This window comes from Pseudomonas sp. NPDC087029 (genome assembly GCF_044745345.1).
GTDB lineage: Bacteria > Pseudomonadota > Gammaproteobacteria > Pseudomonadales > Pseudomonadaceae > Aquipseudomonas > Aquipseudomonas faucium.
Genome location: NZ_JBIVAB010000024.1, coordinates 1 through 45439 on the forward strand (window position 1 = coordinate 1; position 45439 = coordinate 45439).

Genomic DNA, 45439 nt, shown 5'->3' on the forward strand with positions numbered 1-45439 from the left:
ATCTCCCTGAAAGTGCTTTATCGCCTGGCCTCATCGCCGGCAAGCCGGCTCCCACAAGGCCCTGCACATGGCCTGAGGCCTGAGGCTTTCCCTGTGGGAGCCGGCTTGCCGGCGATGAGGCCAGACCAGGCAACACATGGCACTCAACCCTAGTGCAGCGTCCGCGGCTCCGCCGGCATCTGCACCTGGATCAGCGCCGACTCGAGCAGCACCCGCAGCGCTTCGAGTTCATGCATCGTGGCCATCATCAGAATCGAAACCGGCGACTTGGGTTGCAACAGAATTGCCTGGTGCGCGACGGTCTGGGCGCACAGGGCATAGTCCGTGGCCTGGAGGAGGGTGTCTTCGAGGGAATGGGAGTTGTGAGGTGGATCGGGGACGATTTTCAGCATCATTTTTGTTCCTGAAAAATGGCCACCACCATCTGCTGTCAAACAAGAGGGTGGCAGCTGTGCATGGGTTGACAGACCGGTAGGAACAAAAAGCAAAAGCACCCGGCGCACACGAGGTGCCCCACGCACAGCCGCCATAAAGGCAAAGCCATCTGCTTTTTGACCTAGTCGGCCTGTCAAAGCCGGTCGCCGCTTGCGCAACGACCGCCCGAGACCAGTGCGCAACCCAGGTCACCGCAATGGCTTGAGGGGGACGGCAGTATGTTTCAGAAACGTCCTACAAGAAATAGGATAAATCGTAGATTTTTTGCGGAAAAACCGCTCGGCGTGATCTTCCCATTACAGCGAAGGACACGAAATGTGTGAAGGCAGCCCCCGGCGATGAAGCCTGGATTATTTATTTCGACGCCGGATGCGGTTTTGGATTCTTTGAGCGGAAGTATAATACTTCCCGTTAACTATATATCCGCGATCGGCTGGAAAGTCCTCAACGGCGGTTTTAAGTATTTTGCTTTTAATTCTCCCGTTGTGCTGAGTGACAAGGCTTGCGTTCACTGAGTCTATCGTGAGGTCGTCGGGGATGAGTTGGGGGTCGTTCACACTGAATCGAGGGTCCGTTACCCAGGAGTCTATATCACCCACAGTAAACCCGCTTGGAATACGCTCAGGGTTGTCGGTAGTAAAACGACTCGTTGCGCTTTGGCTCGAGGATAGCGATGTGTGAAGTGAGGACAGCGTTTCAGTCATGGAAATCATAGAATAAGTATTGACGGATACGTTATCCATCGGAAACCTTGATCTTCGATTTTGTTCCGGACTACTGGCTTGTGGGGCAATGCTGGGTGCCTGAGCCGTTGTGGGTAGGTTGGGGGATTGCCGTGGACGCCTCAAGCCAAGCCTATTTCTAATGCCCTTGGATAATCTCCTGAAAAAGCCGGAGTGTCCGCTTGGGTCGGTCGTGTTTACCGGATCCCCATTGCAGTAGGCATAAGCGTTCAAGCCCCCTAGGCCAAACGGGCTCAAATTGTCAGGGCAGTGGAAACGTAGCAGGGTGGGGGTGAACGCCCTATAACCTGCGCCCAACAAGTAACTTTGTATCAAAGGCTCTAGCATTTCACCATTGAAGCCATTCAGTGTCTTGGTTGATGGCATCGTTGCAGCGTAGCCGTAGGCGGTAAAAATATGCGCTTCGCGCTCGGCGTCATCTTCCACGCATAGAACAGAGCCGTTTTCATCCGCGCATAGCAAGCGAATGCTATCGCTATCCTGTTCAGCAAGGCATTGATTGTATCCGCGGAAAATCCCGAGGTCGCGGTTCCCCCTTCTCACAGTGGCAAGTTCTTTCCCTCTATAAAAGAGCCTCGTTCTGTCTACACACTTTTCCATGGCAAAGCCCTGCACGTGGGGGGAACTACAGTATTGGCTCTCCTCAATGCACTGGCTACTAGCAAAAATGTCAGGAAGGCATATCGATTAGCGGCGTTGAACAATTGACGACAGTTGGTGCGGAACAAACCCTCCAACCCCAAGTCAAACGCCTCGTTTCCCCGGCCATCCCGGCCCACGAGGTCCCTCCCGATGAAAGCATTCACCCTGGCAACCCTGATGACCCTGGCCGCAAGCCCGGTGTTCGCCTTCAACCTCAGCGACGCCGCCAATGCCGTGTCGGCCATGCAGAACCAGAAGCAACAAGGCCAGGTGCAGGCGCCCGAGGCGCAGGCCAATCTGCTCAATACCTTGGGCAGCGAGCTGAAGATCACTCCCGAACAAGCCGTGGGCGGGGCGGGGGCCATGCTGGGGCTGGCGCGCAATAACTTGAGCAGCGCCGACTACGGGCAGCTGACCAAGGCCGTGCCGGGCCTGGACCTGTTGTCGGGCGCCAATGCGCTGGGCGGCCTCAATGGCCTGGGCGATTTGCTGGGCAAGAACAGCCAAAACCCGTCGGCGCTGAGCAATGCCCTGGGCAATGAGGTCGAGAACCGCAACGACCTGGACAATGCATTCAAGGCGCTGGGGATGGACAGCGGCATGATCGGCCAGTTTGCGCCCCTGATCCTGCAGTACCTCGGCCAGCAGGGCATCGGCGGGTCGCTGTTGCAGAACTTGGGTAGCCTCTGGACCACGCCGGCCCCGGTGAGCACACCTTCGGTTTGAATGAGCTGATTGTTCAACCCGATGGCAACAAATGTTGGGCTGGCAGGAGAATCAAGTCGTTGACGCACGGAGCCGAGCGATCAACTCACTTTGTTCGTTCATAGCCTTGAAAAACAGCGCTTGTGTTTGTGGCCCGAGTTGATCGATCGGATTAAGACGCAGTAGCTCGTTGGTTTCCTCGATGACGAAGTGATTGCTGAGCAACCGCTGAGTGTCTGAAGCCTTCTCAGGGGGTACGGACATCGTGATATGACGCGCCGAGACCGCCACCATCCCCGTTTCAGGTTTGCTGGTAGTGTTTGAGCGAGCAACGCCGGCCCTCTTGGTTACGCCTTCATGCTGCGGATAAGTCGGCATCCTGGCTTGCTGGGTAAATACGCCAGCGCGTTGCTGCATCATTGGAGAGGACGGACCGGACACACGGACTTCGCGGAGGCTATTTTTGCTTGTGCTGAAAAACCGCCCTGAAGCGAAGGTCAGCGCATGGCCGGTGGGGTCTGCGCGGTTTACGGGGTCGTTTGCGCAATAGGCATAACTGTTGAGTCCCCCTGCTGCAAACGGGCTCCAACTGTCAGGCGCAAGGAATCTCATAAGGGCTGGGCTGAACGCACGATAGCCGTTTCCCAGCAGATAGTTGCCGGTCAGTGGGTCAGCAGTTTCGCCGTTAAAAGCGAGTTTCACCCCCTGCTGGTCGATTGGCTTTAGCCCATAGGGTGTGTAACCGTTCGAATTCATCGTATGCCCTTCTCAGGATTAATGAGTGAAACAACGTCACGGTCTAACTTCGGCTCGAGCGTGTGCAGGAGGGCCCTTGGCATTCGAGACAATAGGTGTGCGCGTTTTGCGGTGACTGTAAGGCACCAAGCGCTACGCACTACGTATTGTGTTTGCCTGTAAATAGGTGTTGTACAGTCTTTCCATAGTTCGATAGCGGGAGGTTATCTTTCTGATGTTTTCACCATTTTCGGGTGAAACGTCTATTTGCTGACCACTCATGTAGTTGAGATAGTTGCCGACGCGCTTGTTTTGCGTCTTACTTCTTTTGTAAACGCTATAAAATAACTCATAATCGGTAGGCGTCTCGTAGAAAGGACGCGGGGGCTCAAACGTGTCGGCGTTGATGGTGGGTCTCGTGATGAGTCTTTTAATGCGCCCATCGCGGCCTTGTGACAATTGCACCCGCTCAATGGGCTTTCTTGGCGTAAGGGCACTGGCGGCAGCGGGGGGCGGGGTGTTGTTGGATGACGCACGTGTTGCTGACTGTTTTCGCCTTCTATTAATCAGCTGCTTCACTGTGAAGTGTCCTGTTGGGTCTGAATAGTTGATGGGATCACCCTCGCAGTAACCGTAGGCATTCAGCCCACCCTCATCAAATGGACTGAGGCTGTCGGGTGCCAGGAAGCGCATCAATGGCGGGCAATAGCCACGATATCCCTGGCCCAGCAGATAAGCTCCGGTCAGCGGTTCACGGCATTCACCGTTAAAGCCCAGGCGAGGAGCCGCGGGTTCTGAGCGTGGGTCATGCCCATAGGCCGTGTAGGCATATGCCATTCGAGCTTGGCCGCTTTGCATCAGCAACAGAGAGTGCTGCACATCTGTCATCAACAACCGGGTGTCAGCTCCCGAGTTGATGCCGTGCCGTTCAGCCAATGGCTGGTCCGCACCCCGCAGCAGGATCAGACTTTGCTCACCCTCGATTTCAAGCGTGAGCTGTTCAAGGTGGTAGAAATAAAGACGTTGATTCACCATGGCGGGCTCGCGTGGGGGACTGAGTTCCGTTCAGTCTCCCCGTCAAGTGCGACCGCCACAACTGGCAAAAATACCAGGCAGGCGTGATGTGTTTTCAGCCAGCTTCCGAGAAATCCACCACGCGCATCTGGCGCCGGAAGCCGGCGGTCAGCACGGCCAGGTACGCCAGCCCCAGGGCGAACCAGCACAGGCCGATCACCATGGTCAGCGCCGACAGGCTGGTCCACAGCCACAGCGTCAGGCTCAAGCCCACCAGCGGCACCGCGCCATAGCACAGCAGGCCTTTGAGGTTGCGCTGGGCGCGGTCGTCCATCAGGTGCGTCTTCACCACCGCCAGGTTCACTGCCGAGAACGCCACCAACGCGCCAAAGCTGATCAGCGAGGCGAGGGTGGACAGGTCGATCACCAGCGCCAGCAGCGAGAACGCCGACACCAGCAAGATGGCGAACACCGGCGTGCCCAGGCGCGGCGACAGGTGGCCGAAGGTGCGCTGCGGCAGCACCCGGTCGCGGCCCATGGTGTAGAGGATGCGCGACACCGCAGCCTGGGAGGCCAGCGCCGAACCCAGGCTGCCGGCCACGTAGGCGGCGGTGAAGAAGTTGGCCAGGAACTGCCCGCCGGCCTTGAGCATCACTTCGTTGGCGGCGGCATCGGCGTTGGCGAAGGTGCTGCCGGGCAGCACCAGCTGGCTCGCGTAGGCCAGCACGGTGAACAGCAGGCCGGCGAACAGGGTGGTGAGGATGATCGCGCGCGGCACGTCGCGGCGGGCGTCGCGGCTTTCTTCGGCCAGGGTGGAGACCGCGTCGAAACCTAGGAACGACAGGCACAGCACCGCCGCGCCAGCCATCAGCGGGCCGAAACCGGGGGCGCTGCCATCACCGCGCAGCGGCGCCAGCAGGTCCATCGGCTGGCCATTGCCCAGTGTCTGCCAGGACAGCGCCACGAACACGCCGATGAACACGATCTGCGCGCCGACGATCAGGTTGCTGGTCTTGGCCACCGAGTTGATGCCGACCACGTTGAGCACGGTCACCAGGGCGATGGAGGCGAGCACGAAGGCCCAGGCGGGCACTGCCGGGAAGGCGATGTTGAGGAACAGGCCGATCAGCAGGTAGTTGATCATCGGCAGGAACAGGTAGTCGAGCAGCAGCGACCAGCCGGCCAGAAAGCCGACGTTCTGGCCGAAGGCCATGTTGGTGTAGGAATACGCCGAGCCCGCGACTGGGAAGCGTTTGACCATGAAGCTGTAGGACGCGGCAGTGAACAGCATGGCCACCAGGGTGACCAGGTAGGCGCCGGCGGTGCGGCCACCGGTGAGCTCGGTGACGATGCCGTAGGTGGTGAAGATGGTCAGCGGGACCATGTAGACCAGGCCGAAGAACACCAGGGCCGGGAGGCCGAGGACGCGGCGAAGCTGGGGCGGGGCGGAGATAGGTTGGTTGGCCATTGATCGATCCAGGCTTTTTTGTAGTTGTGCTTTGATCGATTTTTATCCACTTAGGTGGGGTGTGACAAAGAAGTATTCCTAATGGTGATTATTAGCCAGGGTTTTAATTGGGATGAGTGGGTGTGCATCGAGGCCCTATCGCCGGCAAGCCGGCTCCCACAGGTGTATCAGTGGGAGCCGGCTTGCCGGCGATGAGGCCCGATCAGGTCAACGCATCTGCGAGCGCAACTGCTCGATCCGCTGGTCTTTCTCTGCCCACAGCTGGTTCACCCAAGCCTGCACGGTCTGGCGGAAGGCCGGATCATTCTCGTAATCCCCCGCCCACAACGCCGGGTCCAGCTCACGCACACGAATGTCGATAATCACCCGACTGATGCTGCCGTTAAGCAGCGCCCAGAACCCCGGTGCCTGGTTGCCGGGGTAGACGATGGTCACGTCCAGCAGCGCATCCAGCTGCTCGCCCAATGCCGCCAGGACGAAGGCCACTCCCCCCGCTTTGGGCTTGAGCAGGTAGCGATACGGCGATTGCTGCTCCAGGCGCTTGGCTTCTGTGAAGCGCGTGCCTTCCAGGTAGTTGACCACGGTCACTGGCTGGCGCTTGAACAGCTCGCAGGCGGCCTTGGTGATTTCCAGGTCCTTGCCCTTGAGCTCGGGGTGCTTGTCCAGAAACGCCTTGCTGTAGCGCTTCATGAACGGGTAATCCAGCCCCCACCAGGCCAGGCCCAGCAGTGGTACCCAGATCAGCTCCTTCTTGAGGAAGAACTTGAAGAACGGCGTGCGGCGGTTGAGGCTCTCGATCAGCGCCGGGATGTCGACCCAGGTCTGGTGGTTGCTCACGGCCAGGTAGGAGGTGTCCTTGCGCAGGTTTTCGACGCCGCGGATATCCCATTGGGTCGGGATGCACAAGGCGAAGATGGCCTTGTCGATTTCCGACCAGGTTTCGGCCACCCACATCACCGCCCACGAGGCATAGTCACGGCCACGGCCTGGCAGCACCAGTTTGAGCAGGGCGAAGACCAGCAGCGGGCAGATCAACACCACGGTGTTGAGCAGCAGCAAGGTGGTCGTGAGAATGCCGATCAGCAGGCGACGCATAAAGAGACTCTTGTTGTGGGACGTTAACGGTCGGCAATGATAAGCAGCGCCGTGGCCTACGCCAAATGTCCAATGCCCAGCGGCGGGGACAAATGTTTCACATTATGTTGTTTAACCTTGCTGCAGCGAACCTATCCTGCCAGTGCAGTCTAAGCACTGACCCTTTTCAAGGAAGCCTGCCTGTGAAATCCCTGCTTGCCCTGTTATCGCTTCTGGCGTTGCCGGTCATGGCCGCCGAGCCGACCCTCTATGGCCGTTACGAAAACATTGCCTTGCCAGAGCTTGGCGAAACGCTGAAGGCCAAGATGGACACCGGTGCCTATACCGCATCGCTGTCGGCCAAGGACATCGAGATGTTCACCCGTGATGGCGAGGAGTGGGTGCGTTTTCGCCTGGCGACCAAGGACGCCAACGGCAAGGTTTACGAGCACAAAGTCTCGCGCATCAGCAAGATCAAGGGCCGTGCCGAGGAAGAGGACGAGGGCGATGCGCCGGAGGTCTCCAAGCGGCCGGTGGTCGACCTGGAGCTGTGCCTGGGTGACGTGAAGCGCACCGTCGAGGTGAACCTGGTGGATCGCAGCCATTTCAACTACCCGCTGCTGGTGGGGGCCAAGGCGCTGCGTGAGTTCAAGGCGGCGGTGAACCCGGCCAAGCGCTTTACCGCAGACAAACCTGACTGCTGATTGCTTCAGGCTTCACTGGCCCTATCGCCGGCAAGCCGGCTCCCACAGATACCTGTAGGCGCCGGCTTGCCGGCGATAGGGCCAGTGCGCTAAAAGTCCAGCTCTGCTCTCAGCAAGGCCGGACGCCATGCCCCATATCCTCATCGTCGAAGACGAAGCCGCCATCGCCGATACCTTGGTCTATGCCCTGCAGGCCGATGGCCACAGCACCGAATGGGTGACCCTGGGCAGCGCCGCGCTCGAGCAGCAGCGCCTGCGCCCTGCCGACCTGATCATCCTCGACATCGGCCTGCCCGACATCAGCGGTTTCGAAACCTGCCGCCAACTGCGGCGTTTCAGCGAGGTGCCGGTGATGTTCCTGAGCGCTCGTGATGGCGAGATCGACCGGGTGGTGGGCCTGGAAATCGGTGCTGACGACTACGTGGTCAAACCCTTCAGCCCCCGGGAAGTGGCCGCCCGCGTGCGGGCGATCCTCAAGCGCATGGCGCCGCGGGCGGAGCCGGCCGCCGAGGCGGCGCTGTTTCAGCTCGACACCCTGCGCATGCTGATCCACTACCGTGGCCAGCCGCTGACCCTGACCCGCCACGAGTTCCGCCTGCTGCAATGCCTGCTCGAGCAGCCCCAGCGGGTGTTCAGCCGCGAGCAGCTGCTCGATGCCCTGGGCGTGGCTTGCGACGTGGGCTACGAGCGCACCATCGACAGCCACATCAAGAGCCTGCGCGCCAAGCTGCGCCAGGTGGCCAGCGCGGGCGAGCCGATCTGCACCCACCGCGGCCTGGGTTACAGCTACAACCCGGATCACGCCTGATGCGCCTGGGCATCCGCATTTTCCTGGTGTACTTCCTGTTCGTCGGCCTGGCTGGCTATTTTTTGCTCAACACCGTTCGCGAGCAGATACGCCCGGTGGTGCGCCAGTCCTCCGAAGAAACCCTGGTGGACACCGCCAACCTGCTGGCGGAAATCCTCCACGACGACGTCAAGGCCGGCACCCTGGCCCAGGGGCGCCTGCCCGAGGTGCTCAAGGCCTACGGCCTGCGCAGCCCGGGCGCGCAGATCTGGGGCCTGGAGAAGACCCAGGTCAGCCACCGCATCTATGTCACCGACGCCAACGGCATCGTCCTGCTCGACTCCAGCGGCGCGGCCGTGGGCAAGGACTATTCGCAGTGGAACGACGTCTACCTGACCTTGCGCGGCCAATACGGCGCCCGCTCCACGCGCGGCGTTGCCGACGACGAAAGCTCCTCGGTGATGCATGTGGCAGCGCCGATCCTCGACGATGGGCAGATCATCGGCGTGGTCACCGTGGCCAAGCCCAACAGCTCGTTGCAGCCCTATATCGACCGTTCCGAACAGCGCTTGCTGACCCTTGGCCTGGGTTTGATCGGCCTGGGCCTGTTGATCGGTGGCGTGTTGTCCTGGTGGCTGGCCCGCTCGCTGCGCAAGCTGGCGCGCTATGCTCAGGCCGTCAGCGAGGGCGAGCGCGCGGCGCTGCCGCACTACAAGGGGGGCGAGCTGGCCCACCTGGCCGAGGCGGTGGAGCGCATGCGCACGCAGCTTGAGGGCAAGGCCTACGTCGAGCGCTACGTGCACACCCTGACCCACGAGCTGAAAAGCCCGCTGGCGGCCATTCGCGGGGCATCCGAGCTGCTCCAGGGCGACATGCCGCAAGCGCAGCGGGCGCGCTTTGCCGGCAATATCGAGCGCGAAAGCGAGCGCTTGCAGCAGATGATCGAGCGCTTGCTCGACCTGGCCCGGGTCGAGCAGATGCAGGCGCTGGAAGATGAGCAGCAGGTGGCCCTGGCGGCGCTGGTGGAGGAGTTGCTGCTGGCCCATGCGCCGCGCATCGAGGCGGCGCAGTTGCAGGTACGCCAGCGCGTGCCTGCGGGGCTGCGGCTGCTGTGCGACCCCTTCCTGATGCGCCAGGCGCTGGCCAACCTGCTGGACAATGCGCTGGGCTTCACGCCACCTGAAGGGGCGTTGCTGTTCGAGCTGGAGCGTGATGGCGAGCGGCTGGCGTTGAGCCTGTTCAACCAGGGCCAGGCCATCCCCGACTATGCGCTGGCGCGGGTGGCCGAGCGCTTCTATTCCCTGCCAAGGCCAGGCAGCGGGCGCAAGAGCACGGGCCTTGGGCTGAACTTCGTGGCCGAGGTGATGCAGCTGCATGGCGGATCGCTGGCGGTGGATAACGTCGATGGCGGTGTGCGGGTGCGGCTGTGGTTGCCTGCCCGGCGCATCAGCTGAAAACACACAATCTCCACACAGCCTTCGCAAAGCCTCCATGCACGGCGCAGACACTGCGCCCACTGCCACAGGAGGCCTTATGAACAAATCCTTGAGCTACAAACTGGGCACCATCGCCTTGCTGATGGTCCTGCTGTTGATCCCGCTGCTGATGATCCACGGCCTTATCAGCGACCGCCAGGCCCTGCGCGACGGGGTGCTGCATGACATCGCCCGCAGCGCCAGCTACGACCAGCAGGTCAGTGGCCCGTTGCTGGTGGTGCCCTACCGCAAGTACCAGCGCCGCTGGATCGAAAAGGACGGCCACAGCGTGCAGGAAACCAGCACCCTGGCCGGGCACCTGTACTTTCTGCCGGAAACCTTCGATGCCGACCTCGACGTAGACACCGAACTGCGCTCGCGCGGCATTTACCAGGCGCGCCTGTTCCACGCCAAGGGGCGCCTGTCGGGCCGCTTCGAATTGCCGGCGCGTTGGGGCATCGAAAAGGACTTCGACGACTACCGCTTCGACAAGCCCTTTCTGGTGGTCGGCATCAGCGATATCCGCGGCATCGAGAACGCGCTGGAGCTCAAGCTCGATGAGCAGCGCTACCCCTTCGCGGCCGGCACGGGCCTTGAATGGATGCGCAGCGGCGTGCACGTTGCCCTGCCACAGCGCGATGAACAGAAGGCCTGGGCGTTCGATTACAGCTTCGAGCTGGCGCTGCAAGGCACCGGACAATTGCACGTGCTGCCGGTGGGCCGCACCAGCAGCGTCGACATGCGCGCCAACTGGCCGCACCCAAGTTTTGTCGGCAGCTACCTGCCGCGCCACCGCGAAATCGACGCCAAGGGGTTCACCGCGCACTGGCAAACCTCGTTCTTCGCCACCAACCTCGAAGATGCCGTGCGCCAGTGCGCCACTGCCGGGCAGTGCGCGGACTATGCCGAGCGCACCTTCGGCGTCAGCTTCATCGACCCGGTGGACCAGTACCTCAAGAGCGAGCGGGCGATCAAGTACGCCTTGTTGTTCATCGCCCTGACCTTTGCCGGCTTCTTCCTGTTCGAGGTGCTCAAGCACCTGAGCGTGCACCCGGTGCAGTACATCCTGGTCGGCGTGGCGCTGGCGTTTTTCTACCTGTTGCTGCTGTCGTTCTCCGAGCACATTGGTTTTGGCCCTGCGTATGGCCTGTCGGCGTCGGCCTGTGTGCTGTTGATCGGCTTCTACCTGAGCCATGTGCTACGCAGCCGCGGGCGCGGGCTGGGCTTCGCGGCCGGGCTGGCGGCGCTGTACGCGATGCTCTATGGGCTGCTCAGCGCCGAGGACTACGCGTTGTTGATGGGGGCGTTGCTGTGCTTTGGCTTGCTCGGCGTGTTCATGGTGCTGACCCGTCGCCTGGACTGGGCGCGGGTGGGGAGGGCGGCATGAGGGAGGACCGAGAGGTGGGGCGCTGGTTGGCGCAGAGGATCGGGGAGTTGTTTGCTGCAGTACCGCGTTGAGGGGTGGGGCTGCTGTGCAGCCCAATCGCCGGCAAGCCGGCTCCCACAGGTACACCACAGTTCTCGAACGCTGTGGTCTACCTGTGGGAGCCGGCTTGCCGGCGATTGCGGTCTGTCAGGCTGTCGGCGCAGTGGCGAGCATCGACGGCCGCTCGCCCACCTCGGCATACCACGCCGCCAACCCCGGCTGGCGCTCGCGCCAACCGAAATCAGGCTGGCGCAAATCCAGATACCCCAGCGCACAGGCCACGCCAATCGCCGCCAGGTCGAAGCCCGACATCAGCTCCGGCAGGTGCTCCTGCTCCAGGTTGGCCAGGCTGCGGCGGATCTTCTCGCCCTGCGCCTCCAGCCAGCCCTCCCAGCGCTTGGCCTCCGGGCGCAGGAAGCTTTCATAGCGCGACGACACCGCCGCATCCATGATCGCATCGGCCTGGGACGCCAAGGTCATGCGCCGCCAGCGCGCCGAGCCCTCGCGGGGCAGCAGTGGGTTGCCCACATGCTGCAGGTCCAGGTACTCGCAGATGACCCGGCTGTCGTGCAGCACGGTGCCGTCTTCCAGGCGCAGGGCCGGGATCTTGCCGATCGGGTTGCCCTGGTTGAGCTGCGCGTCGCCGCTCACCGGGCTGATGTTCACTGGCTGCAGGGTCACCCGGCCAAGCTGGCCGGTCTCGTGCAGCACCACCATGACCTTGCGCACGAATGGCGACAGCGGCGAGTGGAACAGGGTCATCGTGGCCATGGCTCAGTTGCCTTGCAGGCTGGGTGGCAGGCACACGCCGGTGCCGCCGATGCCGCAGTAGCCTTCCGGGTTCTTGGCCAGGTACTGCTGGTGGTAGGCCTCGGCGAAGTACACGGTCGGCGCCTGGTCGATCTCGGTGGTGATCTCGCCGTAGCCGGCCTTGGTCAGCTCGGCCTGGAAGGTGTCGCGGCTGGCCTTGGCTTCGGCGAGCTGCTCTGGCGAGGTGCAGTAGATGGCCGAACGGTACTGGGTGCCGATGTCGTTGCCCTGGCGCATGCCCTGGGTCGGGTTGTGCAGCTCCCAGAACATCGCCAGCAGCTCGCGGTAGCTGACGCGGTCCTTGTCGAACACCACCAGCACCACTTCGGTGTGGCCGGTCAGGCCGGAGCAGACTTCTTCGTAGGTGGGGTTAGGGGTGAAGCCGCCGGCATAGCCGACCACGGTGCTGACCACGCCTTCACGCTGCCAGAAGCGGCGCTCGGCGCCCCAGAAGCAGCCCAGGCCGAAGATGGCGAAGTCGACGCTGCCTTCGAAGAACGGGCCGAGCAGGGGGGTGCCTTCGAACACGTAGTGGAACTCGGGCAGGCTCATCGGGGTTTCGCGGCCGGGCAGGGCTTGCTCGGCGGTTGGCATGACGTTTTTGTTCACCAGGATTTCCGAACGCAGGACCATGGCCGTTCCTCTGTGTTTTAAGTTGGATAGGTGTTGGCCTCATCGCGGATAAATCCGCTCCTACAAATGCGTGTAGGAGCGGATTTATCCGCGATGAGGCCCGAATGGACTCTATAGTGCCCGAGCTTTACGCAGCTGTCAGTCCATTGGACCGCGCGGATAGCGCTTGAGTTTTTCCGCCAGCTCACGCCCCGGAATCGGCCGGTCGAACAGGTACCCCTGGCCCACATCGCAGCGGTGCCGGCGCAAGAACGCCAGTTGCTCCGGCGTCTCGATCCCCTCGGCCACCACCTTGAGCTTGAGGTTGTGGGCCATGGCCACCACCGCCGAGGTGATCTCCATGTCGTCCTGGTTGTCGGGGATCTCGTTGATGAAGCTGCGGTCGATCTTGATGATGTCGATCGGAAACTTCTTCAGGTAGCTCAGCGACGAGTAACCGGTGCCGAAGTCGTCCATGGCCAGGGTCAGGCCCAGGGCCTTGAGCTCGTCGAGCTGGCGGTGGGTGTCTTCGGTGGCCTCCAGCAGCAGGCCTTCGGTCAGCTCCAGCTCCAGCAGGTGCGGGGGCAGGGCTTCTTCCTTGAGGATCGAGCCGATCGAGGCCACCAGGTCGGGGTCGGAGAACTGCTTGGGCGAGAGGTTGATGGCCACGTGCAGGTTGCCCATGCCGGCCTCGCGCAGTTGCTGGCTCATGCGGCATGCCTGGCGCACCACCCATTTGCCGATGGGGATGATCAGGCCGGTTTCTTCGGCCACGCTGATGAACTGGTCGGGGCGGATCATGCCGCGCTCGGGGTGGTTCCAGCGCAGCAGCGCTTCCAGGCCCAGCAGGCGGCCGCTGCGCAGGCACAGCTTGGGCTGGTAGAACACCTCCAGCTCGTTCTGGGTCAGGGCGCGGCGCAGGTTGTTCTCGACGAACAGCTTGTAGCTGGCCTCGGCATTGAGCACCTCGGTGAACACCTGCACCTGGTGCTTGCCGTTGGCCTTGGCCTTGTGCAGGGCCAGGCCTGCGTTCTTCATCAGGCTGGTCGGGTCGCTGCCGTGCAGCGGCGCGCAGGCCAGGCCCACCGAGGCGGTCACGTTGATCAGCTGGTTGTCGACGAACATCGGCTTGTCGAGCGTGCGCAGCAGTTGCAGGGCAACGCCCTGGCCGTCTTCCAGGCTGGTTTCGTCGAGCAGCACGGCGAATTCGTTGCTGGCAAAGCGCGCCAGCACGCCGCCGGCGCTGAGGCTGTTGCGCAGGCGCCGGGCCAGGCTGATCAGCAGCTTGTCGCCGGTCTGGTGGCCGAGGCTGTCGTTGATCCGCTTGAAGTTGTCGATGTCCACCAGCAGCAGGCAGGTGGGGCTTTCGCCTTCGCGGGCGAAGCGTTCGTCGAGGCTGCGGATGAAGGCCGGGCGGTTGCCCAGGTTGGTCAGGTTGTCGGTGTAGGCCAAGCGCTCGATGCGCTGCTGGGCCAGCTTGGTCTGGGTGACGTCTTCGTAGATGCCGATGTAGTGGGTCAGCTCGCGGTTGTCGCCATACACCTTGGAGATCGACAGCTGGCCCCAGTAGGGTTCCAGGTTCTTGCGCCGGCTCTTGAATTCGCCTTGCCAGCTGTTGCCCATGGCCAGGCTCGACGGCGAGTCGAACAGCAGTTCGCTGAGGTTTTCCAGCGCTGGCAGCTCGGCCAGGTGGTGGCCCTGGACTTCCTCGGTGCTGTACTGGGTGATCGCCGTGAAGCTGGGGTTGACGTACTCCACCACGCCGTCGCGGTTGACCAGCAAAAAGGCGCTGGCGCTTTGTTCCACGGCGCGCTGGAACAGGTGCAGGGCGCTGGCGGCAGTGCGCCGGTTGTGGTTGGTGATGACCTGGGCGAACTGGTCGGCCAGCTCGCCGGCAAAGGCGATTTCATCCGACTGCCAGGCCCGTGGCTGGCCGGTCTGCTCCAGGCACAGCACGCCGACCACCTGGCCATCGACGCGGATGCTGGCGTCGAGCATGGCGTTGTTGTCGGCCAGCAGGCTTGCGGCCAGTTCACGGGTGCGCGGGTCGTGGTTGGCGTTGTGCGCATCGATGGCGCGGCTGGCGTGGAGGGCATCCAGGTAGTCGGGGAAGCGGCTGGCGTCGATGGCCTCGGGCAGGCGATGTACCTGCTCGTTGCGCAGCCAGGCGCTGATCGGCTCCAGGCGCTGGTCTTCCAGGTGCCAGATGCTGGCGCTGTCGACCTTGTAGATTTCGCAGGCGCTGCGGGTGATCAGCTGCGCGGCTTCGAGCAGCGAGTTCTCGGCGCTGTAGCGCTGGCGGGCCAGGCGCAGGATCAGGTCCTGCTGGCCGCGCACGCGCTCCAGGTGTTCGAGCTGCTCCTGCTGGGCGCGCTGGTTCAGTTGCAGGGCCAGTTCCAGGCGGTTGTTGCGTGATTCCAGGGCCGTGGCATCGAGCTCGTCGTCTTCGTCGTCCAGCACCGTGAGGAAGCCGCGCAGCAGCTGGCGGTTGTGCTGCTTGAAGGCTTCGCCGGTTTCCAGCACGCGCAGGGTGCGCGCCTGGGCGTGCAGGCTGTAGCGCACGCGGTAGTAGCTGCGCTGGTTGAGCTGCAGCTGGATGTCGTCGTGCAGGCGGTAGCGCGCCTCGGGCTCCATGAGGCTGGCATACGGCGCGTCGATCAGCGCGCACAGGTCGGAGGCCGGCAGGCCGAACTGCTGCTCGCAGGCCGGGTCGAGGTAGAGCATGGCCCAGGTGGCTTCGTTGAGCCTTTCGAAACGCAGCATGCCGAGCCGCGAGGGCACGGGAAGCTGCGTGACGACCTCGGCCGCCACACGGCTGGCGGCATCGGGTTGGCTTTTCATCGAAGACTCGCTTGAAGAGGGAGACGCGGCCTGGGCGGCGGCGCATCTGGCAAGGTTGCATCATGTCCCCAAGGCTGGCAAGCGGCCATGTGGGGTGTCATGTATATGTTTTCGGCGGCAGGGCGGGAATCCTTAGGGGTGCTGGAAAATGGGGGCCGCTTTGCGACCCTTTCGCGACACAAGGCCGCTCCTACAGATGACCGCGATCTGTCTGTAGGAGCGGCCTTGTGTCGCGAAAGGAGGGCAAAGCCCTCCCAAAAAATCGCAGGCAAAAAAAAGCCCCGCCAGATGACGGGGTTGAGGTACGAGCGTGGCAGCTCGAAAAGGGGACCTGCCTCCGCGAAGGGAGGCAGGCTGGCTGCGTGTTACAGCAGCATGGTGCGGATATCGCCCAGCACGTCGCCCAGGCGCTTGGTGAAGCGCGCGGCGGCGGCGCCGTTGATCACGCGGTGATCGTAGGACAGCGACAGCGGCAGCATCAGCTTCGGCTGGAAGGCCTTGCCATCCCAGACCGGCTGCATGGTTGCCTTGGACACACCGAGGATCGCCACCTCAGGCGCGTTGACGATCGGCGTGAAGCCGGTGCCGCCAATGTGGCCGAGGCTGGAGATGGTGAAGCAGGCACCCTGCATGTCGTCGGCCGACAGCTTCTTGGTGCGGGCCTTCTCGGCGAGCGCGGCAGCTTCGGCAGCCAGTTGCAGCAGGCTCTTCTGGTCGACGTTCTTGATCACAGGGACCAGCAGGCCGTCCGGGGTGTCCACGGCAAAGCCGATGTGCACGTACTTCTTGCGGATGATGGCCTTGCCGCTTGGCGCCAGCGAGCTGTTGAAGTCCGGCAGTTCCTTGAGCAGGAAGGCGCAGGCCTTGAGCAGCAGCGGCAGCACGGTCAGCTTGACGCCAGCCTTCTCGGCCACGGCCTTCTGCGCAACGCGGAAGGCTTCGAGTTCGGTGATGTCGGCGGAGTCGAACTGGGTCACGTGCGGCACGTTCAGCCAGCTGCGGTGCAGGTTGGCGGCACCGACCTGCATCAGGCGGGTCAGGGCCACTTCTTCCACTTCACCGAACTTGCTGAAGTCCACGGCCGGGATCGGCGGGATGCCAGCGCCGCCGGTCGCGCCAGCGGCTGCTGGTGCTTCCTTGGCCTTCTGCATCATCGCCTTGACGTAGACCTGCACGTCTTCTTTCAGGATGCGGCCGTGCGGGCCGGTGGCCGCGACAGCGCCCAGCTCGACGCCGAACTCACGGGCCAGCTGGCGGACCGCCGGGCCTGCGTGAACCTTGGCGTTGCTGCCGGCAGCCGGTGCGCTGGCAACCGGTGCAGGGGCAGCGGCCGGGGCGGCAGCGGCAGGCGCGGTAGCTGGAGCAGGCGCCGCTTCAGCCTTGGCAGGTGCGGCAGCGGCCGGAGCCGGTGCGGCAGCCGGGGCAGCGCCAGCCACCTTGAGCTTGAAGATCAGGTCGCCAGTGCCGACTTCATCTTCCAGCTTGCACAGCACTTCTTCGACCACGCCAGCAGCCGGCGACGGGATCTCCATGGAGGCCTTGTCGGACTCCAGGGTGATCAGCGACTGGTCGGCTTCGACGGTGTCGCCGACCTTGACCAGCACTTCGATGATCTTGGCCTTGCCCGACGAGCCGATGTCCGGCACGTGGATGTCCTGCACGCTGGCGGCAGCCGGGGCTGCAGCAGGCGCGGGGGCGGCTTCGGCAGGCTTTTCAGCCGCAGCCGGTGCAGCAGCAGGGGCCGCGGCCGGAGCCTCGGGCGCCGCAGCGGCGCCCTCGACTTCCAGTTCCATCAGTTCGTCGCCTTCTTTCAGGCGGTCGCCCAGCTTGACCTTCAGCGACTTGATGACACCGGCCTTGGGCGCCGGAATCTCCATGGAGGCCTTGTCGGACTCCAGGGTCAGCAGGCTCTGGTCGGCCTCGATACGGTCACCGACCTTGACGAACAGCTCGATGATTTCACCTTCACCGCTGCCGATGTCAGGTACGCGAATGAGTTCGCTCACTTAAAAATACTCCTCAGCAGTCCAGTGGGTTGCGCTTGTCCGGATCGATGCCGAACTTGACGATGGCGTCGGCCACCACCTTCGGTTCGATCTCGCCACGGTCGGCCAAGGCTTCCAGGGCAGCCAGCACCACGAAGTGGCGGTCGACTTCGAAGAAGTGACGCAGCTTCTTGCGGCTGTCGCTGCGACCGTAACCGTCGGTACCCAGGACTTTGAACTCTTTGCTCGGTACCCACTGGCGAATCTGCTCGGCGAACAGCTTCATGTAGTCGGTAGAGGCGACAACCGGGCCTTTGCGGCCGGCCAGGCACTGCTCGACGTAGGTCTGCTGTGGCTTCTGGCCAGGCTTGAGGCGGTTGGCGCGTTCCACGGCCAGGCCGTCGCGACGCAGTTCGTTGAAGCTGGTGACGCTCCACACGTCGGCACCGACGTTGAACTCTTCACGCAGGATCTTCGCCGCTTCGCGAACTTCGCGCAGGATGGTGCCGGAGCCCATCAGCTGTACGTGGTGCGCGGCTTCGCGGGTGTCTTCCTCGAGCAGGTACATGCCCTTGATGATGCCTTCCTCGACACCGGCCGGCATGGCTGGCTGCTGGTAGGACTCGTTCATCACGGTGATGTAGTAGAAGATGTCCTGCTGCTCTTCGGTCATCTTCTTCATGCCGTCCTGGATGATCACCGCCAGCTCGTAGCCGTAGGTCGGATCATAGGTGCGGCAGTTCGGGATGGTCCCGGCCATCATGTGGCTGTGGCCGTCTTCGTGCTGCAGGCCTTCACCGTTGAGGGTGGTACGGCCGGCGGTACCGCCGATCAGGAAGCCACGGGTACGGCTGTCGCCAGCGGCCCAGGCCAGGTCGCCGATACGCTGGAAGCCGAACATCGAGTAGAAGATGTAGAACGGCAGCATCGGCTGGTTGTGGCAGCTGTACGAGGTACCGGCAGCGATGAACGACGACATGGCGCCGGCTTCGTTGATGCCTTCCTCGAGGATCTGGCCCTTTTTGTCTTCGCGGTAGAACATCACCTGGTCTTTATCGACTGGCTCGTAGAGCTGGCCGACCGACGAGTAGATGCCCAGCTGGCGGAACATGCCTTCCATGCCGAAGGTACGGGCTTCGTCCGGGATGATCGGGACGATGCGCTGGCCGATTTCCTTGTCCTTGACCAGCTGCGCGAGGATACGCACGAAGGCCATGGTGGTGGAGATTTCGCGGTCGCCCGAACCGTCCAGGATCGCCTTCAGGGTTTCCAGTGGCGGGGTCGGCACGCTGAAGCTCTGGGCACGGCGCTGAGGCACGAAACCACCCAGTGCGGCGCGGCGCTCGGCCAGGTACTTGGCTTCGGCAGAACCTTCTTCTGGCTTGAAGAACGGCAGGTTCTCAAGCTCGGCATCCTTGACCGGGATGTCGAAGCGGTCACGGAAGTGGCGCAGGCTGTCGACATCGACCTTCTTGGTGTTGTGCGCGGTGTTCTTGGCTTCGCCAGCACCGGTACCGTAACCCTTGATGGTCTTGGCCAGGATGACGGTCGGCTGCTCTTTGTGGTTGACCGCCTGGTGGTAGGCCGCATAGACCTTGTACGGGTCGTGGCCGCCACGGTTGAGCTTCCAGATCTCGTCGTCGGACAGGTCTTCGACCATGGCCTTGAGCTCTGGGGTGTTGAAGAAGTGCTCACGCACGTAGGCGCCGTCTTTGGCCTTGTAGTTCTGGTACTCGCCGTCGATGACTTCGTCCATGCGGCGCTGCAGGGCACCGTTGGTGTCCTTGGCGAACAGTGGGTCCCAGAAGCGGCCCCAGACGACCTTGTTGACGTTCCAGCCACCGCCACGGAACACGCCTTCGAGTTCCTGGATGATCTTGCCGTTGCCGCGAACCGGGCCGTCGAGGCGCTGCAGGTTGCAGTTGATGACGAAGATCAGGTTGTCCAGCTTCTCGCGGCCAGCCAGGGCGATCGCGCCCAGGGATTCCGGCTCGTCGCACTCGCCGTCGCCCATGAAGCACCAGACCTTCTGCTTGCCGGCCGGGATGAAGCCACGGGCTTCCAGGTACTTCATGAAGCGCGCCTGGTAGATCGCCTGGATCGGGCCCAGACCCATGGAAACGGTCGGGAACTGCCAGAAGTCAGGCATCAGCCAGGGGTGCGGGTACGAAGACAGGCCTTTGCCGTCCACTTCCTGACGGAAGTTGTTCATCTGGTCTTCGTTGATGCGCCCTTCCATGAAGGCACGGGCGTAGACGCCTGGCGAAGCGTGGCCCTGGAAGAAGATCAGGTCGCCGCCGTGTTCTTCGGTCGGGGCCTGGAAGAAGTAGTTGAAGCCGATGTCGTACAGGGTGGCGCTGGAGGCGAAGCTGGAGATGTGGCCGCCCAGGTCCGAATCCTTCAGGTTGGTGCGCATCACCATGGCCAGCGCGTTCCAACGCACCATCGAGCGAATGCGGCGTTCCATGAACAGGTCGCCAGGCATGCGTGCTTCGTGGGTGACAGGGATGGTGTTGCGGTATGGCGTGGTGATTGCGTATGGCAGCTGGGAGCCACTGCGGGTGGCCAGCTCGCCCATGCGGGTCATCAGGTAATGAGCGCGGTCTTCGCCTTCTTTGTCGAGGACCGACTCCAGGGCATCCAGCCATTCCTGGGTTTCGATTGGATCGAGGTCTTGCATGGCTTGCTCCAGGGCGGAAAGGCCACCAGAATCGGGGGCCTGAGTTTGCGACTGGCCTTATGGGCAGACGTCGTGAATTCTTGGATTGCCGGAGTGTGCACCGGCGGCGTGTAGTTTTACTACATTTGCTTTCGCATTTCATGCTTTTGCACGGTCGGGGTAGTAGTAAAACTACACAAATGCGACGTTTGGTCGCACCTTGGCTTGTGAGGAAAAACGTTCATGTTGGTTGGCTTTGTGTCGCGAACGGGTGATTCTTGATGTTTATTGCCAATGATTCGTTTTTTTCAGCTATTTCCAACTTTTGTACGACAGTCCAACCGTGGTCCAGCCTCCCCGTGGCCGCATTTACCCCTCTCTTTCACGCCGATCAAGGATAGACCATGCGCCTGCCTTTGCCGCTCGAACTGCCTGCCACCCTGCAACCGCTGGTCGCGCGCAACCAGCAGTTTCTGCTCGATGCCCTGGCTGGCCATCCTGAGCTGGACCTGAACAGCTGGAGCGCGGCGCAACGCCTGCAATTCGACCAGGTGGCGGCGGCCAGCGACTTCGTCCTCGGCCTGGCCCAGCGCGAGCCGGCGCTGCTGTTCGCGCTGCTGGCCAGCGGCGAGCTGGAGCGGCGTTATGCTGCGGGCGAGTTGCGCGGGCACGTCGCCGCCGCAGCCCAGGCGGCGCAGAGTGAAGAGGAGCTGGCGCGCAACCTGCGCCGCGAGCGCAACCGCCAGCAGCTGCGCATCATCTGGCGCGACATCACCCGCCAGGCCGAACTCGGCGAAACCTGCCGCGACCTGTCCGACCTTGCCGATTCGGCCATCGACGAAGCCTATCAATGGCTGTACCCGCGCCATTGCCAGCAGTTCGGCACGCCGATCGGCAACCGCAGTGGCCAGCCGCAGCACATGGTGGTGCTGGGCATGGGCAAGCTGGGGGCGGTGGAGCTGAACCTGTCGTCGGACATCGACCTGATCTTCGCCTTCCCCGAAGGCGGCGAGACCGAAGGGGTCAAGCGCTCGCTGGACAACCAGGAGTTCTTCACCCGCCTGGGCCAGCGCCTGATCAAGGCGCTCGACCCGGTCACCGTCGACGGCTTCGTGTTTCGCGTCGACATGCGCCTGCGCCCCTATGGCTCGGCCGGTGCCCTGGTGCTCAGCTTCAATGCCCTGGAGCAGTACTACCAGGACCAGGGCCGCGACTGGGAACGCTACGCGATGATCAAGGCGCGGGTGGTGGCTGGCGACCAGGCCGCCGGCGCCCAACTGCAGGAGATGCTGCGCCCGTTCGTCTACCGCCGCTACCTGGACTTCTCGGCCATCGAAGCGCTGCGCACCATGAAGCAGCTGATCCAGCAGGAAGTGCGGCGCAAGGGCATGGCCGACAACATCAAGCTCGGTGCCGGCGGCATCCGCGAGGTGGAGTTCATCGCCCAGGCCTTCCAGTTGATCCACGGCGGGCGCGACCTGAGCCTGCAGCAGCGGCCGCTGCTCAAGGTGCTGGCCACTTTGGAGGGCCAGGGCTACCTGCCGACGGCGGTGGTGCTGGAGCTGCGCGAGGGCTATGAGTTTCTGCGCTACACCGAGCATGCCATCCAGGCCATCGCCGACCGCCAGACGCAGATGCTGCCGGACAGCGACCTCGACCGTGCGCGGGTGGGCTACATGCTCGGCTATGCCGACTGGGACAGCTTCCATCAGCACCTGATGCACTGGCGTGGCCGGGTCGACTGGCACTTCCGCCAGGTGATCGCCGACCCGGATGACGAAGACGGCGAGGGCGAGCTGGTGGTGGGCGGCGAGTGGTCGCCGCTGTGGGAGCAGGCACAAGATGAAGAAGCCGCCTGCCGGCAGTTGCAGGAGGCCGGCTTCGAGCAACCGGCCGACGCCCTGCGGCGCCTGACCGGGCTGCGCGCCAGCCCGCAGTTGCGCTCGATGCAGCGCATTGGCCGCGAACGCCTGGATGCCTTCATCCCGCGCCTGCTGGCCCAGGCCGTGGAGCACGACAACCCGGACCTGGTGCTGGAGCGCGTCTTGCCGCTGGTCGAGGCCGTGGCGCGGCGCTCTGCCTACCTGGTGCTGCTCACCGAAAACCCGAGCGCACTGCGCCGGCTGCTGACCTTGTGCGCCGCCAGCCCCTGGATCGCCGAGCAGATCGCCCGCTACCCGTTGCTGCTCGATGAGCTGCTCAACGAAGGCCGGCTGTTCAGCCCGCCGATGGCGCCGGAGCTGGCGGCCGAGTTGCGCGAGCGGCTGACGCGCATCCCCGAGGACGACCTCGAACAGCAGATGGAAGCGCTGCGCCACTTCAAGCTGGCCCACAGCCTGCGCGTGGCCGCCTCGGAAATCAGCGGCAACCTGCGCCTGATGAAGGTCAGCGACTACCTCACCTGGCTGGCCGAGGCCATCCTCGACCAGGTGCTGGCACTGGCCTGGCGCCAGACCGTGGCCCGCCACGGCCAGCCCAAGCGCAGCGACGGCAGCCTGTGCGACCCGGGCTTCATCATCATTGGCTATGGCAAGGTCGGTGGCCTGGAGCTTGGCCACGGCTCGGACCTGGACCTGGTGTTCATCCACGATGGCGACCCGCAGGCCGAAACCGACGGCGCCAAGCCGATCGACAGCGCGCAGTTCTACACCCGCCTGGGCCAGCGCATCATCCACCTGCTGACCACCCAGACCAACTCCGGCCAGCTGTACGACGTCGACATGCGCCTGCGCCCGTCCGGCGCCTCGGGGCTGCTGGTCAGTTCGCTGGGCGCATTCGAGCGCTACCAGCAGAACGAAGCCTGGACCTGGGAGCACCAGGCGCTGGTGCGGGCCCGCGTGCTGGTGGGCTGCAAGCAGCTGGCCACGGCATTCGAGAGCGTGCGCGCCAAGGTGCTGGGGCAGCCGCGCGACCTCGACAAGCTGCGCGTGGAAGTCAGCGAGATGCGCGCCAAGATGCGCGACAACCTGGGCACCAAGGCGACGGCCGCAGGCACTGCCAGCAATGCGTTCGACCACGGCATGGCGTTCGATATCAAGCAGGACGCCGGCGGTATCGTCGATATCGAATTTATGGTGCAATACGCCGCTCTGGCCTGGTCCCACGACCATCCGGCCATTCTCCGATGGACCGATAACATCCGCATTCTGGAAGAGCTGGAGCAGGCGCAGTTGATGCCGGCCAGCGATGCGATCCTGCTGCGCGAGGTGTACAAGGCGTTTCGTTCGGCTTCGCACCGCCAGGCCCTGCAGAAGCAGGCCGGGGTGATCGACGCGACGCAGTTTGCCGATGAACGCCGCGAAGTGCGGCGGATCTGGGGGCAGTTGGGGTTGACTTGAAGCCCAATCGCCGGCAAGCCCGCTCCCACAGCCATGGCGGCTTGAAAGCTGCGGGGCCCTGTGGGAGCCGGCTTGCCGGCGATTAGCGGCACAACCGACCCTCGGTGGTACACTGTCCGCCACATAGCCTGAATATAAAGAGGGGAGGCCAGGCTGTAATGCAGCCTGCAGCCTCCCCGAGCGTTTCTGGACTAAGCATGAGAATACTGATCATTGGCCCCAGCTGGGTCGGCGACATGGTGATGGCGCAGACCCTGTTCCAGTGCCTGAAACAGCAGCACCCCGACTGCGTGATCGACGTCCTGGCCCCCGAGTGGAGCCGGCCGATCCTCGAGCGCATGCCCGAGGTGCGCCAGGCCTTGAGCTTCCCGCTCGGCCACGGCGCGCTGGAGCTGGCCACGCGCCGGCGCATCGGCAAGTCCCTGGCCGGCCAGTACGACCAGGCCATCCTTTTGCCCAACTCGCTGAAGTCGGCGCTGGTGCCGTTCTTCGCCGGCATCCCCAAGCGCACCGGCTGGCGCGGCGAAATGCGCTTTGGCCTGCTCAATGACGTGCGCAAGCTGGACAAGGCCCGCTACCCGCTGATGATCGAGCGCTTCATGGCCCTGGCCTACGCGCCCGGCGCCGAACTGGCGCAGCCCTATCCGCGGCCCAGCCTGCAGATCGAAGCCGCGAGCCGCGAGGCGGCCATGGCCAAGTTCGGCCTGGAGCTGGACCGCCCGGTGTTGGCATTGTGCCCCGGCGCCGAGTTTGGCGAGGCCAAGCGCTGGCCGTCCGAGCACTATGCCGAGGTGGCCGACGCGATGATTCGCCAGGGCTGGCAGGTGTGGCTGTTCGGCTCGAAGAACGACCACGCCGTCGGCGAGCAGATCCGCGGCCGGTTGATCCCGGGGTTGCGGGAGGAGTCCTACAACCTGGCGGGCGAAACCTCGCTGGCCGAGGCCATCGACCTGATGTCCTGCGCCGATGCCGTGGTGTCCAACGATTCGGGCCTGATGCACGTGGCCGCCGCGCTGAACCGCCCGCTGGTGGCGGTGTACGGCTCCACGTCGCCTGGCTTCACGCCACCGCTGGCAGAGCAGGTGGAGATCGTGCGCACCGGCATCGAATGCAGCCCGTGCTTCGACCGCACCTGCCGCTTCGGCCATTACAACTGCCTGCGCCTGCTGGAGCCGGGCAAAGTCATCGCGGCCCTGCACAGCCTGGGCGGGCCGAACCTGATCGATGCCGTGGCCGAGGTCGACTAAGTGCGGGTACTGATCATCAAGACCTCGTCGCTGGGTGACGTGATCCACACCCTGCCGGCGCTCACCGATGCCGCCCACGCGATCCCGGGCATCCGCTTCGACTGGGTGGTGGAAGAAGGCTTCGCCGAAATCCCCAGCTGGCATCCGGCGGTCGACCGGGTCATCCCGGTGGCCATCCGCCGCTGGCGCAAGAACCTCTGGCAGACCCTCAAGAGCGGCGAGTGGAAGGCCTTCAAGCAGCGCCTGCGCGAGCACAAGTATGACCTGGTGATCGACGCCCAGGGCCTGGTCAAGTCGGCCTGGCTGACCCGCTACGTCAAGGCCCCGGTGGCCGGCCTGGACCGCTTCTCGGCGCGTGAAGGCCTGGCCAGCCGCTTCTATGACCGGCGCCTGTCGGTCGCGGTCGGCCAGCATGCGGTGGAGCGTGTGCGCCAGCTGTTCGCCATGGCCCTGGCCTACGACCTGCCGGAAGGCATCGGCAACTACGGCCTGGACCTCGACCGCCTGCAACTGCCGCCGGCGGCACCCTACGTGGTGTTCCTGCACGGCACTACATGGGCAACCAAGCACTGGCCCGAAGCCTACTGGCGCGAGCTGGCCGAACGCCTGGGCCGGCGCAAGCTGCAAGTGCGCCTGCCTTGGGGCAACCCGGCGGAGAAGGCCCGTGCCGAGCGCATTGCCCAGGGCTTGAACAACTGCCAGGTGCTGCCCAAGTTGAACCTTGCCGGCGTCGCCCGCGTGCTGGCGGCAGCCAAGGCCTGCGTGGCGGTGGACACCGGCCTTGGGCACCTGGCCGCGGCGCTGGATGTGCCGACCATTTCCCTGTTCGGCCCGACCAACCCGGGCCTGACCGGCGCCTATGGCCGGGTCCAGGTTCACCAGGCCAGCGACTTCCCCTGCGCGCCGTGCCTGCAGAAAAAGTGCACCTACAAACCGAGCGCCGACGACCTGCGCCGGTTCGATCTGAAACGCGAGTGGCCGCTGTGCTTCACTCGCCTGAATCCCGAGCATGTGGCGAGCCGCTTGAGCGCGCTGCTGCTGGCTGAGGATGTCCGTTGATGCAACTGGCTTTCGTGCTTTACAAGTATTTCCCCTTCGGCGGGCTGCAGCGCGACTTCATGCGCATTGCCCTGGAATGCCAGAAGCGGGGCCACCAGATCCGCGTCTACACGCTGATCTGGGAGGGTGATGTTCCGCCGGGCTTCGAGGTGCTGGTAGCGCCGGTCAAGGCGCTGTTCAACCACCGGCGCAACGAGAAGCTCAGCGCCTGGATGGCTGCTGACCTGGCCAAGCGCCCGGTCGACCGCCTGGTGGGCTTCAACAAGATGCCGGGGCTGGACGTGTACTACGCCGCCGACGGCTGCTTCGAGGACAAGGCCCAGACCCTGCGTGGCGGCCTGTACCGGCGCTGGGGCCGCTACCGGCACTTTGCCGAGTACGAGCGGGCCGTGTTCGCCAAGGACGCGCACACCCAAGTGCTGATGATTTCCGAGGTGCAGCAGCCGCTGTTCATCAAGCATTACGGCACCCCGGTGGAGCGCTTCCACCTGCTGCCGCCAGGTATTTCCCAGGACCGCCGCGCGCCGGCCAATGCCGCCGAGATCCGCGCCGAGTTTCGCCGGGAATTCAACCTGGGCGATGACGACCTGCTGCTGGTGCAGATCGGTTCGGGCTTCAAGACCAAGGGCGTGGACCGCAGCCTCAAGGCCCTGGCCGCGCTGCCCTCGGCGCTGCGCAAGCGCACCAGGCTGATGGTCATCGGCCAGGACGACCCCAAGGTGTTCCAGCTGCAAAGCGCCACCCTGGGCCTGGGCGACCAGGTGCAGTTCCTCAAGGGGCGCAGCGACATCCCGCGCTTCCTGCTCGGCGCCGACCTGCTGATTCACCCGGCCTACAACGAGAACACCGGCACGGTGCTGCTCGAAGCCCTGGTGGCCGGCCTGCCGGTGCTGGTGTCCAAGGTCTGCGGCTACGCCCATTACATCGCCGAGGCCGACTGCGGCCTGGTGCTCGACGAGCCGTTCGAGCAAGAGCAGCTCAACCGCTACCTGCAGCGCATGCTCGATGAGCCGCAAGCGCGCGCCGAGTGGTCGCGCAACGGCCTGGCCTTTGCCGAGACCGCTGACCTGTACAGCATGCCGCAGCATGCTGCCGACGTGATCCTGGGGCAGGAGACCGCATGAAGCTGATACTGGCCGAACCCTTCAAGCGCCTGTGGGCCGGGCGTGACGCCTTCGAGGCCGTGGAAGCGCTGCAAGGCGAGGTGTACCGCGAGCTGGAAGGGCGCCGCACGCTGCGTACCGAGGTCGATGGCGAGGGCTTTTTCGTCAAGATCCACCGCGGCATCGGCTGGGGCGAGATCTTCAAGAACCTGTTCACCGCCAAGCTGCCGGTGCTCGGCGCCGGCCAGGAATGGCAGGCCATCCAGCGCCTGCATGAGGTGGGTGTGCCGACCATGACCGCCGTTGCCTATGGCGAGCGCGGCAGCAACCCGGCGACCCAGCACTCGTTCATCGTCACCGAAGAGCTGGCGCCGACCATCAGCCTCGAAGACTTCAGCATCGACTGGCTCAAGCAGCCGCCCGAGCCACGCCTCAAGCGTGCACTGATCGCCGAAGTGGCGAAGATGACCGGCGGCATGCACCGCGCCGGGGTCAACCACCGCGACTGCTACATCTGCCACTTCCTGCTGCACACCGACCGCCCGGTGACGGCGGACGACTTCAAGCTGTCGGTCATCGACCTGCACCGCGCCCAGACCCGCGCCACCGTCAGCCGCCGCTGGCGCGACAAGGACCTGGCCGCGCTGTACTTCTCGGCGCTGGACATCGGCCTGACCCAGCGCGACAAGCTGCGCTTTCTGCGCGGGTACTTCCAGCGCCCGCTGCGCCAGGTGCTTGCCGAAGAGGCGGCGCTGCTCGCCTGGCTCGAGCGCAAGGCGCAGAAACTCTACGACCGCAAGCAACGCTATGGGGATGCACTCTGATGGCGAGTTGGAACCTGGCGCCGGGCTATGAACACCTGGCGGCGGACTTCGGCAGCCTCGATGCGGTATTCGCCCTGCAAGGCGAACGCCTGACCCGTGACCCCATCAGCGAGGTCATCCGCATCGAGCGTGGCGGCGTCCACTATTACGTCAAGCGCTACACCGGCGCCGGCAAGCACATGCGCCGCTACCTGGGCCGGCCGCGGATCAAGGCCGAATGGCAGAACCTCAAGCAGTTCGCCAAGTGGGACATCCCCACCGCCGAAGTGGTCGCCTGGGGCCTTAAGCGCAACGGCCTGGCGTTTGGCCGCGGGGCGATGATCACCCGCGAGCTGCCCAACACCGAAGACCTGTCGGCGCTGGCCGAGCGCAACGACCCGCGCCTGGCCGACCGCCACTGGGTCGACCACCTCAGCCGCCAGCTGGCCCGGCACACCCGGGTGATGCACGAGCACCGCTTTGCCCACAACGACCTGAAATGGCGCAACCTGCTGGTCGACGACAAGGGCACGGTGTTCTTCATCGACTGCCCGACCGGCGACTTCTGGCGTGGCTTCATGTGGCGCCACCGCATGGTCAAGGACCTGGCGTGCCTGGACAAGGTCGCCAAATATCACCTGTCGGCGACCCAGCGCCTGCGTTTCTACCTGCAGTACCGTGGGCGCGAGCGCCTGAACCTGCGCGACAAGCGGCGCATTCGTCAGGTACTGAGCTTCTTCGAGGGAAGGGAATGACCGATTACCTGGCCAGCGCGGACATCGCGCTGCTCAAGCGCCATGGCCTGAACGATTTCGAGGCGCTGTGGGCGCTGCAGCTCGACGCCGTGGATGAACCCAACACCGGCCGTGGCGGCTGGAGCAGCGTGTTTCGCCTGGAGCTCGAAGGCAAGGGCTACTACCTCAAGCGCCAGTGCAACTACCTGACCCGCACCCTGCACCGGCCCTTGGGCGAACCGACCTTCGCCCGCGAGTTTCGCAACATCAGCCGTTACCAGAAGCTGCAGATCCCGGCCTTGCAGGCGGTGTTCTACGGCGAGCGCAAGCAGGGCGGCGAGCACCGGGCGATGCTGATGACCCGCGCGCTGGACGACTGGAGCGACCTGGAAAGCCTGCTGGCGCAGTGGCTGCAACTGGCCGACGCCGAGCGCAGCGGCATCCTCCAGGCCACCGGCCAACTGGCGCGCACGCTGCACAGCGCAGGCCAGGTGCATGGCTGCTTCTACCCCAAGCACATCTTCCTGCGCCAGCGCCGTGACGGCTGGGACGCGCAACTGATCGACCTGGAAAAGACCCGGCCGCTGCTGTTCGGCAAGCGTGACCGGCTCAAGGACCTGGAGCCGCTGCTGCGCCGCGCCCGTGCCTGGAGCGAGGCGGACGTGCGCCAGCTGCTGGCCGCCTACCTGGCCAAGCCGGCCGACAGCGCCCTGGTCGGTACCTGGCTGCAAGGCCTGACGCAACGCCGTCGTGAAAAAGAGGCCCGCTGATGCGTTTGTCTGAATTGAAAGCCACCGGCCGCAGCCCATCGCTGCCGCTGTCGGTGACCCTGGCCGATGCCGCTGGCAGCGCCGAGCTGCAGCTGCTGAGCCTGCTGCGGGTATTGCCCGGCCAGCGCTACGTGGGTGCTGGCGTCTGGCGTGGTACGCCGGTGCTGGCCAAGCTGCTGGTGGGCAATAGCGCCGCCCGGCATTTCCAGCGCGAGCTGGAGGGTGTGAAACTGCTGGCCGAGCAAGGCCTGACCACGCCCAAGCTGTTGGCCGATGGCCTGAAGGAAGGCGAGGGCGGCTGGCTGCTGTTCGAGTACCTGGACGGGGCGCAAAGCCTGGCCGATGCCTGGGCTGCGGTGCAAGACCTGCCAGTGCTGGCCGACGAGCAGCACCTGGTGCTCGGTGAAGCGCTGACGGCCGTGGCGCACATGCACGCCAAGGGCCTGTGGCAGGAAGACCTGCACCTGGACAACCTGCTGCGCCATGGCGGCCAGCTGTACCTGATCGACGGCGCCGGCATCAAGGCCGAAACGCCGGGCCAGCAGCTGTCGCGCTCGCGTGTGCTGGAAAACCTCGGGGTGTTCTTCGCCCAGTTGCCCAAGCGCCTGGAGCCCTTCATCGAAGAGTTGCTGGTGCATTACCTGCTGGCCAATGGCGAGCATGCCTTGCCCATGGAAGCGCTGCAGAAACAAGTGGACAAGGTGCGCAACTGGCGCCTGAAGGACTACCTGGAAAAGGCCGGCCGCGAATGCACGCTGTTCAGCGTCGAGCGCAGCATGTCTGGCCTGCGGGCCATTCGCCGTGGCGAAGTGGAGGCCATGCTGCCGGTGCTGGAGCAGGCCGATGCGCTGATCGACCAGGGCCATTTGTACAAGACCGGCGGTGCGGCCAGCGTGGCACGCATCGAGGTGGGTGGCCGCACGCTGGTGCTCAAGCGCTACAACATCAAGAACACCGCCCACTGGTTCAAGCGCTTCTGGCGCCCGAGCCGGGCCTGGCATTCCTGGATCGAAGGCCACCGCCTGGAGTTCCTCGACATCGCCACGCCGCGCCCGCTGGCAGTGCTCGAACAGCGGGTGATGGGCCTGCGCAGCCGGGCGTTTCTGGTCACCGAATTTGCCGATGGCCCGGACCTCACCGCGTGCTTCGCGCCGTTCGTGGAAAACGGCGATGCGCCTGAAGAGCAGGTCGATGCGCTGGTGCACCTGATGCAGCAGCTGATTCGCGAGCGCATCAGCCATGGCGACTTCAAGGGGCATAACCTGTTCTGGCAGAACGGCCAGTGGTCGCTGATCGACCTCGATGCCATGTGCCAGCACGCCACCCAGCTCAGCTTCGCCCCGGCCTATGCCCGTGACCGTGCGCGGCTGCTGCGCAATTGGCCAAGTGGCAGTGCCTTGCACCAGCGGCTTGACCGATTGCTCCCGAAGCTCGACTGACGCGGCACGCCCGGGCCTTTGTGGTAGCCGGCAAGCCGGCTCCCACAGGAACGGCTAGGCAGTGCCTTGCACCAGCGGCTTGACCGATTGCTCCCGAAGCTCAACTGACGCGGCACGCCCCGGCCTTTGTGGGAGCCGGCTTGCCGGCGATGAGGCCAGTGCGGGCAGGCTTGGATAGCCTGTTCTGGCCCTATCGCCGGCAAGCCGGCTCCCACAAGAACTGCTGCTCAGTCACTGGTCAGCCTCAACGGCGCCAGAACAGTGCCCGTGCGCTGAGCAGCGCGGGTATGCCGAGCCCGACCCAGGACAATACATCCCAGCCGCCGTCGCCGAGCAGCGCGGCGAACAGGCCGCCGGCGCCCAGCAAGGCGATCAGCAGCGGCCAGGTGAACAGCCGCCAGGTGGATTGCGATCGGTGGCTCATGGGCGTGCTCCCTTGCCTTTGCGCTGCTTGCCCCACCACAGGTACAGGCCGCTGATGAGCACGACGATGGTCAGCACATCGAGCACGGCCCAGAGGACCTGCATCGGCCGCCCGCCGTAGTCGCCAAAGTGCAGCGGCTGCGACAGGCCCATGGCGTCCATGTACCAGGGGCGCTCGCCGACTGCCGTGACCGCCAGCGTGCGGGCGTCGATCAGCACCGGGGTCCACAGGTGCGAGGTCAGGTGCGTGGCGCCTTTCATGAACACGGCGTAGTGGTGTTCGCTGGAAAAGCGGGTGCCGGGGAAGGCGATGAAGTCCGGGCGCATGCCTGGGGCGGCCCGCTCGGCAATGGCCAGCAGCTCGCTGGCTGGGGCGCGTTCGGTCAGCGGCGGCGCATCGCGGTACGGGGCGACCATGGCGGCCAGGCTGTCGTTGCGCCAGGCGGCGATGACCAGGTCGGAGAGCGCGCTGATCACCCCGGTGACCCCCACGGTCAAGGCCCAGGCCAGGGTGACCACGCCAATCAGGTTGTGCAGGTCGAGCCAGCGCAGGCGGCGCGACTTGTCGTGGCGCACCGTGGCGAACTCCAGGCGGCGCATGAACGGTGCGTAAAGCACCGTGCCGGAGACGATCGCGACGACGAACAGCACGCCCATGAAGGCCAGCAGCAACTTGCCCGGCAGGCCGGCGAACATGTCCACGTGCAGGCGCAGCATGATCATCATGAAGCCGCCGTTGGCGGCCGGCATGGCCACGGCCTCGCCGGTACGGGCGTCGAGCATGAAGGTGTGCGACGAATTGGGTTCGGTGCCGGCGGTGGCGGCCGTGATCGCCATCACGCCATTGGGCTCGTCTTCGTCGAAACCGAAGTACTGCATCACCTCGCCAGGGCGGTGCTGCTCGGCCTTGATCACCAGTTGCTGCATGTCCAGGTGCGGGGTGCCGGGCGGCAGCTCGCGCAACTCGGCGGCATCGCCGAGCAGGTGTTCAAGCTCGTGGTGAAAGATCAGCGGCAGGCCGGTGAGGGCCAGCAACAGCAGGAACACCGTGCAAACCAGGCTGCTCCAGGTATGGATCACGGACCAGCGGCGGATGGTTGGGCTTTTCATTACATTTTATTTCTCGACGTTCAGAAAGACCAAAGCCGCCCACGGGGGGGCGGCTTGGCCGGCGAGCTCACAGCGTCAACTGCTTACCACTTGTAGGTGGCACTGGCGACCACGCTGCGCTCGTCGCCGTAGTAGCAGTAGTAGCCGTCGCAGGTGGAGATGTAGTCCTTGTTCAGCAGGTTGGTGGCGTTGACGGCCACCGAGGCGCCCTTGAGGCTGTTGTCCAGGCGGCCCAGGTCGTAGTGCACGGAGGCGTCGAACACGGTGTAGGCGTTGGCCTTGCCCAGGTAGGTATTGGCCTCGTTGCCGTAGGTGTTGCCGGTGTAGCGGGCGCCGGCGCCGATGCCGAAGCCGTCGAGCACGCCGGTGTGCCAGGTGTAGTCGGCCCACAGCGAGGCCTGCTGGTTGGGCATCAGCTGCAGGCGGTTGCCTTTGTACTGGCCGTCCTGCACTTCCGATTTGGCCAGGGTGTAGGCCGCGATCACCTTGAGGTTGTCGGTGACGTCGGAAACGGCTTCCAGCTCCAGGCCACGCACCTTCACTTCGCCGGTCTGGCTGGTGATCGGCACACCGCCGACGTTGTTGGTGACCGAGACGTTTTTCTGGGTCAGGTCATACACGGCTGCCGACAGCAGGGTGTTGGAGCCCGGCGGCTGATACTTGATGCCCAGCTCCCATTGCTTGCCTTCGGTGGGCTTGAACGACTTCTCCGGGTCGGCGTCGGCGTGGCTGGCCGGCTGGAACGACTCGGCGTAGGACAGGTACGGCACGAAGCCCGAGTCGAACACGTAGCTGATGGCGGCGTTGCCGCTGAATTTCTTGTCGCGCTGGGTGTTGGTGGCGTCACCCTTGTTGAAGAACTTGGTGCTGGTATGCACCCAGTCTTCACGGCCACCCAGGGTCAGGCGCCAGTTGTCCAGGGCCATCTGGTCCTGCACGTAAACGCCGGTCTGGCGGGTTTTCTGGTCGTAGTCGTAAAACGCCGAGGAGCGATCAGGGCGGGTGATCGGCAACCCGTAGATCGGGTTGTTGACGTTGCTGTCCGGCACGTTGAAGCCATAGATCGACAGGTAGTTGTTGTTGACGCGCTGGTGGTCGAGGCCGAGCAGCAGGGTGTGGCTGACGTCGCCGGTGGCGAAGTCGGCCTGGAAGTTGTTGTCCACCGCGAACTGGCTGATGTCTTCATCGGTGTTGGTGGACATGCGGCTGACGGTGCCGTCGTCTTTCACCGGGCCGCCGGGCTCGTAGTAGGCACCGGGCGTGATGACCTGGAAGGCCAGGTCCGACTTGGTGTAGCGCAGGTTCTGGCGGAACTGCCAGACATCGTTCAGGCGGTGCTCGAAGGCATAGCCCAGCGCGTAGTAGGTGCGGTCGTAGAACTCGTAGTCCGGGTCACCGAGGTTCTTGTGATGCGAGATCTTGCCGAAGGGCATGTCGATCTTGGTGCCCTGGATCGGGCGGAACTGGCTGGTGGCGCCGGTATCGTCGCGGGTGAACTGGGACAGCAGGGTCAACGAGGTGTCGTCGTCGATGTTCCAGGTCAGGCTCGGGGCGATGTTGTAGCGTTTGTCGTCGATGTGGTCGATCTGCGTGCCGCCGTCACGGATCACGCCGCTGACGCTGTACAGGAACTGGCCCTGGTCGTCGATCTTGCCGGTGCTGGCGAAGTTGATCTGGCGGTGGTTGTCGCTGCCGTACTGCAGCTCGATTTCATGTTCGCTCTGCGCCTGCGGGCGGCGGCTGACCATGTCCAGCAGGCCGCCGGGCGGGGTCTGGCCATACAGCGAGGACGCCGGGCCGCGCAGCAGGGCGAGGCGGTCGAGGTTCCAGGTTTCGGCTTTCGGGTTGGCGTACACCCCGCGCGGCAGCGGCAGGCCGTCGAGGAACTGGGTGGGTTCGAAGCCGCGCACGCGCATCCAGTCATAGCGGGTGTCGCTGCCGTAGCTGGCCGAGACGATGCCCGGCATGTAGCGCACCGCGTCGTCCAGGCTGTGCACGCCGCGGTCGCTCATCTGCTGGCGGGTGGCGACGGAGATCGAGCGCGGCACTTCCACCAGCGCGGTATCGGTCTTGGTGCCGGCGGCGGTGCGCTTGGCAAGGTAGCCCTCCACCGGGCCCCAGGCGCTTTCGCTGTCGCTGCTGGCGTTCACGCTGGTTTCCGGCAAGGCCAGGCTGCCATCGGGCACGGCCACCAGGCTGTAGCTGCCGACGCTGCTCTGCTGCAGTTGCAGCCCGGTGCCGCGCAAGGCCGCCTGCAGGGCGCCGAGGCCGTCGTACTGGCCGTTGACCGGGGACGAATTGCGGCCGCTGACCAGTGCCGGGTCGATGGCCAGGGCAATGCCCGACTGGCTGGCGATCTGGTTCAGGGTGCTGGCCAGCGGGGCGCTGGGCAGGTTGTAGGCGCGCGGGGCATTTTGCTCGGCGGCGAACAGGGCAGGGCTGGCCAATGGCGCGGCCAGGCCGATGGCCAGGGCCATCAGGCTGGGACGCAGGAAACGATCAACGGCACGGGACATGCAGCGGGCTCCTCGACGGATAAGTGCTTTCTGCTTCCTTGCCGAGCGAGATTTCAGAAGTGACAGGGGTAATCTGAAAAAAAGTGAGAATTGTTTGGTTTTGGTTGTGGGCTGTTCCGGCCCTATCGCCGGCAAGCCGGCTCCCACAGGAAAGTCACCGCTCAGAGGGGCTGTGCTTTTCTCTGTGGGAGCCGGCTTGCCGGCGATGAGGCCACCACGGTTGGAACTACTTGGGAACTACTTGGGAACTACGGTCACCCACCATTGCGTATGCCGCTCGACCTTGACCGGCAACGCCGGCACCAGCGAAGCCAGCGCCAGGTCGGTATCGGTCAGCGGGAAACTGCCCGACACGCGCAGGTCGGCAACTTCATCCGCCACGCCCAGGTGCCCGTTGCGGTACTGGCCGAGCTTGGCCAGCAGGTCGGCCAGGCGCACGTTGTCGACCACCAGCATGCCGCGGGTCCAGGCATCGGCGCCGGCCTGCACCGGGCCGACATGGCCCAGGCCATTGCTGCTCATCAGCACCTGCTGGCCCTCGTGCAGCACTTGCTCGTCGCCGCTGTTGAGCGGCATGGCGGCGACCGAGGCCTGCAGCACTTCCAGGCGCGTGCCGTGGTCTTCGCGGCGTACCAGAAAGCGCGTGCCCAGGGGGCGCAGGCGGCCATCGTCGGTGCGCACCAGCAAGGGGCGAGGGTCCTGGTGGCCGGTTTCCACCGAAATCTCGCCCTGGTGCAGCACCAGCACGCGCTGATCGCCGGCGTAGTCGATGTCGACCGCCGTGTGGCTGTTCAGGCTCAGCAGGGTGCCGTCTTCCAGGCGCAGGGTGCGCAGCTCGCCGGTGGCGGTGCGCTGGTCGGCCAGCCAGTAGCTGGGCTGCAGCGACGGCGCGCCGAGCCAGCCAAGCAAGGTGCCGAGCAGGAGCATGCCGGCCAGGCCACTGCCGGCCCTGCCGATGCGCCGGCGCAGGCTGACACGTGATTGCAGCAAGGCTTGGCGCGCGGGGCCGGCGGCGGCGCTGACGCGCTGGTCGAGCACGCCAAGCTGGCGCCAGGCACGGGCGTGTTCTTCGCTGGCGGCGTGCCAGCGCATGAATTCGTTGCGTTCATCGGCCGTGCCGCTGCCCTCGTCGAGGCTCAGTTTCCAGGCAATGGCGGCTTCCAGGACACGGGCTGAAACCGGTGCGGCGTTCACGTCGGCTCCCCGTACAGGGCGATGTAGCACTGGCGCATGCCTTGGGCGATGTACTGGCGCACGCGCGACACCGACACCCCCAGGCGCTCGGCGATCTCGGCGTGGCCCATGCCGTCCAGGCGGTTGTGCAGGAAGGCGGCGCGGGCCTTGCTCGAGAGCTTGCCGAGCAGGCGGTCGATGGCCTTGAGGTCTTCGAGGATCAGGTGCTGGATTTCCGGCGAGGGGTGTTCGGCTTCCGGCAGGCGCGCCAGTTCGGCCAGGTAGGCCTGCTCCAGTGCGGCGCGGCGAAAGTGGTCGAACATCAGGCCCTTGGCCACGGCGGCGAGGAAGGCGCGCGGTTCGCGGGGGGTGTCCAGCTGTTCGCGGCCGAGCAGGCGCACGAACGTGTCCTGGCTCAGGTCTTCGGCACGCTGACGGCAGGCCATGCTGCGTTGCAGCCAGGCGAGCAGCCAGCTGCGATGGTCGCGATACAGCGCACCGACCAGATTGGCGTGTGGGCTTGGTGCAGAAGACACGCAGCGTCCCCCCGGAACGAATGCATTAACTAACGATAATTATTCGCGATTGTTGCAGAGGCGGGGGGTGGGGTGCAATGGACGCTTATCGGATTGCCGGCATGGCAGGGGGATCGAGGGGGGCAGGGCTGGCCCTATCGCCGGCAAGCCGGCTCCCACAGGTACAGCGCCAGCCTTGATTTTTGGGGGCGGCTTGCCGGCCTAAAGGCCATGGTTCTGCAGCTTGCGCCGCCGCCACCCGCGTAGCCGCTGCTCCAGCTGCAATGGGCTGTCGAGCTGCTGGCGGCGTGCCTGGCTGAGCAGGATCAGCGCCAGTTCCGCCGTCACCTGGGCATCGGCGCTGGCGTGGTGGCGTTCGTCGATCTGCAGGCCAAAGCGCGCCACCCAGTCGTCCAGCCCGGCCTCGCGCAGCACGGTATCGGGGTTGAGCATCGGCGCCAGTTCGGCCACGTCGAGAAAATGCCCCTGCAGCCGGTAGCCCAGGCTCTGCTTCAGCGCCCGGGCCAGCATGCGCTGGTCGAACGGCGCGTGAAACGCCAGCACCGGGCTGGCGCCGATGAATTCGAGCAGCTCGAGCAGCGCTTCGGCCGGGTCGCAGCCAGCGGCCAGGGCGCTTGGCCCCAGGCCATGGATCAGCACGCTGGCGTTGGTCTTCTGCAGCGGGCGGTGCAGGGTGCGCTCGAACTGCTGGGAAAAGTCGATGGCGCCATCTTCGATGGCCACGGCGCCGATCGACAGCACCTGGTCGCGGTTGGGGTTCAGGCCGCTGGTTTCCAGGTCGAGCACCACCCAGCGCTGTTCGCGCAATGAACACACACCCAGCGGCGCCGCCTTGGGCAAGCGCGCCAGGCGCTCGCGCGCGGCGTCTGCGAGCGGCACGCTGACCGGGCGCAGCCAGGCGAACAGGCTCACAGCTGGTACCGCAGGGCCAGGCTGCTTTGCAGGCGCTGGGCCTGGCGCAGCGACTCGCGCAGGATGCGCCGGTCCAGGTGGTTGAGGCTGTCCGGGTCCAGGCGGTTGGAATAGGGCAGGTTGTCGCGGGTCTGGCGCTGGTGCTGCTGCATGCGGGTTTGCTGGATGAAGTGGTAGGCCTCTTCGTAGGCGGCGCCATCGAGGGCTTCGATCACGCCTTGCTCGACCAGCTGGCGCAGGCGCTCCAGGGTATTGCAGGCGCCAATGCCGTTGGCCAGGGCCAGCAGCCTTGCGCCATCGACGAAGGGGGTCAGGCCCTGGACCTTGAGGTCGAGGGTGGCGGCCCTGTCGTTGCCCTGGCGGGTCAGCACGAACTCGCGCAGGCGCCCCACCGGCGGCCGCTGGCGCAGGGCGTTGTCGGCCATCATGCGCTGGAAGATGCGGTTATCGGCCACTTGCTCGAGCAGCTGCTGGCGCAGTTGTTCGCCACCTTGCTCGTTGCCCCAGACCACGCGCAGGTCGAAGTAGATGCTCGACGCCAGCAGGTTCTCCGGGCTGGCCTCGCGCACGAAGCCGGCAAAACGCCGGGCCCATTCGGCGCGCGACAGGCACAGCTCGGGGTTGCCGGCCATGACGTTGCCCTTGCACAGGGTGAAGCCGCACTGGGCCAGGCACTGGTTGATGTATTGCGCCAGCGGCAGCAGGCGGCTGCGAATGGCCTGGGCCTCGGTGGCGTCGGCGGCCTCGAACAGGATGCCGTTGTCCTGGTCGGTGTGCAGGGTCTGTTCGCGGCGGCCTTCGCTGCCAAAGCACAGCCAGCTGAAGGGCACGCCGGGGTCGCCGCGTTCGGCCAGGGCCAGCTCGATCACCCGGCACACGGTATGGTCGTTGAGCAGGGTGATGATCTGGGTGATCTGGGTTGAGGAGGCGCCGTGGGCGAGCATGCGCTCGACCAGCTGGCCGATTTCGCCGCGCAGCGAGACCAGCGTCTCCAGGCGCGGCGCGTGGCGGATGGTGCGCGCCAGGTGCACCAGGTCGACCCGCTGCAGGGAGAACAGGTCACGCTCGGACACCACGCCGCACAGGCGCTGGTTGTCCACCAGGCAGACGTGGGCGATGTGCCGCTCGGTCATCGCCATGGCCGCGTCGAAGGCGCTGGCTTGCGGGCTGAGGTAGAACGGCTTGGCGGTCATGTGCCGGTCGATCGGCGCCCCCAGGTCGGCGTCGGCTTCGGCCACCACCTGGCGCAGGTCGCGCAGGGTGAAGATGCCCACCGGGTAGCGCTGCGGGTCGACCACCACGATGCTGCCGACCTGCTGCTCGTGCATCAGCCGCACGGCGTCGCGCAGGGGGGTATCCGGGGTGCACACCACCGGGTGGCGCATGGCCAGTTCGCCCAGCGGCGTGTTCAGCGAGTACTGGGTGCCGAGGGTTTCCACCGCCCGCTGGCGCACTTGCTGGTTGACCTGCTCGAGCAGGCTGCTGACGCCGCGCAGTGCAAAATCTCGAAACACATCCGACATCGAGAACAGGCGGATGAAGGCCGATTTGTTCAATTGCAGGCAAAAGGTGTCTTCGCCGGCCAGGTGTTCGGTGCGGGTGGCGCGTTCGCCAAGCAGGGCTGCCAGCGGGAAGCATTCGCCGCTGGTGATCTCGAAGGTGGTTTCCACGCCCGGCTTGACCAGGTGCTGGCGCTCGCCGACCACGCGCCCCTGCTTGACGATGTAGAAGTGCTCGACCGGGCCGTCCGCCGGTTTGAGGATGCTTTCCCCGCTGGCGTAGAACCGCAGCTGGCACTGTTCCACCAGAAAGCCCAGGTGGCTGTGCTCCATCTGGTTGAACGGTGGGAAGCGCTGCAGGAACTGCAGGGTGCCCTGGATGTTCTGCAGGACGGCAGTCCTGCCCGCCTGGCTGTAGGCGTCCTTTTTGCTCATGAAACTGACCGTATCGCTACGCCGAACTATATATATCTATATATAGGTGCCGGCCTTGTTGTTCTCGGCCCCCATGGTCGGCTTGCCGCCGTGCGGTGCCCATTGGACGTAAGTCTAGGGGCGTGCTGTGATCAATTTCTCAAGGCGTGGTCATACCGGCTGAGCGGGCTATTTTTTTGACGAGACGACCATGGTTGAGCATGACGACATCCTGAGTGAAGCGGAGCGTGAAGCATTGGCCGTGGTGAGTGCGCCGGTGGCACCTAAACCTGTGGTGCTGGTGGTGGATGACAACCCGGTGAACAGCGAGGCTCTGTGCCTGTACCTCAAGAGCCGGGGCATCGACTGCATGATGGCCGATGGCGCCCAGGAGGCGATGTTCAAGCTGCACTACGAGCCGCGTATCGCCTTGATGATCACCGACCTGCGCATGCAGCCCAAGGATGGCCTGGAACTGATTCGTCAGGTGCGTGAGTCGGAGCGGGCGGCGTTGTCGATCATCGTGGTGTCGGGCGACACCGATGTGAAGGAGGCGGTGGACGTGATGCACCTGGGGGTGGTGGACTTTCTGCTCAAGCCGGTGGACCTGGGCAAGCTGTTGGCGCTGGTGAAGAGGGAGTTGAAGATCGAGTGATGCAGGGTTGGGGCTGCTTTGCAGCCCTTTCGCGACACAAGGCCGCTCCTACAGGGATCACTGTGTAGGAGCGGCCTTGTGTCGCGAAAGGGCCGCAAAGCGGCCCCCTGCAATTTACAACCCGTTACGCGCCTTGAACTCGCGACGACGGCGGTGCAGCACCGGCTCGGTATAGCCATTCGGCTGCTTGGCACCTTCTACAACCAGTTCCACAGCCGCCTCGAACGCGACGTTGCCGTCGAAGTTCGGCGCCATCGGGCGGTACAGGGCGTCACCGGCGTTCTGCTTGTCTACCACCGCAGCCATGCGCTTGAGGCTTTCCAGCACCTGCTCCTGGCTGACCACGCCATGGCGCAGCCAGTTGGCCAGCAGCTGGGCCGAGATGCGCAGGGTGGCGCGGTCTTCCATCAGGCCGACATCGTTGATGTCCGGCACCTTCGAGCAACCGACGCCCTGGTCGATCCAGCGCACCACGTAACCGAGGATGCCCTGGGCGTTGTTGTCCAGTTCGTTGCGGATCTCTTCGGCCGACCAGTTGGTGTCGGCAGCCAGCGGGATGGTCAGGATGTCGTCGACCGAGGCCGGCACGCGCGAAGCCAGTTCGCGCTGGCGCGCCTGCACATCGACCTTGTGGTAGTGCAGGGCGTGCAGGGTCGCGGCGGTTGGCGACGGTACCCAGGCGGTGTTGGCGCCGGCCAGCGGGTGAGCGATCTTCTGCTCGAGCATCGCCGCCATCAGGTCGGGCATGGCCCACATGCCCTTGCCAATCTGCGCACGGCCTTGCAGGCCGGTGGCCAGGCCCACATCGACGTTGTTGTTCTCGTAGGCGCCGATCCACTTCTCGTTCTTCATGGCGCCCTTGCGCACCACGGCGCCGGCTTCCATGGAGGTGTGGATTTCGTCACCGGTGCGGTCGAGGAAGCCGGTGTTGATGAACACCACGCGCTCGGCGGCGGCCTTGATGCATGCCTTGAGGTTGACCGTGGTACGGCGCTCCTCGTCCATGATGCCGACCTTGACGGTGTTGCGCTTCATGCCCAGCAGGTCTTCGACGCGGCTGAAGATTTCGGCGGCGAACGCCACTTCTTCGGGGCCGTGCATCTTCGGCTTGACGATGTACACGCTGCCGGTGCGGGTGTTCTTGCGGCTGGTGTTGCCGTTGAGGTTGTGCAGGGCGATCAGGTTGGTGAACAGGCCGTCCTGGATGCCCTCGGGGATTTCGTTGCCCTGGGCATCGAGGATCGCCGGGTTGGTCATCAGGTGACCGACGTTGCGCACGAACAGCAGCGAACGGCCGTGCAGGGTGACGCTGCCGCCATTGGGCGCGGCGTACTCGCGGTCCGGGTTCATGGTGCGGGTGAAGGTCTTGCCGCCTTTGCTCACGCTTTCGGCCAGGTCGCCTTTCATCAGGCCCAGCCAGTTGCGGTAGACGATGACCTTGTCGTCGGCGTCCACGGCGGCCACCGAGTCTTCGCAGTCCATGATGGTGGTCAGGGCCGATTCCATCAGGATGTCTTTGACGCCGGCGGCGTCGGTGCTGCCGACCGGGGTGCTGGCGTCGACCTGGATCTCGAAGTGCAGGCCGTTGTGCTTGAGCAGCACGGCGGTCGGTGCGGCGGCGTCGCCATGGAAGCCGATCAGCTGGGCGTCGTCACGCAGGCCGCTGTTGCTGCCGCCTTTGAGGGTGACCACCAGCTTGCCGCCTTCGATGCGGTAGGCCGTGGAGTCGACGTGCGAGCCTGCTGCCAGTGGCGCGGCCTGGTCGAGGAAGGCGCGGGCGAAGGCGATGACCTTGTCGCCGCGGGCCTTGTTGTAGCCCTGGCCTTTTTCCGCACCGCCTTCATCGCTGATGGCGTCGGTGCCGTACAGCGCGTCGTACAGCGAGCCCCAACGGGCGTTGGCGGCGTTCAGGGCGAAGCGGGCGTTCATCACCGGCACGACCAGCTGCGGGCCGGCCATGTGGGCGATTTCTTCGTCGACGTTCTGGGTGGTGGCCTGGAAGTCTTCGACTTGCGGCAGCAGGTAGCCGATTTCCTGGAGGAAGCTTTTATAGGCGACGGCGTCATGGGCCTGGCCTTTGCGCGCCTGGTGCCAGGCGTCGATCTTGGCCTGCAGCTCGTCGCGCTTGGCGAGCAAGGCTTTGTTCTTGGGAGCGAGGTCGTTGATGATCTTCTCGGCACCCGCCCAGAACTGTTTGGCATCGATGCCGGTTCCAGGAATCGCTTCGTTGTTGACGAAGTCGTACAGGGCCTTGGCGACCTGAAGGCCACCGACGTGAACGTATCCAGTCATTGCTTGCCTCACCTCTGCTCAGCTATTTCGCTTTCGCTCTTCTGTATTAAGCCTGTAGCGCTTCTCTAAACACGGCACCAGTGCCTGCCCAGTCATCCACGAGCGCGGCGGGGTGCAGCTCGCCAGACGCGCTGGCGGGCGGTTTGCGTATTTTCACAGGCGCCTTGGCAGACATCGAAACGACGTTTTGTAGTCCGCGCCGATGCATACTACATGAAGCAGCAGGCAGGTAAACATCGGACTAAAAGCGTCGCTCTGCGACCGATTGGTCGCGTAGGGTCACGCTGGGAATTGGTATGTTCGCAAAAAACCGGTGGATTGTTCCAGATAAATCTTGAAACAGTACACGATTAGTTGCGCGGACTACCCTGCGGCAGGTTGCCGCGCCTTGCCTATACTGACTCGATCCCCCGAATTTTCGCCGCTTTGCGCGGCTGCACGCAGAGGAAGTCGCTGTGGATCATCTTGTACTCACCGTGATCGCTCCTGACAAGGCTGGCCAGGTCGAACGCATTGCCCAGTGCATTGCCGAGCACAACGGCAACTGGCTGGAAAGCCGCATGTCGCGCATGGCCGGGCAGTTTGCCGGGATCTTGCGGGTGGCGGTGCCGGCCGAGAACTACGACGAGCTGGTGAAGTCGCTGCAGGCGCTGAGCCAGTACAGCATTCGCGTGCTGATCGCCGAAAGCGGCATCGAGCCCTCGTGCACCTGGAAGCCGATCGCCATGGAACTGGTGGGCAATGACCGGCCCGGCATCGTGCGCGATATCACCCGCCTGCTGGCCGACCATGGGGTGAACCTGGAGCGCTTCACCACCGAGGTGCGCCCGGCGCCGATGAGCAGCGAGCCGCTGTTCCATGCCGATGCCTTGCTGGCGCTGCCGCTGACCCTGTCGCTGGATGAGCTGCAGCGCAAGCTGGAGAGCCTGGCGGATGACTTGATGGTGGAGTTGAAGCTGCGCCCCGAAGATTGAGCAGGCGATTATCCCGAATATGCGGGGATGGCCCTGTGGATAAGCTGGGGGCGCACCTCGCCAGCCCAACAAGGGCGAGCCCTCCCGCCGTTTGAGCAAAAAACACCCAGTTTTCAGTGGCTTGTGCACAAACGCCGGGGACCAGGGTGTGGATAACCTCTGGAGATCTCTGCGCAGGCCACGAACCACGTGGCCTGCATAGATATGATCATTTTTTGATCAGGCGCGCTTGCGCAAATTCAGCCACGCATCGACGCTGTACAGCGCCAGGCCCGCCCAGATGCACACGAACGCCACCAGGCTGCTGGGCGACAGGTGCTCGTCGAACAGCCATACCGCCTGCATCAGCACCAGGGTCGGCGCCAGGTACTGCAGGAAGCCCAGGGTGGTGTAGGGCAGGTGCCGCGCCGCAGCGTTGAAGCACACCAGCGGCACCAGCGTCACCGGCCCCGCCGCCATCAGCCACAGCGCCTCGCTGCTGGTGTAGAACGAAGGTTGTGCGCTTATCGCGGTGGGGTGCAGCAGCAGCCAGCCCAGCGCCAGCGGCACCAGCATCCAGGTTTCCACCGCCAGCCCGGGCAACGCGGCGACCGGCGCCTGCTTGCGGATCAGGCCATAGAAGCCGAAGGTCAATGCCAGCACCAGCGATACCCAGGGCAGGCTGCCCACCTGCCACACCTGCTGCGCCACCCCCAACGCCGCCAGGCCCACGGCCAGCCATTGCAGGCGGCGCAGGCGCTCGCCCAGCAACAGCATGCCCAGCAGCACGTTCACCAGCGGGTTGATGTAGTAGCCAAGGCTGGCTTCGAGCATGCGGCCGTTGTTCACCGACCATACATACGTCAGCCAGTTTGCGGCGATCAACGTGCCACTGAGGGCGAGGATGGCCAGGCGGCGCGGGTTGTCGCGCAATTCGCGCCACCAGCCGGGGTGTTTCCACACCAGCAGCAACAGCGAGCCGAACAGCGCCGACCAGAGCACCCGGTGGACGATGATTTCCACCGCCGGAACGCTCTGGATCGCTTTGAAGTACAGCGGGAACAAGCCCCAGATGATGTAGGCGCCAAGGCCCAGGAGGTACCCGCGGCGCGGGTTTGCGGCGTGCATGCAGAATCCTTGCTTAGGAAGCTAATTGAAGCGACGCCCATTGTAGACAGAGCGCGGCGCGCTTCTAGAACAATTTCAGCGGTTGTTCATCCAGCGCGGCCAGTTGCTCGCGCAGGGCGAGAATCTGGTCGCCCCAGTAACGCGGCTGGCCAAACCAGGGGAAGCTCGGCGGGAACGCCGGGTCGTCCCAGCGCCGTGCCAGCCAGGCGCTGTAGTGCAACTGGCGCAGGGCGCGCAGGGGCTCGATCAGGGCCAGTTCGCGCGGGTCGAAATCGTGGAATTCGTTGTAGCCATCGATCAGCTCGGCCAGTTGCCCCATGCGCTCTTCGCGGCTGCCGGCGAGCATCATCCACAGGTCTTGCACCGCCGGGCCCATGCGGCAGTCATCGAGGTCGACGACGTGGTAGACCTCGTCGCGGTGCATCAGGTTGCCGGGGTGCAGGTCGCCGTGCAGGCGGATCACCTGGTGGGGCGTGCGGGCGTAGGCGTCTTCGACGCGTTTGAGCAGGTCGCGGGCTACCGATTCGAAGGCGGGCAGCAGTTCCTTGGGCACGAAGCCACCGTCGAGCAGGGTGTTCAGCGAGGCGTGGCCAAAGTTGTCCACAGCCAGTGCCTCACGGTGCTCGAACGGGCGTGTCGCGCCCACGGCGTGCAGGCGGCCCAGCAGTTGGCCCAGGCGGTAGAGCTGGTCGAGGTTGCCGGGCTCCGGTGCGTGGCCGCCGCGACGCGGGAACAGGGTGAAGCGAAAGCCCTGGTGTTCGAACAGGGTCTGGCCTTCGTGCTGCAGCGGTGCGACCACGGGCACTTCGCAGTCGGCGAGTTCGGCGCTGAAGCGGTGCTCTTCGAGGATCGCGGCATCGCTCCAGCGGCCCGGGCGGTAGAACTTGGCGATCAGCGGCTGCGCATCCTCGATGCCCACCTGGTAGACGCGGTTCTCGTAGCTGTTCAGCGCGAGGACGCGGGCATCGCTGAGAAAGCCGAGGCTTTCCACGGCGTCCAGGACCAGGTCGGGGGTAAGTGTGGCGAAGGGGTGCGACATGAGTGCTCCGGGGCTGGCTGCAAGGCCTCATGGTATCAGTGCCGGCCCTTGCGCGGGCCGCTCCCACAGTATTGCCCCTCGGCGGTGAACCTGTGGGAGCAACTGTCTTCTTATGGAAGCTGGCCTTGCCGACGATGGGGCGCGTAGCGCCCCAGGCCCGGCTGTGCCGGGCATTGCTAGC

Annotated in this window: 35 protein-coding genes and 1 pseudogene; 15 read left to right on the top strand and 21 right to left on the bottom strand. The window is 64.6% G+C overall.

All coding sequences use genetic code 11. From position 1 onward, the window contains the following. Positions 1–149: 149 nt before the first annotated feature. Together ACIPG5_RS24565 and ACIPG5_RS24570 are read right to left on the bottom strand one after the other, a co-directional pair. Positions 150–392 (bottom strand): hypothetical protein, encoded by a 243-nt coding sequence (locus ACIPG5_RS24565; RefSeq protein WP_176516247.1) that lies wholly within the window; start codon positions 390–392, stop codon positions 150–152. A gap of 393 nt (positions 393–785) precedes the next feature. Next, entirely contained in the window at positions 786–1778 is a 993-nt protein-coding gene (locus ACIPG5_RS24570) for an RHS repeat-associated core domain-containing protein (RefSeq protein WP_176516243.1), read from the bottom strand. Positions 1779–1970: 192 nt separating this feature from the next. On the opposite strand from ACIPG5_RS24570, the gene ACIPG5_RS24575 reads away from it, so the two are divergent. Next, positions 1971–2546: a DUF2780 domain-containing protein gene (locus ACIPG5_RS24575; protein WP_401378625.1), complete on the top strand. Its 576-nt coding sequence runs from the start codon at positions 1971–1973 to the stop codon at positions 2544–2546. 480 nt (positions 2547–3026) lie between these two features. Here ACIPG5_RS24575 and ACIPG5_RS24580 read toward each other — a convergent pair. The 4 genes and pseudogenes from ACIPG5_RS24580 to ACIPG5_RS24595 form a co-directional block, all read right to left on the bottom strand. Further along, a pseudogene (locus ACIPG5_RS24580) lies at positions 3027–3281 on the bottom strand (RHS repeat-associated core domain-containing protein); the annotation flags it as partial. A gap of 132 nt (positions 3282–3413) precedes the next feature. Next, positions 3414–4295, bottom strand: coding sequence for an RHS repeat-associated core domain-containing protein (locus ACIPG5_RS24585; RefSeq protein ID WP_401378627.1), 882 nt, complete (start codon positions 4293–4295; stop codon positions 3414–3416). Positions 4296–4389: 94 nt separating this feature from the next. Next, positions 4390–5742 carry an APC family permease gene (locus ACIPG5_RS24590; protein ID WP_401378629.1) on the bottom strand — a complete coding sequence of 451 codons (1353 nt, stop codon included), beginning with the start codon at positions 5740–5742 and terminating at the stop codon, positions 4390–4392. A gap of 207 nt (positions 5743–5949) precedes the next feature. Beyond that, the gene (locus ACIPG5_RS24595; protein WP_236237007.1) at positions 5950–6837 is read right to left on the bottom strand and encodes an acyltransferase; all 888 of its coding nucleotides are present in this window, start codon (positions 6835–6837) and stop codon (positions 5950–5952) included. A gap of 182 nt (positions 6838–7019) precedes the next feature. Here ACIPG5_RS24595 and ACIPG5_RS24600 point away from each other — a divergent pair, with 182 nt between their 5' ends. The 4 genes from ACIPG5_RS24600 (at position 7020) to creD (ending at position 11169) form a co-directional block, all read left to right on the top strand. After that, positions 7020–7520, top strand: a complete 501-nt coding sequence (locus ACIPG5_RS24600; protein ID WP_286913359.1) for an ATP-dependent zinc protease — start codon at positions 7020–7022, stop codon at positions 7518–7520. A gap of 127 nt (positions 7521–7647) precedes the next feature. Further along, positions 7648–8328 carry a two-component system response regulator CreB gene (gene creB / locus ACIPG5_RS24605; protein ID WP_236237006.1) on the top strand — a complete coding sequence of 227 codons (681 nt, stop codon included), beginning with the start codon at positions 7648–7650 and terminating at the stop codon, positions 8326–8328. Further along, positions 8328–9761 carry a two-component system sensor histidine kinase CreC gene (gene creC, locus ACIPG5_RS24610; RefSeq protein WP_176516665.1) on the top strand — a complete coding sequence of 478 codons (1434 nt, stop codon included), beginning with the start codon at positions 8328–8330 and terminating at the stop codon, positions 9759–9761. The genes creB and creC overlap by 1 nt, the downstream gene beginning before the upstream one ends. A gap of 79 nt (positions 9762–9840) precedes the next feature. Beyond that, on the top strand, positions 9841–11169 hold the full coding sequence (creD, locus tag ACIPG5_RS24615; protein WP_401378632.1) for a cell envelope integrity protein CreD: 1329 nt from the start codon (positions 9841–9843) through the stop codon (positions 11167–11169). A gap of 186 nt (positions 11170–11355) precedes the next feature. Here the strand turns inward: creD and ACIPG5_RS24620 are convergent, their stop codons facing one another. From ACIPG5_RS24620 to aceE, 5 genes are all read right to left on the bottom strand, one after another. Further along, complete coding sequence (locus ACIPG5_RS24620; RefSeq protein WP_401378634.1) at positions 11356–11979, bottom strand: glutathione S-transferase; 624 nt, start codon at positions 11977–11979, stop codon at positions 11356–11358. Positions 11980–11982: 3 nt separating this feature from the next. Then, on the bottom strand, positions 11983–12651 hold the full coding sequence (gene msrA, locus ACIPG5_RS24625) for a peptide-methionine (S)-S-oxide reductase MsrA (RefSeq protein WP_236237002.1): 669 nt from the start codon (positions 12649–12651) through the stop codon (positions 11983–11985). Positions 12652–12789: 138 nt separating this feature from the next. Then, positions 12790–15471: a bifunctional diguanylate cyclase/phosphodiesterase gene (locus ACIPG5_RS24630; protein WP_286913353.1), complete on the bottom strand. Its 2682-nt coding sequence runs from the start codon at positions 15469–15471 to the stop codon at positions 12790–12792. Positions 15472–15836: 365 nt separating this feature from the next. Continuing rightward, positions 15837–17477: a dihydrolipoyllysine-residue acetyltransferase gene (gene aceF, locus ACIPG5_RS24635; RefSeq protein ID WP_401378636.1), complete on the bottom strand. Its 1641-nt coding sequence runs from the start codon at positions 17475–17477 to the stop codon at positions 15837–15839. A 13-nt stretch (positions 17478–17490) separates the two neighbouring features. After that, complete coding sequence (gene aceE, locus ACIPG5_RS24640; protein ID WP_176516957.1) at positions 17491–20136, bottom strand: pyruvate dehydrogenase (acetyl-transferring), homodimeric type; 2646 nt, start codon at positions 20134–20136, stop codon at positions 17491–17493. Between the two features lie 383 nt (positions 20137–20519). Between aceE and glnE the strand changes: the two genes are divergently transcribed. From glnE to ACIPG5_RS24680, 8 genes are all read left to right on the top strand, one after another. Beyond that, on the top strand, positions 20520–23453 hold the full coding sequence (gene glnE, locus ACIPG5_RS24645; protein WP_401378638.1) for a bifunctional [glutamate--ammonia ligase]-adenylyl-L-tyrosine phosphorylase/[glutamate--ammonia-ligase] adenylyltransferase: 2934 nt from the start codon (positions 20520–20522) through the stop codon (positions 23451–23453). Positions 23454–23650: 197 nt separating this feature from the next. Continuing rightward, on the top strand, positions 23651–24700 hold the full coding sequence (gene waaF / locus ACIPG5_RS24650; protein ID WP_176516954.1) for a lipopolysaccharide heptosyltransferase II: 1050 nt from the start codon (positions 23651–23653) through the stop codon (positions 24698–24700). Continuing rightward, positions 24701–25759, top strand: coding sequence for a lipopolysaccharide heptosyltransferase I (gene waaC / locus ACIPG5_RS24655; protein WP_286914869.1), 1059 nt, complete (start codon positions 24701–24703; stop codon positions 25757–25759). After that, the gene (locus ACIPG5_RS24660) at positions 25759–26883 is read left to right on the top strand and encodes a glycosyltransferase family 4 protein (RefSeq protein ID WP_401378641.1); all 1125 of its coding nucleotides are present in this window, start codon (positions 25759–25761) and stop codon (positions 26881–26883) included. The genes waaC and ACIPG5_RS24660 overlap by 1 nt, the downstream gene beginning before the upstream one ends. Continuing rightward, complete coding sequence (gene rfaP, locus ACIPG5_RS24665; RefSeq protein ID WP_401378642.1) at positions 26880–27686, top strand: lipopolysaccharide core heptose(I) kinase RfaP; 807 nt, start codon at positions 26880–26882, stop codon at positions 27684–27686. The genes ACIPG5_RS24660 and rfaP overlap by 4 nt, the downstream gene beginning before the upstream one ends. Continuing rightward, positions 27686–28420: a lipopolysaccharide kinase InaA family protein gene (locus tag ACIPG5_RS24670; RefSeq protein WP_401378644.1), complete on the top strand. Its 735-nt coding sequence runs from the start codon at positions 27686–27688 to the stop codon at positions 28418–28420. The genes rfaP and ACIPG5_RS24670 overlap by 1 nt, the downstream gene beginning before the upstream one ends. Continuing rightward, positions 28417–29169 carry a lipopolysaccharide kinase InaA family protein gene (locus ACIPG5_RS24675; protein ID WP_401378645.1) on the top strand — a complete coding sequence of 251 codons (753 nt, stop codon included), beginning with the start codon at positions 28417–28419 and terminating at the stop codon, positions 29167–29169. The genes ACIPG5_RS24670 and ACIPG5_RS24675 overlap by 4 nt, the downstream gene beginning before the upstream one ends. Beyond that, positions 29169–30608, top strand: coding sequence for a lipopolysaccharide kinase InaA family protein (locus ACIPG5_RS24680; RefSeq protein ID WP_401378647.1), 1440 nt, complete (start codon positions 29169–29171; stop codon positions 30606–30608). The genes ACIPG5_RS24675 and ACIPG5_RS24680 overlap by 1 nt, the downstream gene beginning before the upstream one ends. A 244-nt stretch (positions 30609–30852) precedes the next feature. Here ACIPG5_RS24680 and ACIPG5_RS24685 read toward each other — a convergent pair whose 3' ends face one another. The 7 genes from ACIPG5_RS24685 to ACIPG5_RS24715 form a co-directional block, all read right to left on the bottom strand. Further along, a complete protein-coding gene (locus ACIPG5_RS24685) occupies positions 30853–31032 on the bottom strand; it encodes a hypothetical protein (protein WP_176516939.1) in 180 nt (59 codons plus the stop codon). Next, positions 31029–32141: a PepSY-associated TM helix domain-containing protein gene (locus tag ACIPG5_RS24690; RefSeq protein ID WP_401378649.1), complete on the bottom strand. Its 1113-nt coding sequence runs from the start codon at positions 32139–32141 to the stop codon at positions 31029–31031. Before ACIPG5_RS24690 ends, ACIPG5_RS24685 begins: the two co-directional genes overlap by 4 nt. Positions 32142–32224: 83 nt before the next feature. Then, the gene (locus tag ACIPG5_RS24695) at positions 32225–34657 is read right to left on the bottom strand and encodes a TonB-dependent siderophore receptor (RefSeq protein WP_401378651.1); all 2433 of its coding nucleotides are present in this window, start codon (positions 34655–34657) and stop codon (positions 32225–32227) included. Between the two features lie 237 nt (positions 34658–34894). Further along, the gene (locus ACIPG5_RS24700) at positions 34895–35851 is read right to left on the bottom strand and encodes a FecR domain-containing protein (protein ID WP_286914876.1); all 957 of its coding nucleotides are present in this window, start codon (positions 35849–35851) and stop codon (positions 34895–34897) included. After that, positions 35848–36366: an RNA polymerase sigma factor gene (locus ACIPG5_RS24705; protein WP_236236989.1), complete on the bottom strand. Its 519-nt coding sequence runs from the start codon at positions 36364–36366 to the stop codon at positions 35848–35850. The genes ACIPG5_RS24700 and ACIPG5_RS24705 overlap by 4 nt, the downstream gene beginning before the upstream one ends. 201 nt (positions 36367–36567) lie before the next feature. Next, positions 36568–37278, bottom strand: coding sequence for a PolC-type DNA polymerase III (locus ACIPG5_RS24710; protein WP_236193878.1), 711 nt, complete (start codon positions 37276–37278; stop codon positions 36568–36570). Further along, positions 37275–39212: a putative nucleotidyltransferase substrate binding domain-containing protein gene (locus ACIPG5_RS24715; RefSeq protein WP_401378654.1), complete on the bottom strand. Its 1938-nt coding sequence runs from the start codon at positions 39210–39212 to the stop codon at positions 37275–37277. The genes ACIPG5_RS24710 and ACIPG5_RS24715 overlap by 4 nt, the downstream gene beginning before the upstream one ends. 190 nt (positions 39213–39402) lie before the next feature. On the opposite strand from ACIPG5_RS24715, the gene ACIPG5_RS24720 reads away from it, so the two are divergent. Beyond that, entirely contained in the window at positions 39403–39846 is a 444-nt protein-coding gene (locus ACIPG5_RS24720; protein WP_176514849.1) for a response regulator, read from the top strand. 114 nt (positions 39847–39960) lie between these two features. On the opposite strand, the gene ACIPG5_RS24725 is transcribed toward ACIPG5_RS24720, so the two are convergent. Next, positions 39961–42138 (bottom strand): malate synthase G, encoded by a 2178-nt coding sequence (locus tag ACIPG5_RS24725; RefSeq protein WP_176514851.1) that lies wholly within the window; start codon positions 42136–42138, stop codon positions 39961–39963. A gap of 455 nt (positions 42139–42593) precedes the next feature. On the opposite strand from ACIPG5_RS24725, the gene ACIPG5_RS24730 reads away from it, so the two are divergent. Next, positions 42594–43112, top strand: coding sequence for a glycine cleavage system protein R (locus ACIPG5_RS24730; RefSeq protein WP_236236985.1), 519 nt, complete (start codon positions 42594–42596; stop codon positions 43110–43112). 219 nt (positions 43113–43331) lie between these two features. Here the strand turns inward: ACIPG5_RS24730 and rarD are convergent, their stop codons facing one another. After that, on the bottom strand, positions 43332–44219 hold the full coding sequence (rarD, locus tag ACIPG5_RS24735; RefSeq protein ID WP_401378657.1) for an EamA family transporter RarD: 888 nt from the start codon (positions 44217–44219) through the stop codon (positions 43332–43334). A gap of 64 nt (positions 44220–44283) precedes the next feature. After that, the gene (locus tag ACIPG5_RS24740) at positions 44284–45258 is read right to left on the bottom strand and encodes a serine/threonine protein kinase (RefSeq protein WP_176514857.1); all 975 of its coding nucleotides are present in this window, start codon (positions 45256–45258) and stop codon (positions 44284–44286) included. Between the last annotated feature and the right edge of the window lie 181 nt (positions 45259–45439).

Excerpts from the sequence above, each read along its gene's own strand:
- ACIPG5_RS24660 (WP_401378641.1), top strand. The coding sequence starts at position 25,759 with ATGCAACTGGCTTTCGTGCTTTACAAGTATTTCCCCTTCGGCGGGCTG.
- ACIPG5_RS24725 (WP_176514851.1), bottom strand. The coding sequence starts at position 42,138 with ATGACTGGATACGTTCACGTCGGTGGCCTTCAGGTCGCCAAGGCCCTG.
- ACIPG5_RS24690 (WP_401378649.1), bottom strand. The coding sequence starts at position 32,141 with ATGAAAAGCCCAACCATCCGCCGCTGGTCCGTGATCCATACCTGGAGC.
- ACIPG5_RS24720 (WP_176514849.1), top strand. The coding sequence starts at position 39,403 with ATGGTTGAGCATGACGACATCCTGAGTGAAGCGGAGCGTGAAGCATTG.
- ACIPG5_RS24575 (WP_401378625.1), top strand. The coding sequence starts at position 1,971 with ATGAAAGCATTCACCCTGGCAACCCTGATGACCCTGGCCGCAAGCCCG.
- creD (WP_401378632.1), top strand. The coding sequence starts at position 9,841 with ATGAACAAATCCTTGAGCTACAAACTGGGCACCATCGCCTTGCTGATG.
- rarD (WP_401378657.1), bottom strand. The coding sequence starts at position 44,219 with ATGCACGCCGCAAACCCGCGCCGCGGGTACCTCCTGGGCCTTGGCGCC.
- ACIPG5_RS24590 (WP_401378629.1), bottom strand. The coding sequence starts at position 5,742 with ATGGCCAACCAACCTATCTCCGCCCCGCCCCAGCTTCGCCGCGTCCTC.
- ACIPG5_RS24675 (WP_401378645.1), top strand. The coding sequence starts at position 28,417 with ATGACCGATTACCTGGCCAGCGCGGACATCGCGCTGCTCAAGCGCCAT.
- creB (WP_236237006.1), top strand. The coding sequence starts at position 7,648 with ATGCCCCATATCCTCATCGTCGAAGACGAAGCCGCCATCGCCGATACC.
- ACIPG5_RS24670 (WP_401378644.1), top strand. The coding sequence starts at position 27,686 with ATGGCGAGTTGGAACCTGGCGCCGGGCTATGAACACCTGGCGGCGGAC.
- ACIPG5_RS24740 (WP_176514857.1), bottom strand. The coding sequence starts at position 45,258 with ATGTCGCACCCCTTCGCCACACTTACCCCCGACCTGGTCCTGGACGCC.
- rfaP (WP_401378642.1), top strand. The coding sequence starts at position 26,880 with ATGAAGCTGATACTGGCCGAACCCTTCAAGCGCCTGTGGGCCGGGCGT.
- ACIPG5_RS24695 (WP_401378651.1), bottom strand. The coding sequence starts at position 34,657 with ATGTCCCGTGCCGTTGATCGTTTCCTGCGTCCCAGCCTGATGGCCCTG.
- creC (WP_176516665.1), top strand. The coding sequence starts at position 8,328 with ATGCGCCTGGGCATCCGCATTTTCCTGGTGTACTTCCTGTTCGTCGGC.
- ACIPG5_RS24630 (WP_286913353.1), bottom strand. The coding sequence starts at position 15,471 with ATGAAAAGCCAACCCGATGCCGCCAGCCGTGTGGCGGCCGAGGTCGTC.
- ACIPG5_RS24715 (WP_401378654.1), bottom strand. The coding sequence starts at position 39,212 with ATGAGCAAAAAGGACGCCTACAGCCAGGCGGGCAGGACTGCCGTCCTG.
- ACIPG5_RS24585 (WP_401378627.1), bottom strand. The coding sequence starts at position 4,295 with ATGGTGAATCAACGTCTTTATTTCTACCACCTTGAACAGCTCACGCTT.
- ACIPG5_RS24685 (WP_176516939.1), bottom strand. The coding sequence starts at position 31,032 with ATGAGCCACCGATCGCAATCCACCTGGCGGCTGTTCACCTGGCCGCTG.
- waaF (WP_176516954.1), top strand. The coding sequence starts at position 23,651 with ATGAGAATACTGATCATTGGCCCCAGCTGGGTCGGCGACATGGTGATG.
- ACIPG5_RS24565 (WP_176516247.1), bottom strand. The coding sequence starts at position 392 with ATGCTGAAAATCGTCCCCGATCCACCTCACAACTCCCATTCCCTCGAA.
- ACIPG5_RS24570 (WP_176516243.1), bottom strand. The coding sequence starts at position 1,778 with ATGGAAAAGTGTGTAGACAGAACGAGGCTCTTTTATAGAGGGAAAGAA.
- ACIPG5_RS24595 (WP_236237007.1), bottom strand. The coding sequence starts at position 6,837 with ATGCGTCGCCTGCTGATCGGCATTCTCACGACCACCTTGCTGCTGCTC.
- glnE (WP_401378638.1), top strand. The coding sequence starts at position 20,520 with ATGCGCCTGCCTTTGCCGCTCGAACTGCCTGCCACCCTGCAACCGCTG.
- msrA (WP_236237002.1), bottom strand. The coding sequence starts at position 12,651 with ATGGTCCTGCGTTCGGAAATCCTGGTGAACAAAAACGTCATGCCAACC.
- ACIPG5_RS24680 (WP_401378647.1), top strand. The coding sequence starts at position 29,169 with ATGCGTTTGTCTGAATTGAAAGCCACCGGCCGCAGCCCATCGCTGCCG.
- aceE (WP_176516957.1), bottom strand. The coding sequence starts at position 20,136 with ATGCAAGACCTCGATCCAATCGAAACCCAGGAATGGCTGGATGCCCTG.
- ACIPG5_RS24620 (WP_401378634.1), bottom strand. The coding sequence starts at position 11,979 with ATGGCCACGATGACCCTGTTCCACTCGCCGCTGTCGCCATTCGTGCGC.